This is a genomic window from Buttiauxella sp., from assembly GCF_049686335.1.
Classification (GTDB): Bacteria; Pseudomonadota; Gammaproteobacteria; order Enterobacterales; family Enterobacteriaceae; genus Buttiauxella.
The window spans coordinates 173,015-230,685 of record NZ_JBAVHX010000033.1 but is presented as its reverse complement, the minus strand read 5'-3'; the positions used below and the strand labels follow the sequence as shown (position 1 = coordinate 230,685).

Sequence of the window (57,671 nt, the reverse complement as noted above, 5' to 3'; positions counted from 1 at the left end):
ACAAGAACGCTTGAAGCGACGCAGTGCTACGTCGAATGGCTCGTTTTCACGTACTTTAATTACCGGCATTAACTCTCACCTTTGTAAATTCGGTTTGCCGCTGACTTAGGCGTCAGCTATTTCAAAATGGTGCGGAATTTTACTGCAACTACTGCTGCTTTGTAAAGCACCGGACAACCAGAAACCTGGCTTTTGAGGCCGGAATCTTCCAGGGGTGCGGATTATACACCACCTGCGAGCAATAGGTGAGCAAAGTTTTACAATGAGAGGCTGTAGGCTTAAACTTCGCCGCAAGACTTTGAGGTAGAGAAAGCCATGCGCGTACTGGGTATAGAGACTTCCTGTGATGAAACCGGCATTGCCATTTATGACGATGAGAAAGGGTTATTAGCTAATCAATTGTATAGTCAGGTGAAATTGCACGCTGACTACGGCGGCGTGGTGCCGGAGCTTGCCTCCCGTGACCATGTGCGCAAAACCGTGCCATTGATTCAGGCGGCTCTTAAAGAAGCAGGGTTAACCGCCAGCGATATTGATGGCGTCGCATATACCGCGGGCCCTGGACTGGTTGGTGCTCTGTTAGTGGGTGCAACGATTGGCCGCTCGCTCGCATTTGCGTGGGATGTCCCCGCTGTGCCTGTCCATCATATGGAAGGGCATTTGTTAGCCCCCATGCTGGAAGAAAACCCACCTGAGTTCCCATTTGTGGCGCTGCTGGTTTCTGGCGGTCATACGCAGCTGATTAGCGTGACGGGAATTGGGCAATACGAGCTTTTGGGTGAGTCCATTGACGACGCTGCCGGTGAAGCATTTGATAAGACAGCCAAACTTTTGGGACTGGATTATCCTGGTGGCCCAATGCTGTCAAAAATGGCCTCTGAGGGCACAGAAGGGCGCTTTACTTTCCCGCGTCCAATGACTGACCGTCCGGGCCTTGATTTCAGTTTCTCTGGCCTGAAAACTTTCGCGGCGAATACCATTCGTGGCAATGATGCTGATCCTCAGACGCGTGCTGATATCGCTCGCGCCTTTGAAGATGCGGTAGTGGATACCCTGGCGATTAAATGCAAGCGTGCGTTGGATCAAACCGGTTTTAAACGTCTGGTGATGGCGGGGGGCGTGAGTGCAAACCGCACACTGCGATCGCGTATGGCTGAGATGATGACTAAGCGCCGTGGCGAAGTCTTTTACGCGCGTCCTGAATTCTGTACCGATAACGGTGCGATGATTGCTTACGCGGGTATGATTCGTTTGAAAGCGGGAACGGCGGGTGAACTGAGCGTTACGGTTCGCCCTCGCTGGCCACTGGCAGAGTTGCCTGCGGCATAATCGCTAAGAGAACCGACGAAGAAGGAGTGAGCGATCACTCCTTTTTTTTGTCTTTATTTCTGCGAAGCTTCTTCCAGATCTTTGTTTCCTGGCCGCGCCACAAACGCTGGATGTTGTCATGATGGCGCATCAAAATCAGGCAGGAAAGCATCGCGACCGGGAAGGTGAACTGAGGTTTGAACCACCATACGTAGAACGGGGCAATCAGCGCACTGATAATGGCGCCCAGTGACGAGTAGCCGCTCAGTAGTACGCTTAGAAGCCAGGTTCCTGCCATTACGCCGGTTAAATCCCAGCCGATGGGGGCGATAGCACCAAAAGCCGTTGCAACGCCTTTACCACCATGGAAGTTAAAAAATACAGGCCAGATATGACCAATACAGGCGGCGATGGCGATAAGCCCCAGCCAGAAAGGTGTCACTCCGAGTGCGTAAGCCGCCCAAACCGGTAACATTCCTTTGAGAACGTCAAAAATCAGTACCGCTACGGCTGCGCCTTTACCGCCAATTCGCAAGACATTGGTCGCACCTGGATTACCGGAGCCGTTATCTCGAGGGTCGGGAAGACCGGCAACTCGGCAGACCAGAATGGCGCTAGAAATTGAGCCGCAAAGATACGCAAGCAGGATCATGCCAGGCGCGATTGCACTCATAACGCTGTTCCATTTTGAAAGTGTCGTTGTATTCTCTGCATCTGTGGATAATACGCATATTTCGCCGGAAGTGGTATCTGGCGTGACTAAAAACCGGGCAGGGCGTGATGGATATTGTATTTATAGAGCAACTTACTGTAATCACAACAATTGGTGTGTATGACTGGGAGCAAACCATTTCCCAGAAGCTGGTATTCGATATCGAAATGGCATGGGATAACCGTCAGGCGGCAAGCAGCGATGATGTAAACGATTGTTTAAGCTACGCTGATGTCAGCGAAGCGGTGATCAATCATGTTGCTGGTGGGCGTTTTGCGCTGGTGGAGCGTGTGGCTGAAGAAGTCGCGCAACTGCTGTTGACCCGCTTCAACTCTCCGTGGGTGCGTTTAAAAGTCAGCAAGCCAGGAGCCGTTGCACAGGCTCTAAACGTTGGAGTCGTGATTGAGCGTGGCAGTAATCCGAAAGCCAGCAATTAAGTTCATATTTGTTAAACCAAACATGGGTATTCTGGTCATAACTGTCATCTTTTTGCGGCGGTTGCCGCTTTTTTTGGGTTTATTTTAGGGGTTGAGGATTTATTAATGAGCGATCTGCACTCGTTAGCTATTGCTGCGATTCTTGGTGTTGTTGAAGGGCTAACGGAGTTTTTACCCGTCTCATCCACCGGGCATATGATTATCGTCGGTCACCTGCTGGGTTTTGAAGGTGATAAGGCAAAAACCTTTGAAGTCGTTATCCAGTTAGGTTCCATTCTGGCGGTGGTCGTGATGTTTTGGCGTCGCCTGTTCGGGCTTATCGGTATTCACTTTGGTCGCCAACCCCATGAAGGCACGGGAACGGGTCGTTTGTCGCTGATCCATATCCTGCTGGGTATGGTTCCTGCGGTGGTGCTGGGATTAATTTTCCATGATGCGATTAAATCGTTGTTTAACCCAATAAACGTGATGTACGCGCTGGTGGTTGGTGGCGTGTTGCTGATTGCCGCAGAACTGCTAAAACCTAAAGAGCCGCGTGCTGAAGGTGTCGATGATATTACTTATCGTCAGGCATTTATGATTGGTTGCTTCCAGTGCCTCGCACTGTGGCCGGGCTTTTCGCGCTCAGGTGCCACGATTTCAGGTGGGATGCTGATGGGGGTTAGCCGTTACGCTGCCTCTGAGTTCTCGTTCTTGCTGGCCGTGCCAATGATGATGGGCGCCACGGTGCTGGATGTATATAAAAGCATCGGCTTCCTGACTATGGCAGACCTGCCAATGTTTGCGGTTGGTTTTATTACTGCATTTATTGTTGCACTGGTTGCGATTAAAACTTTCTTACATATTATTAAGCGGATTTCGTTTATTCCGTTCGCCATTTATCGCTTTGTGGTAGCGGCTGTAGTTTATTTCGTATACTTCTAATGCCTGCCACGAATAATAAAAGCCACTCGCGATGAGTGGCTTTTTTATTTCCATTTTTTGATTGTTCGAAATAGTGTGAATTGTGCGAGCAATCACATTCATTCCTCAAGTTAATCACTATTATCCATCGTTCATTGTTGGAGGAAATATGCACGCTATAGTCCGCCGATTTATCAGTTATAGCTTCTTCTGCCTGCTGGGAAAATTCAGCAGCGTGAAGTCATTGCTGAGCGGGCTTTGCTGTTTTAACTCGGTTCAATCGCTAAGTGAAGCTGACGAGAACTCACAGGAACAGACCGAAGATGAGTTTTCTGGCGGCTGGTCCCGCTTGTGGGATTGTGCCGGTGAAAGCCTGTTTACATCCTCAAGACTCTCGCCGATCCCAAATGTTTCCGGCACCGTAAAAACTTCTATTCAGGCCCGTCTGGTTGCTCAACTTCGCCATGAATTAGCCTTTAGCTTCACCACCCGCAGTGCGCATCAATTACTGGTTTGCCACCGTTTAAGTGGCGAGTCAGACTCTGATTCAGATTCACATAACACGCTGTTTTATTGCTTAAAAAGCACGATGCGCCTCACCGCCATTGTGCTTTTTTTATTGTCTAAATCCGACCCGAGAGAGAAACCATTATGTATATCGTTTGTGTAGCTGCATGCCCAACGGGCGTCGCCCATACCTTTATGGCTGCTGAAGCGCTGGAAATCACCGGCAAAAGCCGCGGGCATGAAATTAAGGTTGAAACCCAGGGCAGCATGGGGGCAGAAAACGAAATTACTGCAGAAGATCTGGCGCGAGCTGACGGCGTGATCATCGCCGCAGATGTCGCCATCAACAACAAAGAGCGATTTGATGGCATGTTAAAACTGGAATGCAGCGTGGCAGACCCGATCAAATTTGGTGAAGCGGTCTTTGAAGCCATCGAGCAGGAGATAAGTCATGGCTAAATTTCAGGGTGGCGGGGCGAAATCCTCCACGGGTACAGAAGTGAAAAACGCCATCATGACGGGTGTTTCTTACATGCTGCCGTTCGTTATTGCGGGTGCGGTAATTATGGGGATCGCCAGAATCGGCGCCTCGATGTATGGCATTGATAATATTTGGGATGCCAGCCACGAACAGGCCGCAAGCCTGGTGGTTCAGATGCTGCATAAATTCGACGGCTTTGGCGGCCTGGCACTCTCATTAATGCTGCCGATTGTGGCGGGTTACATCAGCTTTGCGATTGCTAACAAACCGGGGATAGCACCAGGTATGGTGGGTGGCTTGTTAGCCAGCAACCTGGGAACCGGGTTCCTTGGCGCACTGGCGGCGGGTTTTGTCGCGGGATACGTGGTGCGTTTGCTGACCGCGAAAGTCAAACTGCCACGTTCTCTGGCCTCCGCAGGGCCGATATTTATTCTGCCAGTGGGCGGTACGCTACTGACCTGTATCATCATGGCGTTTGTGATTGGTACGCCGCTGGCAGCGCTTAACCGTGGGATGGAAGCGTGGCTGCTGGCGATGTCTGGAACCAACAAAATCATACTCGCAGCGGTAGTCGGTGGCATGGTGGGCTTTGACCTCGGTGGCCCGGTTAACAAGGCTGCGGTCACAACCGCTATGGCGCTGTTAGCCTCCGGTATTTACGACCCAAACACCGCGGCACAAGTGGCGATTATCATCCCGCCAATTGGCCTCGGCGTTGCCACGCTAATCTGGAAAAATCGCTTCCCTGAATCGCTACAGGAAGCAGGAAAAGCATCAACCTTGATGGGCTTGATTGGCGTCTCGGAAGGGGCAATTCCTTTTGCGCTGGCAAACCCGAAAATCATCATTATCAACGTCGTCGGCACTGCAACCGGTGCGGCAATGGCGGTAGGTTTAGGGGCGGTAAACCATGCTCCCATCTCGGGCTTTTACGGTTGGTTAGCCGTTGATGGCTGGCCGATTTATATCCTGTCGATTGCCGTGGGTTCGGCGATTGTGGCGGTGGGTTCGTTACTGGTGTTTCGCCAGTCGAATATTGCCAGCGGCAAAGAAGAAAAAACCATAGCGCACGCGCCGAAATTTAAAGTTAGCCGTTAAAGGTGAGCAAATAAATATAAATGGGGCAACTGAGCCTCAGGGATTTCTACACTTTAAATAAAGTCATGATGCGCTGGTCGATATTTTCCCGGCATCTTGACGGAGCTGATATATGAAAACTATTCATCTGGTACAACATACTCACTGGGATCGTGAGTGGTATTTCACGGAGAATGATTCAAAAGCAGTGCTTTATTATTTTATGGACGATTTATTACAGCGTCTGGAAGAAGATAAATCATTAGGGCCATTTGTTCTTGATGGGCAAACCGTAGTGATTGAAGACTTTTTAAATGTCGCGCCACATCAGGAATTGCGGTTACGTCAATTAATCGAACAGGGCCGAATTGTGATTGGCCCGTGGTATACGCAGAGCGATTTTCTGGTGGTGGGGGCGGAATCGATCACCCGCAACTTGCTGCTGGGTCACACGGACTGCCAGCGTTACGGTGGCACTATGCCGATTGGTTATGTGCCAGATTCCTTTGGACAAAGTGCGCAGTTGCCGATGTTTTTACGACAGTTTGCTATCGACTACGCCGTTATCTGGCGTGGCTGGAGCGAACACAACGTCGTCCACAGCGAATTTAGCTGGCAGTCTGCCGACGGCAGTAAAGTCATCACCGCCGTGCTGCCATGGGGTTACGGTTGTGCAAAATGGTTGCCGGACGACCCGCTGGCCGGGCAAAAAACGCTTGAAACCATTCTGGAAAAGCAGACCCGTTTTTCGCTTACCGAAAACGTGCTACTACCCAATGGAAATGACCAGTCGCCATTTGAATATCGCGTCCCGCAGATGCTTGAGCAACTCAATCAACGGCAAGATGACTACCATTTTGTCCGCAGCAGTTTCAGCCAGTTTTTCCACTCGCTGGAAAGCACTAACGTGAATCTGCCGATTTATCAGGGGGAGCTGATAAGCCCGAAATACATGCGTATTCATCGTGGGATTTTCTCAACCCGAGTGGACATCAAGCAACTGAATGCCCGTCTTGAGCACACCCTGAGCCAGTATCTGGAGCCGCTGCTCGCACTCAACTGGCGGCTTGGTCTGCCGTATCCCCAACACGCCGTGGACAACATATGGCGCGAAGCGATGAAATCTCACGCCCATGACAGCATTGGCGGATGCAATTCCGATCGCGTGAATGCGATGGTCAAGAACCGCCTGGGGTCCGGGCTGGAAATGGCCGAGCAGCTTATTGACCTGAATATGAAGATGTTGGCCGAAGGGATTTCTGCCGAGCAAGACGGCAAGAAAATCATCATTTTCAACGCTCGCCCACAAATTAGCGCGGGCCTGGTCGAGTTGACGATCTTCACCCCGGAAGACCATTTCCGTGTGGTCGACGGCGAGGGCAACGAATGCCGCTGGCAGATTATCGAAGAGAGCCGCCAGGACATGTCGATAATCGTGCAGGAGTTATCAAACAGCACTGAAACCACCTGGTATCGTAAATGCCGTTTGTTACTTGAAGTCGCAGGTATTCCAGCGTGTGGATATCAAACCTTGTATCTGCAAGAGGGTATTAACGCAGGTTTTGAGCAGCAGGTTAAATCGATAAACAAACTGGAAAACCCCTGGTTGCGGCTGGAAATAGACGAGCAAGGCATTTTGACGTTAACCGACAAGCGCAGCCAACAGACTTATCACAATATTCTGCAACTGGTTGATGGCGGTGATGCGGGCGATAACTATAACTATTCGCCGCCGCTTGATGATTGGCTCATCAACACTCATGGTTTCCTGACCTCCATCAGCGGCACACAAGGAGCGTTGCAAAGCGCGCTGACGCTAAGCTGGAAAATGGCGGTGCCCAGGGATCTGGCTGCACGCCGCGAACAGCGTGCAGATGCTGTGCTCGATATTTCAATGACTATCACGCTTGCGCATCACAACGCCTGGCTGGACGTGGCAATCGATGTCAATAACACCGTTCACGACCATCGCTTGCAGATATGGCTACCCACTGGCGTTGTGCAGCTCACGCACTTTGCCGATCAGCCATTTGGCCTGATTGAGCGCCCAAACCTCCCACCGGAAATGGCGGTCTGGCAGGAAGAAAAATGGACCGAAGCACCGGTTGCGCTCTATCCGATGCAAAGTCAGGTGATGATGCACAACGAAACTCGCGGCTTGTGCGCGGTAACCGAAGGGCTACGCGAATACCAGATCCCTGAGGATCGTCAGGACGTTATCGCGGTGACGTTGCTGCGTAGTGTCGGCTGGCTCGGACAGGCCAATATGCCTTATCGCCCAGGCCGTGCGTCAGGTATGGTTTTGCCGTCGCCTGATTCGCAAATTCAGGGAGTGCATCACTTTAAACTCAGTCTGCTGTCGATGAATAACGGCGCGGATAACGCGTTCTGGCGTGACGTTGAACGCGCTCGTGGCAACCTTCACGCATGGCTGGCAACCGGCTGGTCACGCTTTCGAACCAATCCTCATGGGCGTGTCTTCCCGCCTCATTTCAGTGTTTTAACCTGGGACACCAACCTGCATTTCAGCACAATGAAAAAAGCCCAGCACAGCGATGCGCTGGTGGTTCGAGGCTGGAACCCAACCAAGGCCACGTTAGCGCATGGGGAAGTCACGACAAACGGCGAAGTTACGGCCACAACGCTTGCTGAAGTAGCCTTGCCGGCCCATCAGGAATCGGTGCCGACCTGTGCGCCGGCGACATTTGTTATCAGTTTTAGGGGCGAGAATAAATGTTAACACTCGACTTTATTTGTACTTTGCCCAATGGCATCCATGCGCGCCCGGCTAGTGAAATTGAACAACGTACTCAAGGAGTTAGCGCATCCATTACGCTTATCAATCTGAGTAAAAAGACGCAAGCCGATGCGAAAAGCGTACTGGGCATGATTGGCGCGGATATTACTTATGGCGACCAGTGCCAGTTTTTGATTGAAGGCGAAGATCAGCAGGTGGCGTTCGAGCTTTTGCACGCGTTTATGCGCGATGATTTTGAACACTGCGACGAACCGCTGGCACTCGCGGCTGATAATCACAATCAACCACTGCCAGTGTTTATTGAGCATGCGAACCCCGATTATGTGCGGGGAAATGGCGTCAGTAAGGGGATTGGACGCGGCGTTCCGGTTCATATTGATACGGTCGATCTCCTTGAGTTGTCGCACCTCGAGCCCGCGACTGACGTGGCCTGCCAGCAACAGCAACTGCAAGATGCCTGGGCGCTAACACAACAAAACTTCGGAAATGCACAAGCAGGTGCCGCACAGGTTTTAGCGGCACAACTGAAATTGCTGAGTGATCCGGCCTTTAAACGCTGCTTGCTGTCGCATACTACGGCGCGAAATGCGTTGCAGGCGATTGCACTTACGGCGCAGGCGTTAAGTGAACCGTTGCTCAAAAGCAGCAGCCAGTATCTGCGGGAACGGGTCATCGACATACGCGATATTTGCCAGAGCATCGCCACCAGGCTGCTGGGCAGGGCGCTGGAGCCGCAACTGACACTCACCCAGGATAGCATTGTTATCAGCAGCGGAACGTTGACTCCGGGGCAGTTCCTGCGGCTGCGTAATCCGCATCTAAAAGGTATTGTGATGGGTGACGGCGGTGAAACCTCGCATACCGTTATTCTGGCACGTTCTTTTGGCATTCCGTTGTTGTGTGGCGTGACTCAAAGCGAGTCGTTTATGCGTACTGCCAGCATGTTGATTCTCGATAGCCACTACGGTGTGCTGGTGGCCAATCCTAATGCGGCGATGGAAAGCTGGTATCGACTGGAAAGCGACAAACAGCAGCGGATTTCTGCCCGTAGCGCGCCGCTGCGTGGGCAGCAGGTTTTGACTGCTGATGGCACGCCTGTCAGCGTTCAGGCAAACATTGCGCTGGCGGTTGAAGCGCAAGGCGTGTTTGCTCACGGAGCCGATGGTATTGGCCTGTTCCGTACCGAAATGCTGTTTTGTGAACGCAGTCAGGCACCCGATGAAGAAGAACAATATCAGGCGTATAGCGAAGTATTGAGATGTGCTGCGGGGAAGAAAGTCACTATTCGTACGCTGGATATTGGCGGCGATAAACCCTGTGGTTTTCTCGACTTACCGAAAGAGGAGAACCCGTTCCTCGGCTATCGCGCAGTGCGCATGTATCCGCAATTTCACGATATTTTCACCACACAAGTGCGGGCGTTGCTCAGAGCGAGTGCCGTCGGGCCGCTGAATATTATGGTACCGATGGTGGCAACCCTTGCAGAAATCCAGTGGTTGCACAGCCAGTTCCATCAGGTCGCAGAAACCTTGCAGCGAGAAGAGATTCCCGTTGGCGAATGGCACCTCGGAATTATGGTTGAAGTGCCCTCCACGCTCTATCTCCTAGAAAAAGCGGCGAACTATCTCGATTTTGTCTCTATCGGCAGCAACGATCTGGCGCAGTATTTCCTCGCCTGTGATCGCGGTAACCCTTATGTCCGCCATCTCTATGATTACCGTAACCCGACGTTTTTAGCGCTGATGCGCGATATTGCCCAGCGTGCGCAGGCAGCGGGGCTGGTAATCAGCCTGTGCGGCGAAATGGCGGCAGATAAGCAAATGTTGCCGCTGTTAATGGGCATGGGATTAACGAAACTGAGTATGGCGGCTGGAGTTATCACGTCGTGTAAGGAAGCGCTGACTTTCCTGAACATTCAACAATGCCAGCAACTGCTTGAAACGGCGATTGCCAGCGAAAGCAGCGAACAGGTTTTAGAGCATGTAGAACTCTTCATGCGAGGGCAACTGCAAAAAACGGTGCTGGATGCGGACTTGCTGTTGCTGGATAAAACCGTGAGCAGTAAAGAAGAATCCATCAAATTGTTGACCGACAATCTTGAAGTGCAGCAGCGGGTGGTATCGGGTGCGCTCGTGGAAAAGGCAATCTGGGATCGCGAGGCGGTATTCTCCACCGCACTCGGTTTTTCAGTGGCGATTCCCCACTGTAAATCACCGCATGTACAGCACAGCAGCATTTCACTGTTGCGTCTGACTTCACCCCTCGGTTGGGGCGAAGGCGTGGATGTGCAACTGGTCATTATGCTGACGATAAATGAGCAGGAACAGGGTGATCACATGAGGATTTTCTCGCGTCTGGCTCGCAAGCTCATGCACAGTGACTTCCGCGAAAAGCTCCATACGCTTTCAGACTCAGCGGCCATCACCGCTCTGTTATCCACTGAACTGGCGCTTTAGAGAAATGAGTGTAACCACGACTTTACCCGAAGGCGCGCAAAGCAGTGGCAAACTGCTGGTGGCGCTGGCCTACAGCTGAGTTTTATCCTGCCTCTTGCCGCGTATCTGGTGTTGATATGGGTTGGCCTGAAAATGCGCCAACCTTTGCCTGTCAGTTAGCGGGAGGCGTTACCAGTCCGGCTTCTTTTTTCCACGCTTCAACAGCGGCAATACGACGACGATTTAGCTCATCGCGTATCGCCGGGCCGCTAAATCCAGCATCAATCACCTCTTTGTTAGTGACACTTTGCGCCGCAATCCAGGCTGCACGCAGCAGCCTGCCCTGAGGATAATCACTGGCTTCAAAACCAGTGCGCCCGCGAGCATCTGCCTCACTGGTCAACGCTACTTGTTCAACGCGTTGAGGTTTGCGCCACGCATCGATGGCGTCGAATAATTTGATGATGGTTTTCGGCTGTAAAATTGGGAAGGTGTGAATCAGGTCGTGATATTCGGCAACCAGTTTGGCCAGATCGCGAATGTCATTTGGCACACGCATGCGCTGGCACAATTGCTCCACCAGTTTGACCCCGGCTGGACCATGCCCATGGTGGCGCGGCCAGAACTCTTTTGGCGTCAAACCTTTACCCAAATCGTGACATAGTGTGGCAAAACGGACGTCGACTTCCGGGCTGAGCTGCGCCGCAATTGCCAGCGTCATCAGTACGTGAATACCGGTGTCGATTTCCGGATGCCATTTTTCTGGAGCCGGGACACCAAACAGCGCGTCGATTTCCGGGAATAGCACCGCCAACGCGCCACACTTGCGTAGCACATCAAAATAAACCTGTGGATTACGGCTGGTGAGGGCGTTTTCTGTCTCTTTCCAGACGCGTTCTGGCGTCAGATGCGCCAGTTCACCGTTGGCCGCCATTGAGGTCATCAGTGAGAGTGTTTCAGGAGCAATCTGGAAACTGAGATGAGCATAACGCGCAGCAAAGCGCGCAACGCGTAACACACGCAGCGGGTCTTCATTGAAAGCTGGGGATACATGGCGCAGCAAGCGTTTTTCGATATCGGCTCGCCCATTATACGGGTCGATAAACTCGCCGTGTTCATCCTGAGCAATGGCATTGATGGTCAGATCGCGGCGCAGCAAGTCTTGCTCAAGCGTGACATCAGGCGCGGCATAACAGGTAAAACCTGTATATCCCTGGCCTGATTTACGCTCGGTGCGCGCTAATGCGTACTCTTCTCGCGATTTTGGATGCAGAAATACCGGAAAATCCTTCCCAACCTGCTGGAAACCTGTATCAAGCATTTCTTGCGGAGTTGCACCGACAACCACCCAATCTTTATCTTTGACCGGTAATCTCAATAACCCATCGCGTACTGCACCACCGACCAGATAAATCTTCACGCTTTAAAGCCCCTGCATCTGTTAACCAATTACGATAATACGTAAGTGTAGGATACAGGGTTGGCGATCAGTTCATCCAGCGATCTTTCTTCTTACGGCTTGGGATCATGTGTGGCAGTAGCAGGCCAAGCAGCAGACCAAAACCGGCAACGCCGCCGCCGTACATAAACCACTGCATGATGATGGCGCGTTGTTTGTCATCCAGTTGAACATTCGCGGCATCAACTTTTTTCTTCGCGACGATTAACTGGTTTTTAAGTTGCTGATTTTCTTCTTTTAAACCGGTGATGACACTGTCGCTCTGGGACACTTTCTTCTGCATATCAGCGGTGCGCTGATTCCAGGTGGTGTCGATATTCGTCAGCTTGTCAGTCAGCGTCTTCACCTGGTTTTCCAGGTCTGGCACACGGGTACGCAGGCTTGGGTTGGTGCTCAGCTGCGCCAGAGGGATCCATGAAGTACGACCGTTGCTGTCGCGCACCTGGCCATATTTGGTTTCTTCATTGCTTTGTAACAGCGTAACTTCTTCCCCGGCGTTGACTGTGCCGAGCAAGCGATAATTGTCCCCAGGACCACTACGCACCCAGGTGTTTAGTTCATCAGATACATAACGTTTTTCATCGGCATGAGCCACAACAGAAACGCTAAGAGAGAGCAAAGTAAGGCAAATTAGGCGGAATTTGTGCATGATTTCGTCGTTATTGTCATAAATAGTGGAACGATAGTAGTGGCATCAGTCTGACGGTGCAATCCGTAAACCTGAATGAGAATCATCCTGGTGTGATTTTGACCACTTACTCGTGATTTATGGCCCGTCGAAATGCGCGCCACTCATGGTAATTTGGTGAAAAATATTATCTACTGACCACCATTAAACGATTAAGTTCGCCGGGCGTTTGCTCGATGTGACGCAACTAAAAGCAAAAAAGACGATGACTCAAGAAATCGAACTCAAATTTATTGTTAATCCAGCCGATCTGGATTCTCTTCGTAACACTTTAAATTCGCTGGAAAGCCAGCACAGCGAACCTCGCCAGTTGCTCAACATCTATTATGAAACTGCCGACAACCAGTTGCGCCGTCATGATATGGGTCTGCGCATCCGTGGCGATAACGGCCAGTACGAAATGACGATGAAAATCGCTGGTCGCGTCACGGGCGGTCTGCATCAGCGTCCGGAATACAATGTTGAGCTGAGCGGGCCGGAGCTTGCTCTGTCACTGCTACCGCCAGAAGTGTGGCCGGAAGGTCTTTCTGCCGAAGCGTTGCAGACGCAACTGAACCCTTTATTTAGCACCGACTTTGCCCGTGAAAAATGGGTCGTGACGCATGGTAAAAGCCGCATTGAACTGGCGTTGGATCTCGGTGAAGTGAAAGCCGGTGAACTGAGCGAGCCATTGTGCGAGCTGGAACTTGAATTACTGGAAGGTGAAACCGCTGATGTTCTGGCTTTTGCCAAACAACTGGTGGCACAACCGGGGCTACGCCAGGGAAATCTAAGCAAAGCGGCGCGTGGTTATCATCTGGCGCAGGGTAATACGGAACGAGAAATTAAGCCGTTAACGGTTCTGCGAGTACCAGCGAAAGCAACGGTTGAACAAGGGTTGGAAGGTTCACTTGAACTGGCACTTTCCCACTGGCAATACCACGAAGAAGTGTGGTTGCGTGGCAACGGCAAAGCGAAAGCTCAGGTTCTGGAAGCCGTTGGTCTGGTGCGTCACGCGCTGGCTCTGTTCGGCGGCATCATTCCGCGTAAAGCGAGCACAGAACTGCGTGAACTGTTGGCTACCTATGAAGCGATGCTGCCACAAGAGCTGAAAGCGGCTGAACTGGCTTTCAGCGCGCAAAGCAGCCAGGCAAAACTGGCGCTAACCGAATGGTTAGTCGGCCGTCAGTGGCAGAAATTTACCGATGACAAAGCCAATGTGAAGCTGGCGGGTTCGTTTAAGCGTTTTGCAGATACTCATCTTTCCCGTCACGCGGCAGAACTGAAAGAGACTTTCCAGCGTCCATTGGGCGATAGCTACGCCGATCAATTGCCGCGTCTGGCACGAGAAACCGGTTCTATCCGCTTGCTGGCAGGTGTTTACGACGATTCCAAAACACAACCGTGGCTGGATAACTGGCAAGGCCTGCGTCATGCCATCGGGACTCGCCAACAGGTTGAAATTGAACATTATCGCAATGAAGCCATTTCTCAGGCTCCATTCTGGTTGCATAGCGGAAAATAATCCTCCCCGTCATACTTCAGGTTGCAGGGGATATCGTTACTAAGGGATACGACCATGATGTCGCAAGCGCCACTTTTACAGCAGCATTTGCAGGCGGCGCTGGCGCGTCTGCCACAAGAGATTGACCGCCAGACGTTGAGCCCTGAGGCTCAAGCCGTGCTGGCGTTTAGTGATTTTGTTTGTGACAGCATGACGGCTTATCCCGCATGGATTGCGGAACTCGAACAATTCCCGCCCCAGGCCGACGAATGGCAAAACTACGCCGCCTGGTTGCAGGAAGCGTTGCAGGGCGTGGATAGCGAACCCGCGTTAATGACCGCGTTGCGCCTGTTCCGTCGCCGTATGATGGTGAGAATTGCCTGGGCGCAAACTCTGCAAACAGTACCCACTCAAAGCTCTCTTCAGCAGCTTAGCGTGCTGGCGGAAACGTTAATTATTGCCGCCCGCGACTGGCTGTATACCGCATGCTGTCGCGAGTGGGGTACGCCTTGCAATCAAAATGGTGTCCCACAACCCTTGATGATTCTTGGCATGGGTAAACTCGGCGGCGGTGAGCTTAATTTCTCCTCCGACATCGACCTGATTTTTGCCTGGCCGGAAAACGGCTCGACCCAGGGCGGACGGCGCGAACTCGATAACGCACAATTCTTTACCCGTTTGGGCCAACGCTTGATTAAAGTCCTCAACCAGCCGACACAAGATGGGTTTGTCTATCGCGTCGATATGCGCCTGCGCCCGTTTGGCGACAGTGGCCCATTAGTGCTGAGCTATGCCGCGTTAGAAGATTATTACCAGGAGCAGGGCCGCGATTGGGAACGCTACGCCATGGTCAAAGCCCGGATAATGGGCGACAACGACGATGCGTGGAGCCAGGAGCTGCGCAACATGTTGCGGCCATTTATCTTCCGTCGCTATATCGATTTCAGTGTCATTCAGTCGCTGCGAAATATGAAGGGAATGATTGCCCGTGAAGTGCGCCGCCGTGGGCTGACCGATAACATTAAACTCGGCGCGGGCGGCATTCGTGAAACCGAGTTTATCGTCCAGGTCTTCCAGTTGATTCGCGGTGGTCGTGAACCTGCTCTGCAGTCCCGTTCTTTACTGCCAACCCTTGAAGCTATCCAGCAATTACATCTGCTGCCGGAATCAGATGCAGCAAAACTGAATGCAGCCTATCTCTATCTGCGTCGCCTCGAAAACCTGTTGCAGAGCATCAATGACGAACAGACTCAGACGCTGCCTGGCGATGAGCTTAATCGCGCGCGCCTGGCATGGGGCATGAACGCGCAATCCTGGGATTGCCTGCAAGAAACTCTGCAACATCATATGAATGCTGTGCGCCAGGTGTTTAACGAATTGATTGGCGATGATGAACCTGAACCCGGTGAAGATAAGCTCGCTGAAGCATGGCGCGAACTGTGGCAGGATGCGCTGGATGCAGACGCCACTACGCCAGTACTGGAACATTTAACGCCAGAAGCATGCAGCGAAGTGTTACGTCTGGTCAGTGACTTCCGTCAGGATACCGATAAGCGCACCATCGGTCCGCGTGGTCGCCAGGTGTTGGATCAGCTCATGCCGCGCCTGCTATGTGAAGCCTGTTCACGCAACGACGCGCCGTTGCCGTTATCACGCCTTACGCCATTGCTGCTCGGTATTGTCACACGTACCACCTATCTTGAATTGCTGACGGAATATCCGGGTGCATTGAAGCACCTGATAACGTTATGTGCGGCATCACCGATGATTGCCAGCCAACTGGCGCGTTATCCGTTGCTGCTTGATGAACTGCTCGATCCGAACACGCTTTACCAACCTACCGCTACCGATGCCTATCGTGACGAGCTTCGTCAGTATTTGCTGCGCGTGCCGGACGACGATGAAGAGCAACAACTCGAAGCCTTGCGCCAGTTTAAGCAGGCACAGCTGTTACGTGTGGCAGCTGCGGACATCACCGGGACATTGCCGGTGATGAAAGTGAGTGACCATCTCACCTGGCTTGCAGAAGCGATGATCGACGCGGTGGTCCAGCAGGCGTGGGCGCAAATGGTGGTGCGTTATGGTCAGCCGAAACACTTACAGAATCGGGAAGGGCGCGGTTTTGCTGTGGTAGGTTACGGCAAACTCGGTGGCTGGGAGCTAGGTTATAGCTCAGATTTGGATCTCGTCTTCCTGCATGATTGCCCTTCGGATGTTATGACCGATGGCGAGCGTGAAATAGATGGTCGCCAGTTTTATCTGCGCCTCGCACAACGGGTGATGCACCTGTTCAGTACCCGAACCTCATCGGGCATTTTGTACGAAGTGGATGCGCGTTTACGCCCGTCTGGTGCTGCTGGCATGTTGGTCACGACCGTCGAAGCATTTGCCGATTATCAGCAGAATGAAGCCTGGACCTGGGAGCATCAGGCTCTGGTTCGCGCGCGTATTGTGTATGGCGCTCCGCAATTGCAGCAGGAGTTTGATGCCATTCGCCGCAATATTTTGTGCAAACCGCGTGAAGGCGAAAAATTACAAACCGAAGTGCGCGAAATGCGTGAAAAAATGCGTGCGCATTTGGGCGGAAAAGCTCGCGAACGCTTTGATATTAAAGCCGATGAAGGCGGTATTACCGATATTGAATTTATCACTCAATATCTGGTGTTATGTTATGCGGCGCAGGCTCCAAAACTGACGCGTTGGTCTGACAATGTGCGCATTCTGGAATTAATGGCGCAAAACGACATTATGAGTGATGACGAAGCGAAAGCGCTGACGCATGCTTATGTGACTTTACGTGATGAACTGCATCACCTTGCATTGCAAGAACTGCCCGGAAACGTGGCTATGGATACGTTCACTCAAGAGCGCGGGCAGGTACTCAAAAGCTGGCAAACGTGGCTGATTGACCCGCAAACACGCGCATAAGATTAATTGTGATATTATTCGCGACAAAATTTTATCCCTCTCTGGAGAGTCAGGAATGAAAGTAACGCTGCCCGAATACAGCCGTGCAGGCGTCATGGTAGTTGGTGATGTGATGCTGGATCGCTACTGGTATGGCCCTACAAGCCGCATTTCCCCGGAAGCTCCGGTACCGGTCGTGAAAGTCGATACCATTGAAGAACGCCCAGGCGGCGCGGCAAACGTGGCGATGAACATTGCTTCGTTGGGTGCGAATTCGCGCCTGGTGGGTCTGACGGGTATTGATGATGCAGCACGTGCACTTAGCCAAACGTTGGCTGGCGTGAACGTGAAATGCGATTTCGTCTCGGTGCCAACACATCCGACAATCACCAAACTGCGTGTACTTTCCCGCAACCAGCAACTGATTCGCCTCGATTTCGAAGAAGGTTTCGAAGGCGTTGATCCAGAGCCGATTCATGAACGTATTAGCCAGGCGTTGCCGCATATCGGCGCGCTGGTGCTGTCTGACTATGCAAAAGGCGCACTGGCGAGCGTTCAGCACATGATTAGTCTTGCGCGTGCGGCCAACGTACCCGTGCTGATTGACCCTAAAGGCACTGACTTTAACCGTTACCGTGGCGCGACACTGCTGACACCAAATCTCTCTGAGTTTGAAGCGGTTGTCGGTAAGTGTAAGAACGACGAAGAGCTGGTGGAACGTGGTATGAAGCTGATTGCTGAATACGAACTTTCCGCGTTACTGATTACCCGTTCTGAACACGGTATGACGTTGTTGCAGCCGGGTATCAAACCGTTCCATCTGCCCACTCAGGCGCAGGAAGTTTACGATGTGACCGGGGCTGGCGATACGGTGATTGGCGTACTGGCGGCAACGCTTGCGGCGGGTAACTCGCTTGAAGAAGCCTGTTACTTCGCGAATGCGGCAGCAGGGGTTGTGGTGGGTAAACTGGGTACGTCGACCGTTTCACCTATCGAACTGGAAAACGCTGTGCGTGGCCGTGCCGATTCAGGTTTTGGTGTGATGACCGAAGCTGAACTGAAAGTGGCTGTGGCTGCAGCACGCAAACGCGGTGAGAAGGTCGTCATGACTAACGGCGTGTTCGACATTCTTCATGCTGGTCACGTCTCTTATCTGGCGAATGCACGCAAACTGGGTGACCGTCTGATTGTTGCCGTCAACAGCGACGCTTCAACCAAACGCCTGAAGGGTGAAACTCGCCCAGTGAATCCGCAGGATCAACGTATGATTGTGTTAGGTGCGCTGGAAGCCGTGGATTGGGTGGTTCTGTTTGAAGAAGACACTCCGCAACGTCTGATCGGTGAGATCCTGCCCGATCTGCTGGTGAAAGGCGGCGATTACAAACCGGATGATATTGCCGGGAGTAAAGAGGTCTGGGCCAACGGCGGTGAGGTGATGGTGCTGAATTTTGAAGATGGTTGTTCAACGACCAACATCATTAAGAAGATTCAAAGCCACGAAGCCTAAGCAGTAACGGTTCATAAAAAAACGCCCCAAATGTTGGGGCGTTTTTTTACATCTGTGGTTCTATTGGCGGCGTTACTTCTGGCACCTGAGCGTGACGATTTTCAAGCTCAGTTAAACGCTGTTCCAGTAAAGCCAGTTTTTCGCGCGTGCGTAACAGCACTTGCGTCTGTACATCAAACTCTTCACGGCTAACCAGATCCAGACGGGTTAACTGAGCCTGCAAAACCTGACGGACTTTTTTCTCGACATCATCCCCGAACTCACGAATCCCTTTCGGCATTGACTCGTGGACCTGGCGAGCGATCTGTTCAATTTTTTTCGGGTCAATCATAGTGGCTTCCATAATCTTACGGGATTGTCTTACGCGATTAACCTAATTGTAATGCCTGTTCGGCAGCTTAGAAACCCGAAATGTTCTAAGAGCCAGGCCCATGAGGCTATTTTATTTGTCATTTTGAACCGGGGCAGTGCTCACAATCCTCACGTACTACGTGTACGTTCCGGTTGTTGTGCGCTGTCCGTGTTCAACATGACTGCAACAATAACGCCAAATGAGTCAGACTCTAAGGTTTGGCGTTGCCAGAGAAAATCAACGGCGTTATAGTAAGTCTGCTTATTCTCAGGGCGGGGTGTAACTCCCCACCGGCGGTAAATCAGCGAACGCTGAAAGCCCGCGAGCGCTCCAGAGCAATCTGGAGGTCAGCAGATCCGGTGTAATTCCGGAGCCGACGGTTATAGTCCGGATGGGAGAGAGTAACGACTAAGCACAAGCTTTAATCAGCTTGCTCACGTTATTTTTTTAGCTCCTAAGACCGCCCTGATTCTGGTAACCATAATTTTAATGAGGTTTTTTTACCATGAATCAGACGCTCCTTTCTGCATTTGGCACTCCTGTACAACGCGTTGAACATGCTCTTGAAGCACTACGTGAAGGCCGCGGAGTCATGGTTCTTGACGATGAAGATCGCGAGAACGAAGGTGACATGATATTCCCAGCCGAGACCATGACCGTTGAGCAAATGGCTCTGACCATTCGCCACGGTAGCGGTATTGTATGCCTGTGCCTGACAGAAGATCGCCGTAAACAACTTGATTTGCCAATGATGGTTGAGAACAACACCAGTGCTTATGGCACCGGGTTTACTGTCACTATCGAAGCCGCAAGCGGCGTAACCACTGGCGTCTCTGCCGCAGACCGTATCACCACTGTGCGTGCTGCAATTGCGGATGGCGCAAAACCAAGCGACCTGAACCGCCCGGGCCATGTATTCCCGCTGCGTGCTCAACCGGGTGGTGTGCTTACCCGTGGTGGCCACACTGAAGCCACTATCGATTTGGTTTCACTGGCGGGCTTCAAACCTGCGGGTGTTTTGTGTGAACTGACCAATGATGACGGCACAATGGCGCGCGCGCCGGAGTGCATCACTTTTGCTCGTGAACACAAAATGGCTGTTGTGACGATTGAAGATCTGGTCGAGTATCGCCAGACTCACGAACGCAAAGCCAGCTAAGATGCTAAAAGCCCGGTTTTACACCGGGCTTCTTTTTTATCCTATCCCATTGGTTTGCAGTAACGTCAGACTAAATCCCATCACCGCCATTCCGCAAAGTACGCCATAACTCGGGTTGTTATGAGGATCAATTTCTTTAGCGAGCGGCATCAGTTCATCGACAGATAGCGCCACCATAATCCCCGCGACCGCTGCCATAATCGCAGCCATCACCACCGGTGAAACCATGGTACCGAGAATCAACCATGCCAACACACCACCGAGAATCTCTGCGAGTCCCGAAATCCCTGCCCAGAATATCGCTTTGCGTTTTGAACCTGTTGCCGCATAAACCGGTCCTGCAACCGCTAAACCTTCCGGAATGTTGTGCAGTGCGACGGCGAGGGCAATACCCATACCCAATTCCAGATTACTGCTGGCAGTGACGTAGGTTGCGACCCCTTCCGGGAAGTTATGCAGACTAATGCCTAGAGTCAGCAGTAACGCGGTGCGGCGTAAATTACGTGGCTTCGGTTTACTGTCCATCAAATCTTGTGGATGGGCATGGGGCAGGGCGCGGTCGAGAGCGAAATAGCCCAATAAGCCCAACATAAACATACCGTATCCTAATACTGGCGACATTCCTTCGGTATGAAGTGCAGCGGGCAGCATCTCCATTAATGAGATAAGCAGCATAATTCCTGCTGCAAAACCGAGAGAAAATGCCAGCACACGGTTTGATGGCTTCTGGCCGATAACGCCAAGAAAAGCACCAATAAAAGTGGCTCCCCCTGCTAACAGGGTCAGAATCAAGGGTACTGACATTCATTGCTCCTTTTGATAATGATTCTCATTTATATTAATGGGCGACGTGATAAAAATCGAGAGCCAGATGAGTAGCTTTACACATCGCTTACATTCAAATTTCCTGAAGATCTTCATCATGCTTATCTGAGTTCTTCATGCTGCAAAAACGCGTACTGTGGTGTACATAAAATGAATATCCCGATAAAGGACACCACCATGACAACTCAACGAATGCCGGCGCTGTTCCTCGGACACGGTAGCCCAATGAACGTGCTGGAAGATAATCAATATACCCAAGCCTGGCGCGATTTGGGAGAGACCTTACCGCGGCCAAAAGCCATTGTGGTGGTATCTGCGCACTGGTTCACTAAAGGCACGGGCGTTACCGCGATGGAGACCCCAAAAACTATCCATGACTTTGGTGGTTTCCCGCAGGCACTTTACGATACCCATTACCCGGCACCGGGTTCGCCTGAACTCGCTCAGCAATTGGTTGACCTCCTGGCACCTGTTCCGGTAATGCAAGATAAAGAAGCCTGGGGATTTGACCACGGCTCCTGGGGCGTGTTGATCAAGATGTACCCGCACGCCGATATCCCAATGGTGCAGCTCAGTATCGACAGCACCAAACCGGCAGCCTGGCACTTTGAAATTGGGCGCAAGCTTGCTGCACTGCGCGACCAGGGCATCATGCTGATTGCCAGTGGCAACGTGGTTCACAACCTGCGCACTGCGCGCTGGCACGGTGAGAACACACCATACCCATGGGCTGAGTCGTTTAATCAATATGTTAAAGACAATCTCACCTGGCTTGGACCGGTGGCTGAGCACCCGTTGGTGAATTATTTACAACACGAAGGTGGATCGTTATCAAACCCTTCGCCGGATCACTATCTGCCGTTGCTGTATGTTCTGGGTGCGTGGGATGGTAAAGAACCGATAACGTTACCGGTAGATGGAATCGAAATGGGGTCGCTGAGTATGCTTTCAGTGCAGATTGGTTAGTTTATATTGCTCCTTCTCCCCCAGGAGAAGGAGCAATAATTACTCGACAAACACATGTGGGTAGAAGCGCGAGAGATCCTGGGTGATTAATTCACGATCTTCACGAATACCAATACCTGCAGGTTGGTCGTTGATAAGCCAGCTTCCGATCAGCACGTAGCTGTCACCAAATTTTGGCAGCTGATAAAACTGCTGGACGATCATGCCTTCTTCGCCGTAAGGCCCATCGACACGGGCAATTTCCTGGCCGTTTTCGATGATCTTCACGTTCGCCCCTTCGCGGGAGAAGATTGGCTTCACCACATACTTATCCATCTGCGGGTAGTTATCTTCGGCGAAATAAGCAGGCAGCAAGTTTGGATGATCCGGGAACATTTCCCAGAGCATTGGCAGCAAAGCTTTGTTGGATATGATGCTTTTCCATGCCGGTTCCAGCCAGCGTACGCCAGCATCTTCGAGCTTGGTGGAGAACATCTCACGCAGCATAAATTCCCACGGATACAGTTTGAACAGGTTGCTAATCACCTGATCCTGCAGATCGGTAAACTGGCCTTTCTCACCCAGACCGATCTCTTCCATGTAGACAAACTCACTGGCCACTTCAGCTTCAGCGGCACAATCCTGCAGGTACTGAACCGTACCGCGATCTTCAACCGTGTCCTGACAGCACGCGAAATGAACCAGGTTGAAACCGTGTTGCTGCTTCAGCTCGGCAAAACGTTCGATGATCTTCTCTTGCAGGCTGTTGAACTGATCGCTTTCTGCTGGCAGATTCCCCGCCTGGATCTGATCTTCGAGCCAAATCCACTGGAAGAACGCGGCTTCATATAGAGAGGTTGGCGTATCGGCATTGTTTTCCAGCAACTTAGGTTCGCCCACTCCATCCCACGCAATATCCAGGCGTGAGTAAAGCGACGGTTGCTGAGTACGCCATGACTGACGCACAAATTCCCAGGTGTGCTTCGGAATGCGGAACTTAGCTAACAGCTCATCGCTGCTCACCACTTTCTCGACCACCTTAAGGCACATCTGATGCAATTCTGCGGTCACTTCTTCCAGGCGTTCAACCTGCGGTAGCGTTAGTTTGTAATAAGCATCTTCACACCAGTACGGCTCGCCATACATGGTGTGAAAATTGAAACCGTATTCTGTGGCTTTCTCGCGCCAGTCCGGGCGCTCTGTAATCGCAATTCTTTCCATAATTTCTTAGCCACCCATGGAGCGAGAAGAACCTGTTGCGCTGCTGCTGCGCTGCATCGTCGATTGCTTAGCCACGGAATCACCGAAACCACCACGAGTCACCGTGCTGGTGGTTGCAGGTTTAGGTGCCATCGCGGTTTTAGGAACGGTTGTCGTGCGGCCAGGAGTGGCTGCGCCGTAGCTCTTACCGCTGGCATCAGCATATTTACCGTATGCAGGGCTTGCTGGATTTTTTGAGGTAAACAGAGGTTGCTGCGCAAAGCCTGCACCGCCGCCCATCAATCGACCCATCATGTAACCGGCCATCAATGGCATCCAGAAGCTGCCGCTTTGCTGAGGTTGTGCCTGAGCTTGCTCACCCGCCATGTTGGCTTGAGCAGGAGCTTGCTGACATTGGCCTTCACCAAACTCAGCGATACATTCTTCACGTGATGCATATTTAGGTGCAGTACGTTCTGCTTCTTTCAGCGCGTTGTTGAAAGAAGTCGTACATTCGGCACTTTTGCCAGGGTTGGCTTGAGTACAGTCATCCGCGTTTTGATACATGGAAACTGTTTCGTCATTTTGTTCGCAGCCGGCAAGCATAAACACAGCGGTAACTGCCAATGCGACTGGCGTCAAATGGCGAGCGTTCCAGCTTTTGCGGAACGATGCGTGATTTATGATTTTTGTCCGTTTCATTGTTCTGTCCTGAGCCCAAAGGAATGAAGCTAATATTGTGCTTAGAATAGGGGATGAATGGTTGAAATTAAAGCGATGAGGGCGGTTTGGAGGGGGATCTTTACTTTGCCTTACGTTCACATGTGTAAGTTGTGACGGGGGCATGTTGTCATGCCCCCGAATACTATGATCAGTTAGCGAATGGGTTAGCTGATTTGTTGCTTGTTGCGGAAGCTGGAACCGCTTTAGCAGGGGTTGCAGTTTGGGTTGTTGCTTCGGTATCCGCGGTATAACCATCAGCGCGAGCATTCTGGTCAGGCGTTTCAGGCGCGACGCTTTCTGCGGTTGTTGGCACTGGTTTACCCAGCGTGCCGTTCAACGCAACGAGGTCCTGTTCGTTAAGCGTACCCAACGCAGCTTTAATGTTAAGCTGGTTGATCAGGTAGTTATAACGAGCGCTGGAAAGCTGTTGTTTCGCGTTGTACAGCGTAGTGGTCGCATCCAACACATCAACGATGGTACGCGTACCCACGGAATAACCTGCTTCCGATGCATCTAAAGAACTTTGAGCAGAAACAACCGCTTGTTTGTATGCGTTGATCGTACTGATCGATGCATTCACGTTGTTAAACGAAGAACGAACCGTTTGCACCACGCTACGGTGCGCGCTTTCCAGTTGCTCACTTGCGCCAACAAAGTTGTATTGCGCTTGTTTCACTTGAGAAGTCACAGAACCGCCGCTATACAGTGGCAACGAGAAATTCAGGCCGATTTTGTTCTGGCCCATATCGCTGTCATCGTACTGTTGGCTATTGGTTTTGGAACCGCTGTAGGCGGTATTAGAAACACCTGTTGAAGCGGTTAAACCGACAGTTGGCATGTGGCCAGTTTCGGCGTAACGAATTTGCTCGCGGGCTAAGTCTTGAGACAGACGCGCTTGCAGCAAGGCCAGGTTACGTTTTTCCGCTTCTTTCAGCAGATTATTCACGCCATCAGGCTTGTTGGTTTTGAAGCCATCAACATTCAGCGATGCCAGAGACGGATAGTAGTTACCGGTGACCTGGCGCAGCGTTTCTACTGAGTTATCCAGATTGTTGCGTGCAGTCACTTCGTCCGCTAATACGCTGTCGTATTGAGCACGGGCGTTCTGTACGTCGGTAATCGCAACCAGGCCCACGTTAAAGCGCTGGGTGGTTTGGTCTAACTGGCGATAAATAGCCTGTTTCTGTGCTTCGGTGAAGGACAGTGCATCAATGGCACTCAGCACATTAAAATAGGCTGTTGCAGTATTCAGAATCAGTGTTTGTTGGTCGGTCTGATAAGTGACATCTTGAATACCGGCCGATTTTTCTTGCAGGGTCAAAGCACGCCATTTCGACATGTCAAAAATGGTTTGCGTCAATTGCAAAGAACCACTGGCTTCCCTGGAGTCGACGCCATTCGCATCACTAAAACCATTGGTATATTCATAATCAGCACCAAGACCGAGCTGTGGCAGTAACGGGCTGCGTGCTTCGTTAATTTTTTCGAATGCGGCATCACGGTCAGCAGCGGATTTGCGCAAGTCCGGGTTGCTTAAACGTGCCTGCTGATAAACCTGCATCAGGTTTTCTGCCTGGCTCATGGCACTGAAACCCGTTAGGCTCAGACCGATAAGAATTGGGAGCAGTTTCTTCATTTGCATTCCTTGTTGTGAAGCAGAAATTATTTGTTAGCGCTGACAAGAGCCGGAAATGATCGCCGATTTTAGCAGAGTCTGCCAGCAGGGGCGCTTGGCGTAATGTGCCATTGACCCTTAATTTTCATCAATCTATCACATAGGAAATGAAACGGCAGTCAAACTGGCTTGAAATTACCCATTTCATAACCATTAAAATCAGGAAGTCATCATGACTAAGCAAAACGAACAACTCGTCACATTAGCCAAAAACGATGTTGAAATTATTGCACGGGAAACACTTTATAGCGGTTTTTTTTCACTGGATCTTTATCGGTTCCGCCATCGCTTGTTTAATGGCGAAATGAGTGGTGAAGTTTGCCGTGAAATTTTAGAACGCGGTCACGCTGCAGTACTGCTACCCTATGACCCTGTGCGAGACGAAGTTGTCTTGATAGAACAGATTCGAATCGCCGCGTATGACACCAGCGACAGCCCATGGTTGCTCGAACTGGTCGCGGGGATGATTGAAGAAGGTGAAAGCGTCGAGGATGTTGCTCGCCGTGAAGCGGTTGAAGAAGCCGGAGTGATTGTCGGTCGCACCAAACCGGTCATCAACTACCTGGCAAGCCCGGGCGGAACCAGCGAGCGTTTATCAATCCTTGTTGGGGAAGTCGACGCCACCACTGCGAAGGGCATACATGGTCTGGCAGATGAAAACGAAGACATTCGTGTTCATGTCGTGAGCCGGGAACAGGCTTATCAGTTAGTAGAAGAAGGGAAAATCGACAACGCAGCTTCAGTCATCGCACTGCTTTGGCTGCAATTGCATCACGAGAAATTAAGAGAAGAGTGGAATCGATAACCATGAAGCGCTATACACCTGACTTCCCTGAAATGATGCGCCTGTGCGAAACCAATTTCGCACAACTCAGACGCCTGCTTCCTCGTAATGACGAAGTGGGTGAAAAAGTCACTTATCAGGTCAGTAGCGCTCAATATCGACTCTCAATCCTTGAGTCGACACGTTACACGACACTTGTACAAATCGAACAAACCCTCCCGGCTGTAAGCTACTGGAGCCTACCATCGATGTCGGTCAGGCTTTATCATGACGCCATGGTCGCGGAAGTGTGTTCAAGTCAGCAGATATTTCGTTTCAAAGCACGGTATGATTATCCTAATAAAAAGTTGCATCAACGCGACGAAAAGCATCAAATTAATCAGTTTCTAGCCGATTGGCTGCGTTATTGTTTGGCGCATGGAGCGATGGCGGTTCCGGTTTGTTAGTGAGGGTGAAACCTAAGGACACCATTTGGAAAGCCTGTTAAATCTTCCTGTGGCCGGTGGGGGCCAGATCAGGATTTTGCAAATTACAGATACCCACCTGTTCTCTGGAAAGAACGAAACGCTGCTGGGTATCAATACCTGGATGAGCTATCAGGCTGTCATTGATGCCATCCTTGCTGAGCAGCGTGAGTACGATCTTATCGTGGCAACTGGGGATCTTGCCCAGGATCACAGTGCGCAGGCTTACCAACATTTTGTTGAGGGCATTGCGGAGATTCCTGCGCCCTGCGTTTGGCTGCCAGGCAATCACGATTTCCAACCCGCGATGTTTAGCTCGCTGCTCGAAGCGGGAATTTCCCCGGCCAAACAAGTTTTCCTCGGAGACAGCTGGCAAATATTACTGCTCGACAGCCAGGTCTTTGGCGTCCCCCATGGTGAATTGAGCGACTACCAGCTCGACTGGCTGGAGCGTAAGCTTGCCGGTGCGCCTGAGCGTCATACGCTCTTGCTGCTGCATCATCATCCTGTTCCCGCTGGTTGTAGCTGGCTGGATCAACATAGCCTGCGCAATGCCGCGGAGCTGGATAACGTTCTGCAAAAATTCCCGAAAGTGAAAACACTGGTGTGCGGTCATATTCACCAGGAATTAGATCTGGACTGGAACGGCAGACGAATGCTGGCCACGCCGTCTACTTGCGTGCAATTTAAGCCGCATTGCTCCAACTTCACTCTCGACACCATTGAACCAGGCTGGCGTTGGCTGGAACTCCATCCGAATGGCGAAGTCACCACTGAGGTTTGCCGCCTGAAAGGTGCGGTATTCAACCCAGATACCGCTTCAGAAGGGTATTGATGTCAACGCTACTTTACTTACACGGTTTCAATAGTTCGCCGCGTTCAGCTAAGGCGACAAGCTTTCAGACATGGCTTGCGCAGCATCATCCGCACATTACGATGATTATCCCGCAACTCCCGCCGTATCCTGCCGATGCAGCAGAGCTGCTGGAATCGCTGGTACTTAAGCATGGCGGTGAACCGTTGGGCATTGTCGGCTCCTCTTTAGGGGGCTATTACGCCACCTGGTTGTCCCAATGCTTTACGCTACCGGCGGTGGTTGTAAACCCGGCGGTACGGCCTTTTGAATTGCTCGTCGATTATCTTGGCACGAACGAGAACCCCTACACCGGGCAGCAATATGTGCTAGAGTCACGCCATATTTACGATCTTAAAGTCATGCAAGTTGACCCGTTAGAATCGCCAGATCTCATCTGGTTGCTACAACAAACGGGTGACGAAGTGCTTGATTACCGCCAGGCCGTGGCGTACTACACTCCCTGCCGTCAGACGGTAGAGTCCGGTGGCAATCACGCCTTTGTAGGCTTCGAAGATTATTTCACACAGATCGTCGACTTCCTTGGCCTGCATTAAGGCCTGATGTCGAATCCCTGTTTCGCAATCTGAACGAATAAACCATGACGCAATCCAGTTATAACGCCGATGCCATTGAGGTACTCACCGGGCTTGAGCCTGTTCGCCGCCGTCCCGGGATGTACACCGACACCACCCGTCCAAACCATTTGGGCCAGGAAGTCATTGATAACAGCGTGGATGAAGCGCTGGCAGGCCATGCGAAGCGTGTTGATGTTATTCTCCATGCCGATCAGTCATTAGAAGTTATTGATGACGGGCGCGGCATGCCGGTTGATATCCATCCGGAAGAGGGCGTTCCGGCTGTAGAGCTGATTCTTTGTCGTCTGCACGCAGGCGGTAAATTCTCCAACAAAAACTACCAGTTCTCTGGTGGTTTGCACGGCGTGGGCATTTCGGTCGTCAACGCCTTGTCAAAACGTGTCGAAGTAACGGTTCGCCGTGACGCACAGGTTTACAGCATCGCGTTTGAAAACGGCGATAAAGTCCAGGAACTGGCGGTCATCGGGACCTGCGGCAAGCGTAACACCGGCACCAGCGTTCACTTCTGGCCTGATGCTTCCTTCTTCGACAGCCCACGTTTCTCCGTTTCTCGTTTAAGCCATTTGCTCAAAGCCAAAGCGGTTTTGTGCCCTGGTGTTGAAATCACTTTTACAGACAAAGTGAACAATACCGAGCAACGCTGGTGTTATCAGGATGGCCTGAAAGATTATTTAAGCGAAGCGGTAAACGGCCTGCCAACGCTCCCTGACTCGCCATTTGTCGGAAACTATGCGGGCGATGTTGAGCAAGTTGACTGGGCGCTGTTATGGCTGCCAGAAGGCGGCGAGCTGCTGACAGAAAGCTACGTTAACCTGATCCCAACCATGCAGGGCGGGACTCATGTCAACGGTCTGCGTCAAGGGTTGCTTGATGCTATGCGTGAGTTTTGCGAGTACCGCAACATTCTACCGCGCGGCGTGAAGCTCTCTGCGGAAGATATCTGGGAACGTTGCGCCTATGTGCTGTCGGTGAAAATGCAGGATCCGCAGTTTGCCGGGCAAACGAAAGAACGCCTGTCATCACGTCAGTGCGCCGCTTTTGTTTCCGGCGTTGTTAAAGATGCCTTCAGCCTGTGGCTGAACCAGAATATTCAAATTGCGGAACAACTCGCAGAGCTGGCGATTTCCAGCGCTCAACGTCGTATGCGCGCGGCCAAAAAAGTAGTGCGTAAAAAGCTGACCAGCGGCCCGGCATTACCTGGGAAACTGGCAGACTGCTCCGCACAAGATTTGAGTCGTACTGAACTGTTCCTCGTCGAAGGGGATTCCGCAGGCGGTTCGGCTAAGCAGGCGCGTGACCGCGAATATCAGGCGATCATGCCGCTCAAAGGTAAGATCCTCAATACCTGGGAAGTCTCCTCCGATGAAGTGCTCGCTTCGCAAGAAGTGCACGATATTTCGGTAGCGATCGGTATCGATCCGGACAGCGAGGATCTGAGCCAGTTGCGCTACGGGAAAGTCTGTATCCTTGCGGATGCGGACTCCGATGGTCTGCACATCGCCACGTTGTTGTGTGCCTTGTTCGTGCGCCATTTCCGTTCGCTGGTTCGCGGGGGGCACGTTTACGTTGCGATGCCACCGTTGTACCGAATCGATCTGGGCAAAGAAGTTTACTATGCGCTGGATGAAGAAGAGAAAGCGGGTGTGCTTGAGCAACTGAAACGCAAGAAAGGGAAACCGAACGTACAGCGCTTTAAAGGGCTGGGCGAAATGAACCCACTGCAATTACGTGAAACCACGCTCGATCCCAACACCCGCCGCCTGGTGCAGCTCACCATTGACGATGAAGATAACGACAAAACCATGGCAATTATGGATATGTTGCTGGCGAAGAAACGTTCTGAAGATCGTCGCAATTGGCTGCAAGATAAAGGCGACATGGCGGATATTGAAGTTTAATTAGTGTCCCCAGATAAATGTGATCAACGGCTGCATTGCGTTGATCACATCTTCCAGTTTTGATCCCCGTACTGCCTCGCGTTTTGACTCCCTTCACATTTTTCCTGTTTATCACTTGAAATAGTAATACTCCATCCGCTACTCTTTTTTGGAGTTAAACTTCATCATGGTTTGCAAGGCGGAGCAAAATGTCACTATTAGCCAGGTTAGAACAAAGTGTGCGTGAATGCGGTGGGCTTATCGTCTCTTGCCAGCCGGTTCCTGGAAGCCCAATGGACAAGCCTGAAATTGTGGCTGCCATGGCTCAGGCTGCGGTTTCTGCAGGCGCGGTGGCCATCCGCATTGAAGGGACAGAAAACCTGAATGCGGTGCGACCGCTTATTTCGGTACCCATTATCGGTATCATCAAACGTGACCTCGAAGACTCTCCGGTGCGCATCACGCCGTTTTTGCATGATGTCGATGCGCTGGCAAAATCCGGGGCTGACATCATTGCTTTTGATGCCACTTTCCGTCCGCGTCCGGTTGCCATTGATGAACTGATTGCACGCATTCACCATCACGGTTTACTGGCTATGGCCGACAGTTCCACAGTGGAAGAAGGTCTTAACAGCCATCACAAAGGCGTCGAAATTATTGGCACAACGTTGTCCGGATACACCACTGAGGTGACGCCCGACACGCCGGATCTGATGATGGTGTCTGAGTTAAGCGGGGCTGGTTGCCGCGTTATTGCCGAAGGGCGCTACAACTCCCCAGAACTCGCCGCACAAGCCATGGAACACGGCGCATGGGCGGTCACCGTCGGTTCGGCTATCACGCGAATTGAGCATATTTGCCAGTGGTTTAGCCATGCCGTTAAGCGCTAAGCCGGAGAAACTAATGAACACATTAGCCATTGATATCGGCGGCACCAAACTGGCCGCAGCGCTTATCAACGCTGAGCATCAAATATTTCAACGCACCGAAGTTTCCACTCCTGCAGATGCCGCACCGCTTGCCCTTGAACATGCCTTATCCCAGTTGTTAGAAGCATATCAGGGTCAAGCGCAACGGGTGGCGATTGCCTCGACAGGCATTATTGATAACGGGATTTTGACCGCGCTGAACCCCGATAACCTCGGCGGGCTGAACCGTTTTCCGTTGCAGGCGACCGTTGAAAAGCTCACGGGGCTGCCGTGCATTGTGCTCAACGACGCGCAAGCCGCCGCGTGGGCAGAGTATTGCCATTTGTCCGCTCAGTTTAAGCATCTCACCTTTATTACGGTTTCCACCGGAGTCGGTGGCGGGATTGTCGTAGATGGCGAGTTGTTAAGTGGCCCTTTGGCGGGGCATATCGGTCATACACTTGCCGATCCGCAGGGACCTGCGTGCGGTTGCGGACGTGTGGGTTGTGTGGAGGCTATCGCCTCAGGGCGAGCCATTGCAACCGCCGCCAGCCATGAGCTCGAGGGGAAAAATGCCCGTGAAATTTTTGCCCACGCTCAAGCAGGTCATCCGCAGGCTCAGCAGTTAGTGGCGCGTTCAGCGCAGGCGATTTGCCAGCTTATCGCTAATCTCAAAGCTTTGCTGGATACCGATTGTGTAGTGTTAGGCGGCAGTGTCGGGCTGGCTCAGGGCTATCGCCAACAGGTTGAGCAGCAGCTCGCCCGATTACCTGCTGCTTTCCAGGTGCCCATTTATGCGGCGCATTATCAGCATGATGCCGGGTTAATGGGCGCGGCACTGTGGTCTGAAAATCAGTCAGCCTGAATCTTGAAAACTCGTGAATAAAAGGTGGCACCATGATTTTAGGAAGAATTTCAGAACTCACTCCCCAGACCGCTATTGCCCCTCAGCTACTGGCTATTATCAAGCAGGCGCTGGCGCTTCATCCTGAAACATTAGCTGCCGGGCGGCATGAGATAGACGGTGATGTCATCTTTATGAATGTTATGACCTTTGAGACCGCAGAACCGCAAAGTAAGCGCTATGAGCAGCACCGGGAATATCTGGATATTCAACTGTTACTCAGTGGTCAGGAACGCATTGATTTTGGCCCAAAAGGTGCCGCCATCGAACCGGATACTTATCATGAAGATGATGATTATTTGCTGTGCGATACCGTAACGCCTTGCCAGACACTGCATATGCTTCCCGGGATGTTTGCGATATTTCTTCCCGGCGAGCCGCACAAACCGGGCTGTATTAGCGACTCTTCCCAGACCATCAGTAAGGTGGTGATAAAAGTGCATTACCGCAGTCTGTAAACGTTCTTTCGACGTCATAATAATAAATGAGCACTTCTTTGACGACGCGAGGCTGGCATACCCCCTATGCTGGTTTCGCGCTTTTTTTCACGCCGCAGACTTGTTACGCTCTCAACCATTCACTTTTGCAGGCTAATCGCTAAGCATTCAAAGCAGGAAATTTATGGAGCCTCAAGCCCTACGCCTTAAACCCGGCAAAATCCTTGATACGCTGGGTGCCATGCAAAATAGTCTGACGCGCGTTTCTCAGCGTATCGCGCAGGTTATTTTGACCTCGCCACAGCAGGTGACTCAGTTGTCTATTGCCGAATTGTCACGCGAAACGCAGGCAGGCGAAGCGACCGTGATTCGTTTCTGCCGCACGCTTGGCTATAAGGGTTTCCAGGACTTTAAGATGGATTTAGCCATTGAGCTCGCGACGGCGGAAGTCGATAACAGCAGCCCGTTGTTAGATGGGGAAATTAGCGAGTCAGATGATGCGCACACCATCGGTTTGAAGCTGCAAAGCACCATTAATAACGTGCTATCCGAAACCCTCAACTTACTTGATATGAACCAGGTGACTGAGGTGGTTAAGGCGTTGCGTGCCAGCAACTCGGTGTATATTTTTGGCGTGGGCTCTTCCGGGATCACGGCAGAAGATATGCAGCACAAGCTGATGCGCATTGGATTACGAGTCGACGCGGTGACCAATAATCACTTTATGTACATGCAGGCCACGTTATTAAAAGCCGGTGATGTCGCCATTGCTATCAGCCATACCGGGACCTCCTCAGAAACGGTCCATGCGCTTGAGCTTGCTAAACAGGCGGGCGCAACCACGGTGGCATTGACCCATAATCTGGGTTCCCCACTGTGTGAAGTGGCTGATTACAGTCTGATCAACGGTAACCGTCAGGGCATGCTACAAGGGGATTCGATCGGCACTAAAACCGCACAGCTTTTCGTGCTTGATCTGCTCTACACCTTGCTGGTCCAAACCGCACCAGAGCAGGCTCGCGAAAGCAAACTGCGCACCATGGATGCGCTCAATACCGCAAAATGAGTGATTGGGTTTCGGCGGGTCACGGTCACCCGCCATTTAGCGTATTGCTCAGAACTTAATTTTTAAACCGACAATCCCGCCGTAATTTATACTGTCACCTTCAAACGACTTCTCAACGCTCAGTGAACCCGCGATCGAAACTGATTTATTGATCTGATGATCAACACCCGCATTGAGTTGCCCCCATGTTCCGGCGCTGTTGGTGACGAACGGAATGTCCCCTTGCTGAGAAGAAAATGAGGTTTTTGTCTCACCTCTGAACTCATGCAAGATCCCCGGGCGTAACCAGGCGGTGGTTCTGGTGCGATCCTCTTTCACTTTATGTTCGTCATCATGATGCCAGGTCTGATGGAAACGCAGGCTGAGGCGGCCAGTCAGGGAATCGGTGTTGCTGAATTTAATCGTAGAGGCCTGGTCATGGGTGTTATCCAGTTTTACTGTTGAGTAGATCAACTGCGCCTGAGGTTCAATAAAGCGCTGAACGTCAGTATCCGGCTGCCATGGATAACCCGCCTCCAGCGAAGCGCTTAAACCGTAACCTTTGGTTTTCATTGGGCTAAGATCGGTTGGCCTGGATTCGACATACAATCGGTTGTACTGAGCGACGGCATCCAGATAACTCCCTTCGGGTGTGAAGTGCGTCCAGTAACCGCCTAATCCCCATGATTTCAGCGTATTGCGACCGGCATATTCGCTGTCGGTATGCGTGACTTTACTGTTGATTTTGCCGATGTTGCCTAGTACCCCAGCAAAATCAGAACTCCCGTCGTTTTTGCTTTCACGATATAAATCAATGCCTAACTGGATGGCGTTAAGTGTAAAGCGCGATTGAGGCCCATCGAAATCAGATTTCCCATTTTTAAATATCAACCGTCCCCAGCTCATATGTGGCGATTCCGTTGCCGCTGTGATTTTTTCCACACTCGCAAACTGTTCCCCGGTGCGTTCATGCAGGCTATCGACCAGCATCCGGCTATACAGCAAAGCCAACTGCGGGATGTCCTGATAAAGCGATGTTTCTGCCCGATAATCGGGTACCGCTACAGGCGGTTGAGGAATCGACGGGACGCTGGCGCCATTTTCAGGTGTTTCATCCGGTGTTTCAGGCACTGTTGCACCCGGCATTTCAGGCGGTGTGATATCGGGTGTTTCCCCCGGTGTTGGCGCCGGTGGGGCGGGTGGAAGAGGTGGCTCAGGTTGTTCAATTTCGCGTGGCACATCTGAATGGGAACGCAGATACCAGGCTTCCTGGTTGTTGCCATCTACGCTTGAGCGGTACAGCGAGTATTCATAGGGCCCAGCTTTAACCTTGTTCAGCAGACTAAAGGCTTCTATCGCCGTTGTCGCACCGCTAATGGCATCCACCACTTTGATGCCATTGCCATGAGTGAGTGCGCCACTGCCGTCGGTGTTGGTGATTTTCAGGTTAGTGGAGCCATCCGCATGGCCACCATCGACAACCAATTGATCTGATGGCGAATTATCGCTATGCAAATGGGTGTTTAACGCAATCGTCCCGTTGTCGCCGTGATAGTTATTCACCGTCAACGTCTTGTACTGGTTACTGTCTGGTGTGCTGAAGTTGATCAGGCTTTGATTATTCGTCAACTGACTGAGCACCGAATTTCCGGTCAAAAACCACAACGTGGTGTTGTTTAATGCGACGTCAGAATAAGCATTTGCTTCGGTGAGTGCTGCACCGGTGAGCAGGCTGCCGGATGCGCTGATGTGGGCATTGCCTGGCAACATCGCACTATTTCTCACCTGCAACCACTGGCTATCGCTACTGACCCGGGTGTTTTGCAATGTAATATCAGCGTGGCCGGTTGTTTCAATGCCATGGCCACGTTCGCTTGCCAGCAGGCTGTTATTGATTGCGGCTAACCCCGGATTGGCAGAGGTACCCTGAGCCCCCAGTGCCGCTGCATTTTCGCCATGGGTTGTGACTGAAATATTATCCCCTCGAACATGCCCGCCATTGCTGGCGAATATGCCTGCGGCACGAACGCCGTCGGTTTGAATCACGGTATTTTTAGCCTGAAGTTCAGCTCCCGCTTCCGCCCAGATCCCACGCGAGTTATCGCCATGCGTATTTAACGAGACATTATCCAGCGCCATTTCAGCAGTTTCGGCTTTGTATTTCCTGCCGACAAAAGCACCCGCCGCGTTATCTCCCAGCGTTTCGATGGTGACATTACTTGCGCTCAGGCTAACGTTTCCCGGTTTCGCCGCACCAATCCCCGCGTACAAACCGATGGAGTTATCGCCCTCAGTTTTGACCGTCGTATTCTTCAGAACGATATTCCCGCCATCATCAGCCGTTGCGCCGTAGGCCTGAGTGCCTTTTGTCAGCAGCGTAGTGCCATCCACCGTCAGGAAAGAACCCGCGTTGCGCGAAGCCACCGCGTGCGGGAACGTGAGATTTGACGACACCGGAGAGCCGTTGCCGGTCGTTGTCACGCTCCCTCCCGTCACCTTCACCACTGCACCTGCATCCGCGACAATTCCCATCGCATTGTCATTGCCTGAAGTATTGATATGAGTGTCGGTTATGGACGCGGTGCTATTGGCGACACCAATTCCGCTGCCGTAATTGCCGGAGGTGGAGATTCTTGAGGTATTGACCTCAAGCTGGCTGCCGTTGAGGGCGCTAATACCGCTACTCGGGTTTTGCGTGGTGATGACTTCACTGTCGGTTAAAATCAGCGATGAGCCTGCCCCTTGCAGCATGATCCCATGTGACCACGGCCCATTCACGTTAGGTCCCGCAGTGGTCGTCATTTTGCTGCTACTTATCCTGGCGCTCGCACCATCAACAATATTTACGGCTGAACTGCGTGCGCCGCGTGTTTCTATCGTTGTGCCACTGACCTGCGCATCAGAGCCGGCCCCCTCGACTGATATGCCGTGGCTTTGCATCCCGGAAGTCGTCATTTGAGAATTAATGACAGAAACAGATGCGCCAGAGATTGCCCGCGCGGCAGACGATGAGTGCAGCGCATTTCCCTGGCCACTGACGGTCAGCGTGCTGTTTGTCAAAGCAATGCTGCTGTTTTCCCCTTCAGCACGACTCCCACCCTGATTGGTACCAGAGACGTTAACCGTAAGCCCTGAGCCGGTGATTGCTGCGCCAGACAGAGCATGGAGTGCAGCGGTTGTAGTGGTACTTGTGGCCGCCCCGGAACTGTCTATGGTGCTATCGCGTAGAATAATCCCCGCCTTGTTTTCGGCTCGGGCCACACTGGCACTGGCGGCCGTGGTGGTGAGTTGTAGATCTTTGCCACTAATGGATGTCGCACCATCACTGGCCAGTAATACATGACTTAAACTCAGGGACATTTCGTTGTCCAGCGGCGCCGCTACCGAGACTGCAGCACCCGAAGTATTGATTGCCGCGCCATCATGCAGCGTGACTGTCGCGCCATTTCTCGCCCAGATGCCAGTTGCACCTTTACCTGTGGTTTGAATCGAACCGCCGCCGATGTCGCCTTGAGTTGTGTCCCCATCCAGCAGTACGCCATGTCCGTAAACTCCGGCAGTCTCAATGGCGGTTTCTATGAGAGCAATCTGGCCGCCATCTTGTGCTTTTACCGCGTAGGCGGAAGCACCGAGCGTGGTAATTTTGGAGTTCTTAGCGTTTAGTTCACTATCTTTGCCGCTGACATAAACCCCGTGACTGCCTCCTGTTGTGGTGTTTCTGGCACCATTGGTCAGGATTTCACTGGCACTGGACAGCGTGGCCTTGCCACCTTGTGTCACAGCGATACCCACCGACCCCCATGAGGAGGTTTGTACTTTGGAGTTATCCAGCGAGGCCTGTGAATCCGCACCTGTTACCACAATGCCACGGTTATTATTACCTTTTGCCCCACCGCCTACGGTGACCGTCGAGTCTTTAAGGCTTAATTGCCCTGCCGATTCCACCAGGGCTGCGGTCATATCACTGGCGATGATGGTTGCCCCGGCAGCTGTTTTGGGGTCGAGCGTCACCTCGGTTTCCAATAAACCGACGCTGCTTGCAGAAAAAACATATATGCCAATCTGATCTTTGGCATTCGCAGCCGACAACGCGTTGTTTTTAATCGTTCCTCGGGCCAGTGAAATAGGTCCGCCGTCACCAATTTTGATGCCTGCCGTATTGGCAACGTTCATTTTTATCGTTTCATCATTATATAAACCCCGGGTGCAAATTCCGGCGTTACCAATGGTATTGACCAGTCTTTCTGCGCTGGCGTCCACACAACCAAAACTTAATACGCCAACGATTAATCCAGCAGAGGAATTAAGGGCGATTCTGTGGTGCTTGCGAGGAATATGAGTGGGTGATAGCTTTATTATTTTCATGCGAATGCCTTAGTGATATTCTGGCCAGGTTATGCCGAATAGCGCTGAGGGAATACAATCATTCTTCACGATGAATTCGGCAATAATTTATTGCATGACAGTTATGGAGTCTTTATTGAAGGTAATATCGAACATGGAAATAGCTAATATATAACTGCCTTGTGTGCTGGCATTATACGGCCAGGGGGGAGGGAGGGTATTACTCAGGCTTAATTGCGGATTTAGTTTTATAGTTGTGCGGTGGTGTAATTTATAAAGAGTATGATTTTCAACAGCTAACCGTCTTGTAGCATCTCAAGAAATTGCATAAAACTGGCTTTCTTCTCTTGCTCTTTGCGATAAACAACATAGGCGTTAATTTGTTGTATTGGGAATGAAGGCGTTACTTGACGTAATTTGAAAATATCATGATAGCGGGTAAAAGCCTCCTGCGTAATGAAACCAAAACAATCCGTTTCTGACAATATAGTGAGTAGCGTCATTATCGAATTGGTTTCAAAGGCGATATGTGCATTTTTTAATAATGCTATTAACGATTGTTTGCGCTGAAGAATGATATCATCTCCCGTGAGATGGCTGACTATATCCATATTTTTTAGCTCGTCTGCACTAATCGACGATTTTTTAAAAGGATTATCCTCGCGGCATACCATCACAGGGGTTATTTCACGAAATAATACGCAGCTTAATGTAGTGCTGGTAACGGGTACTGCCGAGAAAACTATATCGGCTTTACGTAAATTAAGTAAATCCACTGCATCGGGTATGCCGAGGATTGTTTCGATATACTTTATTTTATAATTTAAGTTTCCCTCTTTTATTTTAATGAGTGTGGATGATAAGTCATGCACGGCAACTGAAAAAGGGGAGTAGATAACCAGCGTTTCTCGTTTGTTGGTTTTCTTACTTCTGCCAATGGAATCGCTCATTATTTCTAATGATTGCTTTAGCTGAGTATAAAGGTCGTCGGAAAATACCGTTGGGGTGATGGTATTTCCATGGCGAATAAATAAAGGGTCTTCAAAATGAAGTCGTAATTTACGCAGGGAATGACTAATGGAGGGGGGAGTGACTTCAAGAATTTCAGAGACTTCGGTAATGCTTCGTGTTGAGTAAATCAAACAGAAAGTGGTTAACAGATTAAGGTTGAAACTGGCAAGTTTTAGAACCTTATCGGAAACCGTATTCGTTTTCATCTTTTTCCCCCGCGACAAATTATCAGTAAAGGGTAGTTTAGCAGCGTTTAAACCAGATGAATTTTAGCCATAAAAAAGGGAGCCAGACTAAACAAGGCTCCCGGTATTTTTCAGTTAACGGATTATTTAATCGCGTCTTCCAGAATATGGATATGAACATCCAGCACATCGTCTTTTACCGCGGCACTGTGATCTTGCATATGCTGGGTTTGCAGATGCGCTTCGAGATGCGCAACGCTTTCCCATTTTTCCAGCATAAACACGGAATCCGGCGCTGTAGTCTGGAACGCGACTTGTGCGTTATGGTCGACCAATGGTACGTAACCGAAGCAACCTTCTTCTTCCAGCACGGTAGGAATAATTTTTGCGAAGGCATCTAAAACCGCCTGGCGGTGATGGGCGCCTGGACGGGTACGAATTTCAGCTATCACTGTTAGCATGACTTACTCCTGTAATAAGTTTACTTAACAGTTAAGCAAAAATTTGCCCGAGATGCTCGCGGTATTCTGCGATAAAGCGCGGAACATCAGGTACTTTCATGACATCGTTAGCGATAAATGTCGGCAGACCTTCCATTCCCAGGAACTGATTCGCTTTGTGGAATGGCAGATAAACGCCATCAACACCCACGCCATGGAAGAACTGTTCTTTGTCTTCAAAGGCTTGCAGCGGGGCGTTCCAGGTCAGAGAGAGCATATAGGTTTTGCCCTGAATCAGACCGCCGGAACCATACTTTTTCTCAGCGTCAGAACGGGTACGGCCATCGCTGGCATACAACGAACCATGGCCTTCAGTGAACACATCATCGATGTATTTTTTCATTGTCCACGGCGCACCCATCCACCAACCCGGCATCTGGTAAATCACGGTATCGGCCCACAGGTACTTTTCGACTTCTTCTTTTACGTCGTAGTCGCTGTCGGTGCGAGTGACCAAAACATCATGCCCGAGGTCGCGCAAAAAGCTTTCCGCGACGTCGGTCAGGGTGTCATTGAGTTGGCCGTTAGAGTGGGCGAATTTTTTCGCGCCATTGATAATCAGAATATTGCTCATCGTGAGTTCTCGAATAATTGCGTTTGAGGCGCAGTTTAATGTGAAATCTGTCACGATTAAATGCTCCTGACGGCAAAGACTTTTGCTTTAAACGCAACAATCAGAGAGTGAACCGGTTTTTACCAACGGATCCTGACCTGGAAACCACCCTTGTCGCTATTCAAAAATAGCGCCTGCATTGCGTGTAAAGCAGCAATGCGCCGCACAATGGACAACCCCAGTCCGCTGCCGGTTTTTTCCTGTCCTGGCGGGCGGAAGAATCGCTCGCCCAGCGAGGTTAAAAACTCCGGGCTGACGCCTGGTCCATTGTCGGTAATGGTTATTTCGCGACTTTGCAAAACCACGTTTACCACGCTGCCACGCGGGCTATAACGTACGGCGTTATCCAGCACGTTTCTCACCATCAAACTAAGTAACAGCGGTTGCCCCTGGCGTTTGACGCTTGCGTCCTGGATATCCAGGCGGATATCGATACCTTCGCGTACCGCCTGGTGCCACGCGTCCATTACGGCATTTTGTAGCAATGACTGAAGTTCGACTTCCTGCACGTCGTCCAGACCGGCTAACGAATCAAGGCGGGATAATGTCAGTAACTGATCGACCAGACGTGTGGCGCGCTCAATTCCCTCACTGAGATTATTCAGGGCATGATCGCGAACTGGCTCGTCGTTTTGTGCAAGTTGTGCGACTTCAGCCTGCACTTTTAATGCCGCAAGCGGGCTGCGTAGTTCGTGTGCCGCATCGGAGGTAAAGCGTCGCTCACGCTGCATTAATTCCCCGGTGCGGGAAAATAGCTGATTAAGCGCAATCACCAGCGGGCGCACTTCTTGTGGCAACGATTGACTCGGGATTTCGCTGTCATCGTCAGCTTTGCGGGTGCGTAACTGATTCGCCAGTTTGTGAAGTGGGGCGAGGGCGCGACTCACCAGCCATACCAGAAGAAGTAAAATCAGCGGGAGTGCGATAAGCCAGGGCGTGAGCTGTGAGAATACAATATCCAGCGCCAGATCTTCGCGGTATTCCCATTCCTGGCCCACCACAATACGGTGTTTTCCGTCAGGCGTGGTGACCCACACCATGCGCCATTTATCGTCGTCACCCGCCAGTTTACCGTCGACAAAACCGTCGCGTTGGTAGCGATAATTGAGGTTACGTCCATTGTCGCCATCATTGAGTAACAGCCTTCCATCAGCGGTGTAAATGGCGAAGGCCAGCGTATCGTCGTCCTGTTTGCCGCGATGATGAGAAATCATGCTTTTGGTGCGCGGGAGCTGTGTTTCACCCTGCACATTATCAAGGTTTAACGCACTGAGACGTTTGGCAAACAGTACCTGCTGGGTATCAAACAGTTTGTTAAGCGTTTTACTGGTCTGGTGCCAGGCGGCGATGCTCGCACCTGCCCACGCGAGTAGCGTCAGCAAAATATATCCGGCGATTAATCTGGCGCGTAAACTTTGAGTCAGCGTTTTGATCATTCTTCGCCCAACGTATAACCAATGCCGTGCACGGTGCGGATAAACCCGCTGCCGAGTTTGCGGCGTAAATGGTGGATATGCACTTCCAGTGCATTTCGGGAAACCTCGTTCTCCCAGTTATAAAGTTTTTCTTCGATTAGCGTGCGCGGTAATACACGCCCGGCGTTACGCATAAATAACTCCAGCAAGGCAAATTCTTTGGGCTTTAATTGCAAGGCCTCACCTTCGCGAGTGACGGTTAATTTAATCGGATCCAGTTCCACACCCGCATGATTAAGTGTCGATTGAACTTGCCCATGATTACGGCGAATTAAAACCTGAAGCCGGGTGGCAACTTCTATTAACGCAAAGGGTTTACACAAGTAATCATCGGCACCGAGTTGCAACCCCTCGACACGTTGTTCTAATGCGTCACGCGCGGTTAAAATTAGCACTGGTTCGCTGCGGCCGTTACGACGCCAGGTTTTTAGGATATCCAGGCCATCAATTCCCGGTAGACTTAAATCGAGAATAACCGCGTCGTAGGGAGCGAGCGCCAGCGCCGCCTGGCCCTGCAGGCCATCGGTAAACCAGTCGACGGTAAAGCCCATTTTCGTTAGCCCGGCATTGAGTCCATCACCAATGAGCTTATCGTCTTCTATAAGTAAGATGCGCATGGTTGTTCCTTGTTAACCATTTTCCGCCAGTAAATAACGTATGACCGGGCGTTGTACAGTGGAAAAGCGTGATGACGGAAACTGGGCAACAGTTTAGAAAAAAATGCGTAATTGCCGTGAAGAATTAAGATCCCGTTAAGATCTACAGCGTTAAATAGGCTCTAAGAAATCATTCATATAGGGAAAATAAACAATGAAAAAAATAGCCGCTATTTTGACTATTCTCGCAATCACCGCTGCACCTGCCATTGCGGCACAACAAGGTGGATTCGCGGATCCAAACGCTCAAGCGACCCAAACCACCACTCAGAACCAGACGGCGGGTGGTTTTGTTGGCCCAAGTGGCAGCAACACTACCGCAGCCCAGGCGAAATCATTGTCTGATGATACGTGGGTTACGATGCGCGGTAAGATTGAATCACGCATTGGCGGTGATCATTACATTTTCCGCGATACATCCGGCACCATTAACGTGGATATCGACAACAAACGCTGGAATGGCCAGACCATCACCCCGCAGGATACGGTTGAAATTCAAGGGGAAGTGGACAAGGACTGGAACTCTGTTGAGATCGACGTAAAACAAATTACTAAAGTTAAATAATTTCCCCCAATGAGCCGCATTTCGCGGCTCATTTCATATCACCCCACTTCACTCAAAGATACTCACTCAACTGTGACTACGACTGCCAGATAGGGTACTATCGGCACCAATTACGCCGTTTATACCCGTCATATTTCAAGCTGCATGTGCATTGGCTGCACTCACTCACCCCAGTCACTTACTCAAGTAAGCTCCTGAGGATCCCTGAGTTTGCCGCCTGCCTGCATCTCGAATTATTTAAGGTATGTGGCCACACTCGGCTCGTCAGTTTGAGGATGAATAATTAATGAGTGATTTAACTCATGATGGTGCAGAACGCCTTGCGCTGCACGAATTCACGGAAAATGCGTATCTCAACTATTCCATGTACGTCATTATGGACCGCGCCCTGCCTTTCATTGGTGATGGGTTAAAGCCGGTACAGCGTCGTATCGTCTATGCGATGTCAGAGTTGGGATTAAGCGCCAGCGCTAAATTCAAAAAATCAGCCCGTACCGTCGGTGACGTTCTGGGTAAATACCATCCGCACGGCGACAGTGCCTGTTATGAAGCGATGGTATTGATGGCGCAGCCGTTCTCTTATCGCTATCCGTTAGTTGACGGGCAGGGGAACTGGGGTGCGCCGGATGATCCGAAATCCTTCGCCGCGATGCGTTATACCGAATCGCGTCTGTCAAAATATGCAGAAGTCTTGCTGGGTGAGTTAGGGCAGGGGACGGTCGATTACGTGCCGAACTTTGACGGCACCATGCAGGAGCCGAAAATGTTGCCTGCGCGTCTGCCGAATATCCTGCTCAACGGTACCACCGGCATCGCGGTCGGGATGGCAACAGACATTCCTCCGCATAACTTGCGTGAAGTGGCGAAAGCCGCCATCACCCTGATTGATCAGCCAAAAACCACGCTCGATGAGCTGCTGGATATTGTGCAGGGGCCGGATTACCCAACAGAAGCTGAAATTATTACTCCACGTAATGAGATCCGTAAAATCTACCAGAATGGCCGTGGCTCTGTGCGCATGCGTGCTGTATGGAAAAAAGAAGATGGCGATGTGGTTATTACAGCGTTGCCTCATCAGGTTTCTGGTGCTCGTGTACTTGAGCAAATCGCCAGCCAAATGCGCGCTAAAAAGCTGCCAATGGTTGAAGACTTGCGCGATGAGTCGAACCACGAAAACCCGACGCGTCTGGTGATTGTTCCCCGTTCCAACCGTATCGACGTCGAGCAGGTGATGAACCACCTGTTTGCCACCACCGATCTTGAGAAAAGCTATCGCATCAACCTCAATATGATTGGTCTGGATAACCGTCCGTCGGTGAAAAACCTGCTGGAAATCCTGACTGAATGGCTGGTATATCGCCGTGAAACAGTGCGCCGTCGCCTGAGCTATCGTCTGGAGAAAGTGCTCAAACGCCTGCATATCCTTGAAGGTTTGCTGGTGGCGTTCCTCAACATTGACGAAGTGATTCATATCATTCGTACCGAGGATGAGCCGAAGCCGGTATTAATGTCGCGCTTCGAGTTAAGCGAAACGCAGGCTGAATCTATCCTCGAGCTGAAATTGCGCCATTTGGCAAAACTCGAAGAGATGAAGATTCGCGGCGAACAGAGCGAACTGGAAAAAGAACGTGACCAGTTGCAGGGCATTCTGGCGTCTGAACGCAAAATGAATACCTTGCTTAAGAAAGAATTGCAGGCTGATTCAGATGCTTATGGCGACGATCGCCGTTCACCATTGCGTGAGCGTGGCGAAGCGAAAGCCATGAGCGAACATGATATGACCCCGTCTGAACCGGTCACCATTGTGCTTTCACAAATGGGCTGGGTGCGTAGCGCCAAAGGCCATGATATTGACGCGCAAGGGCTTAACTACAAAGCGGGCGATAGCTTCCTGGGCTCCGCCAAAGGTAAGAGTAACCAGCCGGTGGCGTTTATCGACTCCACCGGGCGCAGCTATGCGCTGGACCCAATTACGTTGCCATCGGCACGTGGGCAGGGCGAGCCGCTGACCGGCAAACTCACGCCGCCACCGGGTGCCGTTGTCGAGCATGTGTTAATGGCGCCAGAAGACCAAAAATTGCTGATGGCTTCTGATGCAGGTTATGGTTTCGTTTGTACCTTCAATGACTTAATTGCGCGTAACCGTGCGGGTAAAACGCTGATTACATTGCCGGAAAACGCGAAAGTGATGCCGCCGATGGAAATCTCAAGCGCAGATGATGTGCTGCTGGCGATTACCGCCGCCGGGCGTATGTTGATGTTCCCGGTCGCTGATTTACCGCAACTGTCCAAAGGGAAAGGGAATAAAATTATCTCGATTCCTGCTGCGGAAGCGGCAAAAGGCGAAGACAAACTGGCGCATTTGTTTGTCCTGCCGCCACAAAGCACCGTTACGCTGCATGTGGGTAAACGCAAAATTAAACTTCGCCCGGAAGAGCTGCAGAAAATCACTGGTGAGCGCGGTCGTCGCGGTACGCTGATGCGAGGCTTACAACGCATCGACCGCGTAGAAGTGGATTCCCCGCTGCGTGCCAGTGCGGGTGACAGCGAAGAGTAATCGAATGCTGGCGGGTGCAAGACCGCCAGCTCGATATGTTTGATGCTAAACCAGGTCATATATCCGAACTACTTTGGGGCTCAGGTGGGTTGACTGCCGCTCCAGATATTTAGGGTATACTTGTCAGCGGTTTTGGCTTTTGAGGTTGTTATGCTATCCATAGTACGTTTTATAATCGTTATAATTTATTGCCTGCTGGTGTGCATTTTTGGCTGCATTTATTGCTTGTTCAGCCCACGTAACCCGCGCCATGTTGCTACGTTTGGTCATCTCTTTGGGCGTCTTGCGCCAGTTTTTGGTTTGAAGGTTGAAACTCGTTTACCCGCGGGTGCCGAAAATCATCCAACGGCGATTTATATCTGTAACCACCAGAATAACTTCGACATGGTGACTGCGGCGAATATTGTCCAGCCGCCAACGGTGACCGTCGGGAAAAGAAGCCTGCTGTGGATCCCGTTCTTTGGCCAAATTTACTGGCTGACCGGGAATATGCTTATCGACCGTGATAATCGCGCTAAAGCGCTGAGCACCATTTCCCAGGTGGTGGCGCAGATTCAGAAACGTAAAATTTCGGTCTGGATGTTCCCGGAAGGCACGCGTAGTCGTGGTCGTGGCCTGCTGCCATTCAAAACCGGCGCATTCCATGCTGCAATTGCTGCGGGCGTGCCAATTATTCCGGTGTGTGTTTCCAATACCAGTAATAAAATTAAGTTAAATCGTTTGAACAACGGTTTGGTGATTGTGGAAATGCTGGATCCAATTGATATCAGTGGTTATGGCAAAGATCAGGCACGTAAACTCGCTACTCACTGCCGCGATATCATGCGAGAAAAAATCGCCGAATTAGATAAAGAAGTCGCGGAGCGTGAAGCTTCCGGCCGAATTGAAAACAATCAGGCGAATTAATCGCTTTTTAATTTGGCGGTATACCCAAAATAATTCGAGTTGTGGGTAGGCGGCAAGGGAGCTTATTCCCAGGAGCTTACTTTAGTAAGTGACTGGGGTAAGTGAATGCAGCCAACACCCCCACAACTTGAAGTATGACGGGTATTTGTACCGCCCTACGATAGTCAGTTTCACATGGAGTAATTATGTCACTCAGTCGGCGTCAGTTTATACAGGCATCAGGAGTCGCACTTTGTGCAGGCTCGGTGCCACTGAGGGCAAATGCGGCAGGAATGCAGCAACCTTTACCCGTTCCTCCTTTATTGGAATCTCGCCGTGGTCAGCCTTTATTCCTGACGTTACAACGGGCGCACTGGTCATTTACTGGCGGCGCTAAGGCACCGGTTTGGGGTTTGAATGGGCGTTATCTGGGGCCGACTATCCGCGTCTGGAGCGGCGATGATGTGAAGATGATTTACAGCAATCGTCTGCAAGAAAACATCGCCATGACGATTGCCGGTTTGCAGGTGCCAGGCCCGTTAATGGGGGGTGCGGCGCGCATGATGTCTCCGAATGTCGACTGGGCTCCCGTTTTGCCAATTCGCCAACAGGCCGCGACGCTTTGGTATCACGCTAATACGCCAAACCGTACCGCGAAACAGGTCTACAACGGCCTGGCTGGCATGTGGCTTATCGAAGACGAAGTCAGCAAATCGTTACCGATCCCCAACCACTATGGTGTCGATGACTTCCCGGTCATCATTCAGGATAAACGCCTCGATAACTTCGGTGCGCCTGAATATGAAGAACCCGGTAACGGCGGCTTTGTCGGCGATACCTTGTTGGTGAATGGTGTGCAAGGGCCGTATGTCGAGGTTTCTCGCGGTTGGGTGCGTTTGCGTTTGCTTAACGCTTCTAACTCGCGCCGCTATTTGCTGCAAATGAGCGATGGCCGTGCGATGCACGTGATTTCAAGCGACCAGGGTTTTCTCCCGGCACCTGTTTCTGTGAAGCAGCTGTCACTGGCGCCGGGTGAGCGTCGCGAGATCCTGATTGATATGACTGACGGCAAAGAAGTGTCGATAACCTGCGGTGAAGCCGCCGGTATCATGGACCGCATTCGTGGCTTCTTTGAACCTTCGAGCATACTTATCTCAACACTGGTGCTTACGCTGCGTGCCACCGGCCTGCTGCCGTTGGTGACAGATACTCTGCCAATGCGCTTGCTACCGGAAGAGATTATCAATGGCAATCCGTCGCGCAGCCGCGACATAGCTCTGGGCGATGACCCGGGTATTAACGGCCAGCTTTGGGATATGAAGCGTATTGATATTCAGACTCAGCAAGGTACCTGGGAGCGCTGGACGGTGCGTGCCGATGTGCCGCAATCTTTCCATATCGAAGGTGTGAGTTTCCTGATTAAAAACGTCAATGGCGCGGCACCGTTTGGTGAAGACCGTGGCTGGAAAGATACGGTCTGGGTTGATGGGCAAGTCGAGCTACTCGTCTACTTTGGTCAACCTTCCTGGGAACATTTCCCGTTCCTCTATTCCAGTCAGACGCTTGAAATGGCGGACCGTGGTTCTATTGGACAACTGTTAGTACAGCCTGCGCCGTAAACCACCCTCACCCTAACCCTCTCCCTGAGGGAGAGGGAATAATCGGCGTTCCCCGTCTCCCTGAGGGAGAGGGAATAATCGGTGTTCCCCGTCTCCCTGAGGGAGAGGGAATAATCGGTGTTCCCCGTCTCCCTGAGGGAGAGGCAATAATCGGTGTTCCCCGTCTCCCTGAGGGAGAGGCAATAATCGGTGTACCCCTTCTCCCTGAGGGAGAGGGAATAATCGGTGTTCCCCGTCTCCCTGAGGGAGAGGGAATAATCGGTGTTCCCCGTCTCCCTGAGGGAGAAGGAATAATCGGTGTACCCCGTCTCCCTGAGGGAGAGGGAATAATCGGCGTTCCCCGTCTCCTTGAAGGAGAGGGAATAATCGGCGTTCCCCCTCTCCCTCAGGGAGAGGGCCGGGGTGAGGGCCTTGAATTTTAACATAGCAATAACACTTCATTTTTGACCCCATACCAGCGTATAATCGCCGGCTTTGGTTATTTTTAAATCATTTTTTATTCATTTTTCGGAAGCATTATGAGCTCTATAAGCTTGATCCAGCCCGATCGCGAACTCTTTTCGTGGCCACAATACTGGGCAGCCTGTTTTGGCCCGGCACCGTTTTTACCCATGTCACGTAAGGAAATGGACGAGTTAGGCTGGGACAGCTGTGACATCATTCTGGTTACCGGAGATGCCTACGTTGACCATCCAAGTTTTGGTATGGCGATTTGTGGCCGTATGTTGGAAGCTCAAGGCTTCCGCGTGGGGATAATCGCCCAGCCAGACTGGAACAGCAAAGATGACTTCATGCGCCTGGGTAAACCGAACCTGTTCTTCGGTGTGACTGCGGGCAACATGGATTCCATGATCAACCGTTATACCGCGGACCGTAAACTGCGTCATGACGATGCGTACACGCCTGATAACGTCGCGGGTAAACGCCCGGATCGTGCCTCGCTTGCCTATACCCAACGCTGTAAAGAAGCCTGGCGTGATGTGCCGGTTATCATCGGCGGGATTGAAGCGAGCCTGCGTCGTACTGCGCACTACGATTACTGGTCTGATACCGTTCGTCGCTCCATTCTGGTGGATTCCAAAGCCGACATGCTGATTTTCGGCAACGGTGAACGTCCGCTGGTGGAAGTGGCTCATCGCCTGGCAATGGGCGAGAAAATCGACGAAATTAGCGATGTGCGTAACACCGCGATGATGCGTAAAGAAGCGATGCCAGGTTGGTCTGGTGTGGATTCTACGCGTCTGGATATGCCTGGCCGTATCGATCCGATCCCCCATCCATATGGTGAAGATTTGCCATGTGCAGAAACCGGTAAACCAGAAAAGCCAATCAACGAAGCGCAAGCAATCGTTGTGAAACCTGCGCCAATGAAGCCGTGGGAAAAAACCTATGTGTTGCTGCCGTCGTATGAAAAAGTAAAAAACGACAAAGTTCTCTACGCGCACGCATCACGTATTCTGCACCACGAAACCAATCCAGGTTGTGCTCGTGCATTAATGCAAAAACACGGCGATCGTTATATCTGGATCAACCCGCCAGCGATCCCGCTTTCCACCGAAGAGATGGATAGCGTGTTTGCTCTGCCTTATAAGCGCGTTCCGCATCCTGCCTATGGCAAGGCGCGTATTCCTGCTTATGAGATGATCCGCTTCTCGGTGAATATCATGCGTGGCTGCTTTGGTGGCTGTTCATTCTGTTCTATTACCGAACACGAAGGGCGCATTATTCAGAGCCGTTCAGAAGACTCGATCATCAACGAAATTGAAGCGATGCGCGACACCGTTCCAGGCTTTACCGGCGTGGTTTCGGATCTGGGTGGCCCAACCGCCAACATGTATATGCTGCGCTGCAAATCGCCGCGTGCAGAACAAACCTGTCGCCGCCTGTCTTGCGTTTATCCGGACATTTGCCCGCACATGGATACCAACCATGAGCCGACGATCAACTTGTATCGTCGCGCCCGTGAGATTAAAGGTGTGAAGAAGATCCTTATTGCATCCGGTGTTCGTTACGACATCGCAGTAGAAGATCCTCGTTATATCAAAGAGCTGGCGACCCACCACGTGGGTGGTTATCTGAAGATTGCCCCTGAGCATACCGAAGAAGGGCCGCTTTCTAAGATGATGAAGCCGGGGATGGGCAGCTATCAGCGCTTCAAAGAGCTGTTTGATACCTACTCTAAACAGGCTGGCAAAGAGCAGTACCTGATTCCTTATTTTATCTCCGCGCACCCAGGTACGCGTGACGAAGACATGGTGAATCTGGCACTTTGGCTGAAGAAAAACCGCTTCCGTTTGGATCAGGTGCAGAACTTCTACCCATCGCCGCTCGCGAACTCCACCACCATGTATTACACCGGTAAAAACCCGCTCGGTAAGATTAGCTATAAGAGTGAAGATGTGGTGGTGCCGAAAGGTGATCGCCAGCGTCGTCTGCACAAAGCGCTGCTGCGTTACCACGATCCGGCTAACTGGCCGATGATTCGTGAAGCGCTGGAAGAGATGGGTAAAAAGCACCTGATTGGTGGCCGTCGTGAATGTCTGGTGCCTTCGCCAACGCTTGAAGAGATGCGCGAAGCGCGTCGCTATAACCGTGGCGCTCGCCCTGCATTGACGAAACACACGCCAATGACGCATCAGCGTCGTGCTCCTGCTGCCGGTGCGAAACCAACAGCGGGCGCTAAACCTGCTGTCGGTGCTAAGCCTGGCGTCGGGACAAAACCTGCGGCTAAAACTGCGTCGAAACCTGCAAACAGGAAGCGTCCGGCTTAGTTCTTGCCCTCACCCTAACCCTCTCCCACAGGAGAGGGGATGGTTCTGTTTCCCCTTATCCAACAGGTGAGGGTTGTTCTGTTTCCACTTCTCCCACAGGTGAGGGGTTTTCAGTTTCCCCCTCTCCCTCAGGGAGAGGGCCGGGGTGAGGGTTGTTCCAAATCTTAACTCCCAAATACATCCGGGTCTGGTCCCAGACGCTTATTGCTATCCAGCTTTGCAATCTCGCTTAATTCGTCTTTATCAAGACGGAAATCAAACACGTCAAAGTTCTCAGCAATACGCGATGGTGTCACCGATTTCGGAATCACCACCAGGCCGCTATCCAGATGCCAGCGGATCACAATTTGTGCCGGCGTTTTGCCGTACTTGTCAGCCAGATCGCGGATAATTTTCTTGTCGAACACACCTTCACCGCCCTGAGCCAACGGGCTCCACGACTCGGTCTGGATCTTGTGTGTGGCATTCCAGGAATGTAGCTGGCGCTGTTGTAGCAGCGGATGGAGTTCTATCTGATTGATAACTGGTGAGATACCTGTTTCATCAATCAAACGCTGAAGATGGTTGAGCTGGAAATTACAGACGCCGATACTTTTGACCAGACCCTGTTTTTGTAGCTCGATGATCCCTTTCCAGGCTTCAACATAATGATCTTTGCTCGGCACAGGCCAGTGCATCAGATAGAGATCGACGTAATCGAGTTGGAGCTTTTCGAGGCTCTCTTCCAGTGCCTGACGTGGACGTTGCTGATCGTCGTTCCACAGTTTGGTGGTGATAAACAGTTCTTCGCGAGGGATACCCGCATTTTTTAGCGCACTGCCTACGCCGTCTTCATTTTTATACGCGGCGGCGGTATCAATGGATCGATAGCCGACTTCCAGCGCTTTATCGATTGCAATCTGAACCTGATCGTTGCTGGCTTGCCAGACACCGAGGCCCAATTGCGGCATCACATTCCCATCCTGGAGCTTGATTACAGTTGGAGTAGCCATGTATTCCTCCTTAATGATTAAACCCGCATATTTCAAGTTGCAGGGGCGTTGGCTTGCCTGCAACTTGAATAATTTAGGGTTTAAGTCTGGACCAAATACTCAAAAACGAGAACCAAATGACTAAATTACTTAGCGTGCAGCTTCGTAAATACGACGGCTGACATCCAAAGTAATGTCTTTGTGTTCACCTAATTGGGTCATACCTTTCTCTTCGAGTTTCACCAGTAATGCCGGGATAGAACTGCCATCCAGACCATAGGCGGACAGGCGAGTTGGCGCGCCCATTTGCTCGAAGAAATTACGCGTTGCAGCGATGGCAGCATCGATACGTTCTTCTTCGCCACCGGTGGTGATGTTCCACACACGCTCCGCGTATTGCAGCAGTTTGCCGCGTTTCTCGTTACGTTTTTCGTTCAGCAAAGAAGGCAGAACCACCGCCAGAGTTTGGGCGTGATCCAGACCGTGCATGGCGGTCAGTTCATGGCCCAGCATGTGCGTTGCCCAGTCTTGCGGTACGCCAGCACCAATCAGGCCGTTTAACGCCATGGTTGCTGCCCACATTACGTTGGCACGGACGTCATAGTTTTCTGGCTCTTTCAGCGCAATCGGGCCGTCTTCAACCAGCGTTAACAGAATGCCTTCGGCAAAACGGTCCTGAACTTTGGCGTTCACCGGATAAGTCAGGTACTGCTCAACGGTATGGACAAACGCATCCACCACACCGTTTGCCACCTGACGTGGTGGCAGGGTGTAGGTGTAAACCGGGTCAAGAACAGCAAACACCGGCTGAACGTGCTCAGACATAAACGCTTGTTTGTCGCCGGTTGAGCGGCGAGAAACCACAGCACCTTTGTTGGATTCAGAACCGGTTGCTGGCAGAGTCAGAACCGAGCCCATTGGAATGGCGCTTTTCACGTCGTTACCGTGAGTTAACAGGATATTCCATGGGTCGATATCTGCTGGGTAGTTGGCTGCTGCCGCGATGAACTTAGTCCCATCCAGCACGGAACCGCCACCTACGGCTAACAGGAAGGTGACTTTCTGCTGGCGAACCACTTCAACCGCTTTCATCAGCGTTTCGTAAGTTGGGTTCGGTTCGATACCGCTAAACTCCAGAACATCCAGCCCTTCAAGTGCGGAATAGACCTGGTCCAGCACGCCGTTTTTCTTCACGCTGCCGCCGCCGTAAGTGATCAGGACGCGAGCATCGGCTGGGATTTGAGCACGCAGGTCGGAGATGGCACCTTTACCAAACAGGATGCGAGTCGGGGTATGTAGGTTAAAGTTGTTCATTATGAGGTTCCCGTATGGATTGGTTGAAGATAAAGCTTATCGAATTTGATGGTAGCCATTGTCGGCTTCAGGTCGCTATCTCTCAATGCTTATTCCTGCCTTTATCTTGCCTATTCCTCCAGAGCGCTGGAGAAATGAAACGATTAGTTGCACACTGACATCGTCAGAAAAGCCATGCGGAGTGTGGGAAAATGAAGCGTAAAGCGATTTGTCAGCAGTTAACCAATAAGATTAATTATCTGATACAAAAAGAAAATAATGGGCTTGGCTCACTACCGAACGTCAGTTTGCTGTATGGCACGAAACCCTATGCACGTACGCCGGTGATGTATGAGCCGGGGATCATTATTCTCTTTTCCGGCCATAAAACGGGTTATCTGAACGATCGCGTGTTTCGCTACGATGCCAACGAATATCTGCTGCTGACGGTACCGCTTCCGTTTGAATGTGAAACCTTCGCCACCCCGGAAGTGCCGCTGGCCGGGCTGCGCATTAACATCGATATTTCGCAGCTTCAGGACTTGCTGATGGATATCGGTGAAGATGATTTATCGCACCCGCAAACCTGCTCAACCGGGATTAACTCCGCTGAACTCTCCGAAGAGATTCTCTGCGCTGCCGAGCGTTTACTGGACGTGCTGGAGAACCCGCTCGACGCCCGTATTCTGGGTAAACAAATTATCCGCGAAATCCTGTATCACATTCTGGTGGGCTCGTGCGGTGCCGCGCTGTTAGCGCTGGTCAGCCGGCAGACACATTTCAGCCTGATAAGCCGCGTGCTGAGGCGTATCGAAACCCAGTACACAGAAAATCTCTCAGTCGACCAACTCGCCGCAGAAGCGAACATGAGTGTCTCGGCGTTTCACCATAACTTTAAGTCGGTGACCAGCACCTCGCCGCTGCAATATCTGAAGAGCTACCGTTTGCACAAAGCGCGTATGTTGATTTTGCACGATGGCATCAAAGCCAGTACCGCGGCGATTCGTGTGGGATATGAAAGTGCATCGCAGTTTAGCCGTGAGTTTAAGCGCTACTTTGGCGTCACTCCGGGTGAAGATGCCGCGCGGATGCGGGTGATTTAACAAGAAGAGAACAGAGACAGCAGGGCGGACAATTTGATGTTATCCACCCTGCAAATATTTATGCGGGATTAAACTTCTTACGGATGACGACAAACAGCGTTCCGATTAAGCCTGCCACCAGAAGCACCATCGGCAGCACCATCAGGCAAGTCATGACCTGATCTTCGTGGCGTTTCACAAATGGGATCATGCTCAAGGCATAGCCCAGGCTGCTCACACTCCCGACCCACAACAGCCCGCTTAACCAGTTGAATACCTGGAAACGACGATTGCTGAGGCCTGAAATCCCCGCCATGGTTGGCAACAGCGTGCGGACAAACGCTAAAAAACGCCCAGCCAGCAGCGCGAATAACCCGTGTCGATCAAACATCACCGTTGCGCGCTGGTGATATTGCGGCGGCAGTTGCTTTAGCCAGCCTTTAACCGTTTTGGTATTACCGAGCCAGCGCCCCTGGGCGTAGCTCAACCAGCAGCCGAGACTCGCCGCCGCGGTGAGAATAAGTAGCGTTGGGACAAAACCCATGACCCCTTTCGCGATGAGCGCTCCTGCGAGTAATAGCAGACTGTCGCCAGGCAAAAACGAGGCGGGCAGTAATCCATTTTCGAGAAACAGCGTCGCAAACATGACGCAATAAACCACTCCAACAACATGAGGGTCCGCGAGTGCAGCAAAGTCATGTTGCCAAAGCGCCTGAACGATATTATGTATAACAGCCATGGCAAATCCTGTGGAACCGCTTTATTGGGCGCGTCTGAATCTATAGTAGTTAGATTAGGTACACCTTAAAATTTTCGGCGTACCTTTTTTGAGAACATAGTGTTTTGAGAACATAGTGTAACGCTAAATGGCCTGCGACACCTTGATCATAGGCTCAACAAATCATCATCAATTTAGAAAAACTGTCCTCTCAGGCATCCACATCTGGAAAATTCAGGCAATACGCTGGAAACCTGCATCGAGATCAGCAATCAAATCGTCAACATTCTCCAGGCCAATATGCACACGAACTAACGTACCGGAGAAGTCGATGCCCCCTGCAGGGCGAATCTCTGCCAGTTCTTCCGGCTGGTTGGCCAGAATCAATGACTCAAAACCACCCCACGAATAGGCCATACTAAAATAACGGAAATGGTCCAGGTAATGCTGATATTCATCATGACTTAAGCGCTTTTTAAGCACGAATGAGAACAAGCCGCTGCTACCTGTAAAGTCTCGTTTCCAAAACTCGTGGCCTTTACTGCCAGGTAACGCAGGGTGATTAACGCGTTCAACCTGCGGGTGTTGCGCCAGCCATTCGGCAACTTTCAGACTGCTTTCATGATGTTGACGCAGGCGCACACCTAAAGTGCGTAAACCCCGGCTGGTCATATAGGCGGTATCCGCATCCAGCATCTGCCCCATCAGATAAGAGTTCTCACGCAGTTGATCCCAGCAACGGGCGTTAGACACCGCCGTCCCGACCATCGCATCCGAATGTCCAATCAGGTATTTGGTGCCCGCCTGAATCGAAATATCAATGCCGAAATCGAGCGCTTTAAATAAAATACCCGCCGCCCAGGTGTTGTCGATCATGATGATGGCATCGGGGGCTACGCTGCGTACTGCCTGAACAATTGCTGGAACGTCATGTACTTCCATTGTGATGGAGCCAGGCGATTCCAGAAATACAACTTTAGTATTGGGTTGCACCAGTTCAGCAATACCTGCGCCAATCATCGGGTCAAACCACGTGGTGGTGACGCCGAGTTTGGCGAGGATTTTGGTACAGAAATCCTGGCTCGGTTCATAGGCGGTGCCGGTCATCAGCACATTATCGCCATGCTCAACGAATGCCAGAATCGCATTGGCAACGGCTGCAGCGCCACAAGGATAAAGCGCGCAACCCGCACCGCCTTCCAGTTCGCACATCGCTTCTTGTAACGAGAAATGGGTGAGGGTGCCACGGCGACCATAAAACAGCTCGCCTTGCGCGCGGTTTGCTGTGGCTTGCTTTTTGGCTTCGACCGATTCAAAAACCAATGATGACGCGCGTTGAATGACGCTGTTAACCGAACCCTGGGTGAATTTCTTATCGCGCCCGGCATTAACCAGCGCCGTTTCAATGTGCTTTTTACTCATCTTCACTTTACCCCGTTTACCCATCTGGATGTCCAAATCTAACTTATCATGCTTTTGCTGCGTAAGCGCAAGGAATCCATGGACAATTTCAGGCACTCTTTAAATACTAATGAGAACTACTATCAATTCGATGTCGTTTTGATATTATTGCGCACAGTTTGAGTAATATTTCGTGGTGGAGAGTAAGAGTGACGAATAATTTGATGCAGACAGACCTCTCTGTCTGGGGCATGTATCAGCATGCTGACATCGTGGTAAAGATTGTGATGATCGGCCTGATTCTGGCCTCTGTCGTCACCTGGGCAATCTTCTTTAGCAAAAGTGTTGAGCTGACCTCGCAAAAGCGCCGTCTGAAGCGTGAGCAGCAACAACTGGCTAATGCCCGCTCTCTGGATGAAGCCAGCGAAATGGCTGACGCTTTTGATTCGAAAAGCCTGAGCACGATGCTTATCAATGAAGCGCAAAATGAGCTTGAGCTTTCCACTGGCAGTGAAGATAACGAAGGCATTAAAGAGCGTACCGGTTTCCGCCTTGAGCGTCGCGTTGCGGCGGCAGGTCGTCACATGGGACGCGGTAATGGCTTCCTTGCGACCATCGGTGCGATTTCACCCTTTGTCGGTCTGTTTGGTACCGTCTGGGGCATCATGAACAGCTTTATTGGTATTGCGCAGTCGCAAACCACTAACCTTGCCGTTGTGGCACCGGGTATCGCAGAAGCATTGCTGGCAACGGCTATCGGCCTGGTTGCAGCAATCCCAGCGGTTGTTATCTATAACGTGTTTGCCCGTGTGATTGGCGGTTATAAAGCCTCTTTAGGTGATGTCGCCGCTCAGGTTCTGCTGTTGCAAAGCCGTGACCTGGATTTGGCTGCAAGCTCTCAGTCTCGCCCGGTACGTACAGCTCAGAAACTGCGTGTAGGTTGATCCCATGGCAATGAGTTTTAACGAAAACCACGACGATAACGGCGAAATGCATGAAATCAACGTGACACCGTTTATCGATGTCATGTTGGTGTTGCTGATTATCTTCATGGTAGCAGCGCCGCTTGCGACGGTTGATGTGAAGGTTAACCTTCCAGCGTCCTCAAGCCAGCCGCAGCCGCGCCCTGAAAAACCGGTCTATCTCTCCGTCAAAGCGGACAAAACCATGTTTATTGGCAATGACGAAGTGACCAAAGAGAGCATGATCAATGCTCTGATGGCTGCCACGGAAGGTAAGAAAGACACCACGATTTTCTTCCGCGCAGACAAATCGGTTGATTACGAAACGATGATGAATGTGATGGATACGCTGCATCAGGCAGGATATTTGAAGATTGGCCTGGTGGGGCAAGAAGTTACGAAACCCCAGTAAACGTGAGTTTCCCCATCTAAAAGAGCATCAACATTTTGAGCGGTCTGCTGGTTAAACAGCAGGCCGCTTTTTCATACCTATAGCCGCTCCGTCAGCGTAGTGGCACAGCAGGCATTGCCGGGAGACATAGTCATGAAAGCCGAACGCCATCAGGAACTGGTTCAACTTGTCGAACAGTACAATAACCTGACGACACAGCAACTGGCGCAATTGTTAGATGTGAGCCAGGAAACGGTGCG

51 protein-coding genes and 1 riboswitch (2 of these 52 running past the window's edge) are annotated in these 57,671 nt (G+C 51.4%); of the genes, 31 read left to right on the top strand and 20 right to left on the bottom strand.

Going from position 1 to position 57,671, the window contains the following annotated elements; genetic code table 11:
• A protein-coding gene (gene rpsU / locus WBL83_RS19860) for a 30S ribosomal protein S21 (RefSeq protein ID WP_001144069.1) crosses the window boundary here: on the bottom strand, positions 1-69 show its beginning. It extends 147 nt beyond the left edge of the window; 69 of the gene's 216 nt are visible here — the first part of the coding sequence; its start codon is at positions 67-69; the stop codon falls past the left edge of the window.
• A 246-nt stretch (positions 70-315) separates the two neighbouring features.
• Between rpsU and tsaD the strand changes: the two genes are divergently transcribed.
• On the top strand, positions 316-1,329 hold the full coding sequence (tsaD, locus tag WBL83_RS19855) for a tRNA (adenosine(37)-N6)-threonylcarbamoyltransferase complex transferase subunit TsaD (RefSeq protein WP_424590736.1): 1,014 nt from the start codon (positions 316-318) through the stop codon (positions 1,327-1,329).
• 34 nt (positions 1,330-1,363) lie between these two features.
• On the opposite strand, the gene plsY is transcribed toward tsaD, so the two are convergent.
• Positions 1,364-1,981 (bottom strand): glycerol-3-phosphate 1-O-acyltransferase PlsY, encoded by a 618-nt coding sequence (gene plsY, locus WBL83_RS19850; RefSeq protein ID WP_424590735.1) that lies wholly within the window; start codon positions 1,979-1,981, stop codon positions 1,364-1,366.
• Between the two features lie 107 nt (positions 1,982-2,088).
• Between plsY and folB the strand changes: the two genes are divergently transcribed.
• The 7 genes from folB to ptsP all read left to right on the top strand — a co-directional run bounded on the left by folB (position 2,089) and on the right by ptsP (position 10,639).
• Positions 2,089-2,457 (top strand): bifunctional dihydroneopterin aldolase/7,8-dihydroneopterin epimerase, encoded by a 369-nt coding sequence (folB, locus tag WBL83_RS19845; RefSeq protein ID WP_424590734.1) that lies wholly within the window; start codon positions 2,089-2,091, stop codon positions 2,455-2,457.
• A gap of 105 nt (positions 2,458-2,562) precedes the next feature.
• Entirely contained in the window at positions 2,563-3,381 is an 819-nt protein-coding gene (bacA, locus tag WBL83_RS19840; RefSeq protein ID WP_424590733.1) for an undecaprenyl-diphosphate phosphatase, read from the top strand.
• A 148-nt stretch (positions 3,382-3,529) separates the two neighbouring features.
• On the top strand, positions 3,530-4,030 hold the full coding sequence (locus WBL83_RS19835) for a hypothetical protein (protein ID WP_424590732.1): 501 nt from the start codon (positions 3,530-3,532) through the stop codon (positions 4,028-4,030).
• Positions 4,012-4,326, top strand: coding sequence for a PTS fructose transporter subunit IIB (locus WBL83_RS19830; RefSeq protein ID WP_424590731.1), 315 nt, complete (start codon positions 4,012-4,014; stop codon positions 4,324-4,326). Before WBL83_RS19835 ends, WBL83_RS19830 begins: the two co-directional genes overlap by 19 nt.
• Positions 4,319-5,446, top strand: coding sequence for a PTS fructose transporter subunit IIC (locus WBL83_RS19825; protein WP_424590730.1), 1,128 nt, complete (start codon positions 4,319-4,321; stop codon positions 5,444-5,446). Before WBL83_RS19830 ends, WBL83_RS19825 begins: the two co-directional genes overlap by 8 nt.
• A gap of 112 nt (positions 5,447-5,558) precedes the next feature.
• Entirely contained in the window at positions 5,559-8,165 is a 2,607-nt protein-coding gene (locus WBL83_RS19820; protein ID WP_424590729.1) for a glycoside hydrolase family 38 C-terminal domain-containing protein, read from the top strand.
• The gene (gene ptsP / locus WBL83_RS19815; protein ID WP_424590728.1) at positions 8,159-10,639 is read left to right on the top strand and encodes a phosphoenolpyruvate--protein phosphotransferase; all 2,481 of its coding nucleotides are present in this window, start codon (positions 8,159-8,161) and stop codon (positions 10,637-10,639) included. Before WBL83_RS19820 ends, ptsP begins: the two co-directional genes overlap by 7 nt.
• A gap of 151 nt (positions 10,640-10,790) precedes the next feature.
• Here the strand turns inward: ptsP and WBL83_RS19810 are convergent, their stop codons facing one another.
• Positions 10,791-12,038: a multifunctional CCA addition/repair protein gene (locus WBL83_RS19810; RefSeq protein WP_424590727.1), complete on the bottom strand. Its 1,248-nt coding sequence runs from the start codon at positions 12,036-12,038 to the stop codon at positions 10,791-10,793.
• 67 nt (positions 12,039-12,105) lie between these two features.
• Entirely contained in the window at positions 12,106-12,726 is a 621-nt protein-coding gene (locus tag WBL83_RS19805; protein ID WP_424590726.1) for a TIGR04211 family SH3 domain-containing protein, read from the bottom strand.
• A gap of 244 nt (positions 12,727-12,970) precedes the next feature.
• Between WBL83_RS19805 and WBL83_RS19800 the strand changes: the two genes are divergently transcribed.
• From WBL83_RS19800 to hldE, 3 genes are read left to right on the top strand one after another with little or no spacing between them, the layout of a single operon-like run.
• Positions 12,971-14,269, top strand: coding sequence for an inorganic triphosphatase (locus tag WBL83_RS19800; protein WP_424590725.1), 1,299 nt, complete (start codon positions 12,971-12,973; stop codon positions 14,267-14,269).
• A 57-nt stretch (positions 14,270-14,326) separates the two neighbouring features.
• On the top strand, positions 14,327-17,176 hold the full coding sequence (glnE, locus tag WBL83_RS19795; RefSeq protein ID WP_424590755.1) for a bifunctional [glutamate--ammonia ligase]-adenylyl-L-tyrosine phosphorylase/[glutamate--ammonia-ligase] adenylyltransferase: 2,850 nt from the start codon (positions 14,327-14,329) through the stop codon (positions 17,174-17,176).
• A gap of 55 nt (positions 17,177-17,231) precedes the next feature.
• A complete protein-coding gene (hldE, locus tag WBL83_RS19790) occupies positions 17,232-18,662 on the top strand; it encodes a bifunctional D-glycero-beta-D-manno-heptose-7-phosphate kinase/D-glycero-beta-D-manno-heptose 1-phosphate adenylyltransferase HldE (RefSeq protein ID WP_424590724.1) in 1,431 nt (476 codons plus the stop codon).
• Positions 18,663-18,708: 46 nt separating this feature from the next.
• Here the strand turns inward: hldE and ubiK are convergent, their stop codons facing one another.
• Positions 18,709-18,993: a ubiquinone biosynthesis accessory factor UbiK gene (gene ubiK, locus WBL83_RS19785; protein ID WP_424590723.1), complete on the bottom strand. Its 285-nt coding sequence runs from the start codon at positions 18,991-18,993 to the stop codon at positions 18,709-18,711.
• Between the two features lie 280 nt (positions 18,994-19,273).
• Positions 19,274-19,421, top strand: a riboswitch (FMN riboswitch).
• Positions 19,422-19,519: 98 nt separating this feature from the next.
• Here ubiK and ribB point away from each other — a divergent pair.
• Entirely contained in the window at positions 19,520-20,173 is a 654-nt protein-coding gene (ribB, locus tag WBL83_RS19780; RefSeq protein ID WP_424590722.1) for a 3,4-dihydroxy-2-butanone-4-phosphate synthase, read from the top strand.
• 36 nt (positions 20,174-20,209) lie between these two features.
• Here the strand turns inward: ribB and zupT are convergent, their stop codons facing one another.
• Positions 20,210-20,977, bottom strand: a complete 768-nt coding sequence (gene zupT / locus WBL83_RS19775; protein ID WP_424590721.1) for a zinc transporter ZupT — start codon at positions 20,975-20,977, stop codon at positions 20,210-20,212.
• A gap of 198 nt (positions 20,978-21,175) precedes the next feature.
• Here zupT and ygiD point away from each other — a divergent pair, with 198 nt between their 5' ends.
• The gene (gene ygiD / locus WBL83_RS19770) at positions 21,176-21,964 is read left to right on the top strand and encodes a 4,5-DOPA dioxygenase extradiol (RefSeq protein ID WP_424590720.1); all 789 of its coding nucleotides are present in this window, start codon (positions 21,176-21,178) and stop codon (positions 21,962-21,964) included.
• Between the two features lie 39 nt (positions 21,965-22,003).
• On the opposite strand, the gene WBL83_RS19765 is transcribed toward ygiD, so the two are convergent.
• From WBL83_RS19765 to tolC, 3 genes are all read right to left on the bottom strand, one after another.
• Positions 22,004-23,164 carry a glutathionylspermidine synthase family protein gene (locus WBL83_RS19765; protein ID WP_424590719.1) on the bottom strand — a complete coding sequence of 387 codons (1,161 nt, stop codon included), beginning with the start codon at positions 23,162-23,164 and terminating at the stop codon, positions 22,004-22,006.
• A 6-nt stretch (positions 23,165-23,170) separates the two neighbouring features.
• Complete coding sequence (locus tag WBL83_RS19760) at positions 23,171-23,845, bottom strand: DUF1190 family protein (protein ID WP_424590718.1); 675 nt, start codon at positions 23,843-23,845, stop codon at positions 23,171-23,173.
• A gap of 169 nt (positions 23,846-24,014) precedes the next feature.
• The gene (gene tolC, locus WBL83_RS19755) at positions 24,015-25,508 is read right to left on the bottom strand and encodes an outer membrane channel protein TolC (protein ID WP_424590717.1); all 1,494 of its coding nucleotides are present in this window, start codon (positions 25,506-25,508) and stop codon (positions 24,015-24,017) included.
• A 205-nt stretch (positions 25,509-25,713) separates the two neighbouring features.
• On the opposite strand from tolC, the gene nudF reads away from it, so the two are divergent.
• The 9 genes from nudF to WBL83_RS19710 all read left to right on the top strand — a co-directional run bounded on the left by nudF (position 25,714) and on the right by WBL83_RS19710 (position 33,433).
• The gene (gene nudF, locus WBL83_RS19750) at positions 25,714-26,346 is read left to right on the top strand and encodes an ADP-ribose diphosphatase (protein WP_424590716.1); all 633 of its coding nucleotides are present in this window, start codon (positions 25,714-25,716) and stop codon (positions 26,344-26,346) included.
• A gap of 2 nt (positions 26,347-26,348) precedes the next feature.
• The gene (locus WBL83_RS19745; protein WP_424590715.1) at positions 26,349-26,771 is read left to right on the top strand and encodes a DUF1249 family protein; all 423 of its coding nucleotides are present in this window, start codon (positions 26,349-26,351) and stop codon (positions 26,769-26,771) included.
• Positions 26,772-26,796: 25 nt separating this feature from the next.
• Positions 26,797-27,624 carry a 3',5'-cyclic-AMP phosphodiesterase gene (cpdA, locus tag WBL83_RS19740; protein ID WP_424590714.1) on the top strand — a complete coding sequence of 276 codons (828 nt, stop codon included), beginning with the start codon at positions 26,797-26,799 and terminating at the stop codon, positions 27,622-27,624.
• On the top strand, positions 27,624-28,199 hold the full coding sequence (gene yqiA, locus WBL83_RS19735; protein ID WP_424590713.1) for an esterase YqiA: 576 nt from the start codon (positions 27,624-27,626) through the stop codon (positions 28,197-28,199). Before cpdA ends, yqiA begins: the two co-directional genes overlap by 1 nt.
• 44 nt (positions 28,200-28,243) lie before the next feature.
• Positions 28,244-30,139 carry a DNA topoisomerase IV subunit B gene (gene parE / locus WBL83_RS19730; protein ID WP_424590712.1) on the top strand — a complete coding sequence of 632 codons (1,896 nt, stop codon included), beginning with the start codon at positions 28,244-28,246 and terminating at the stop codon, positions 30,137-30,139.
• Positions 30,140-30,327: 188 nt separating this feature from the next.
• The gene (locus WBL83_RS19725; protein WP_424590711.1) at positions 30,328-31,008 is read left to right on the top strand and encodes an N-acetylmannosamine-6-phosphate 2-epimerase; all 681 of its coding nucleotides are present in this window, start codon (positions 30,328-30,330) and stop codon (positions 31,006-31,008) included.
• 13 nt (positions 31,009-31,021) lie between these two features.
• Positions 31,022-31,891 carry an N-acetylmannosamine kinase gene (nanK, locus tag WBL83_RS19720; protein WP_424590710.1) on the top strand — a complete coding sequence of 290 codons (870 nt, stop codon included), beginning with the start codon at positions 31,022-31,024 and terminating at the stop codon, positions 31,889-31,891.
• 32 nt (positions 31,892-31,923) lie between these two features.
• On the top strand, positions 31,924-32,388 hold the full coding sequence (gene nanQ / locus WBL83_RS19715) for an N-acetylneuraminate anomerase (RefSeq protein WP_424590709.1): 465 nt from the start codon (positions 31,924-31,926) through the stop codon (positions 32,386-32,388).
• A gap of 163 nt (positions 32,389-32,551) precedes the next feature.
• Positions 32,552-33,433 carry a MurR/RpiR family transcriptional regulator gene (locus WBL83_RS19710; RefSeq protein ID WP_424590708.1) on the top strand — a complete coding sequence of 294 codons (882 nt, stop codon included), beginning with the start codon at positions 32,552-32,554 and terminating at the stop codon, positions 33,431-33,433.
• A gap of 48 nt (positions 33,434-33,481) precedes the next feature.
• Here WBL83_RS19710 and WBL83_RS19705 read toward each other — a convergent pair whose 3' ends face one another.
• The 6 genes from WBL83_RS19705 to qseB form a co-directional block, all read right to left on the bottom strand.
• The gene (locus tag WBL83_RS19705) at positions 33,482-37,777 is read right to left on the bottom strand and encodes an autotransporter outer membrane beta-barrel domain-containing protein (protein WP_424590707.1); all 4,296 of its coding nucleotides are present in this window, start codon (positions 37,775-37,777) and stop codon (positions 33,482-33,484) included.
• 275 nt (positions 37,778-38,052) lie between these two features.
• A complete protein-coding gene (locus WBL83_RS19700; RefSeq protein WP_424590706.1) occupies positions 38,053-38,973 on the bottom strand; it encodes a LysR family transcriptional regulator in 921 nt (306 codons plus the stop codon).
• Between the two features lie 122 nt (positions 38,974-39,095).
• On the bottom strand, positions 39,096-39,413 hold the full coding sequence (locus WBL83_RS19695) for a putative quinol monooxygenase (RefSeq protein WP_424590705.1): 318 nt from the start codon (positions 39,411-39,413) through the stop codon (positions 39,096-39,098).
• 31 nt (positions 39,414-39,444) lie between these two features.
• Positions 39,445-40,026 (bottom strand): NAD(P)H-dependent oxidoreductase, encoded by a 582-nt coding sequence (locus WBL83_RS19690; RefSeq protein ID WP_424590704.1) that lies wholly within the window; start codon positions 40,024-40,026, stop codon positions 39,445-39,447.
• Between the two features lie 119 nt (positions 40,027-40,145).
• Positions 40,146-41,501: a quorum sensing histidine kinase QseC gene (qseC, locus tag WBL83_RS19685; RefSeq protein ID WP_424590703.1), complete on the bottom strand. Its 1,356-nt coding sequence runs from the start codon at positions 41,499-41,501 to the stop codon at positions 40,146-40,148.
• The gene (gene qseB, locus WBL83_RS19680; RefSeq protein WP_424590702.1) at positions 41,498-42,157 is read right to left on the bottom strand and encodes a quorum sensing response regulator transcription factor QseB; all 660 of its coding nucleotides are present in this window, start codon (positions 42,155-42,157) and stop codon (positions 41,498-41,500) included. The genes qseC and qseB overlap by 4 nt, the downstream gene beginning before the upstream one ends.
• 193 nt (positions 42,158-42,350) lie before the next feature.
• Here qseB and WBL83_RS19675 point away from each other — a divergent pair, with 193 nt between their 5' ends.
• From WBL83_RS19675 to ftsP, 4 genes are all read left to right on the top strand, one after another.
• Positions 42,351-42,761, top strand: a complete 411-nt coding sequence (locus WBL83_RS19675; protein ID WP_424590701.1) for a YgiW/YdeI family stress tolerance OB fold protein — start codon at positions 42,351-42,353, stop codon at positions 42,759-42,761.
• Positions 42,762-43,047: 286 nt separating this feature from the next.
• Positions 43,048-45,318 (top strand): DNA topoisomerase IV subunit A, encoded by a 2,271-nt coding sequence (parC, locus tag WBL83_RS19670; protein WP_424590700.1) that lies wholly within the window; start codon positions 43,048-43,050, stop codon positions 45,316-45,318.
• 150 nt (positions 45,319-45,468) lie between these two features.
• Complete coding sequence (locus WBL83_RS19665) at positions 45,469-46,224, top strand: 1-acylglycerol-3-phosphate O-acyltransferase (RefSeq protein ID WP_424590699.1); 756 nt, start codon at positions 45,469-45,471, stop codon at positions 46,222-46,224.
• 185 nt (positions 46,225-46,409) lie between these two features.
• The gene (gene ftsP, locus WBL83_RS19660) at positions 46,410-47,822 is read left to right on the top strand and encodes a cell division protein FtsP (RefSeq protein ID WP_424590698.1); all 1,413 of its coding nucleotides are present in this window, start codon (positions 46,410-46,412) and stop codon (positions 47,820-47,822) included.
• Here ftsP and WBL83_RS19655 read toward each other — a convergent pair.
• Positions 47,759-48,247: a hypothetical protein gene (locus WBL83_RS19655; protein ID WP_424590697.1), complete on the bottom strand. Its 489-nt coding sequence runs from the start codon at positions 48,245-48,247 to the stop codon at positions 47,759-47,761. The genes ftsP and WBL83_RS19655 overlap by 64 nt on opposite strands.
• A gap of 93 nt (positions 48,248-48,340) precedes the next feature.
• On the opposite strand from WBL83_RS19655, the gene WBL83_RS19650 reads away from it, so the two are divergent.
• A complete protein-coding gene (locus WBL83_RS19650) occupies positions 48,341-50,593 on the top strand; it encodes a YgiQ family radical SAM protein (protein ID WP_424590696.1) in 2,253 nt (750 codons plus the stop codon).
• Positions 50,594-50,757: 164 nt separating this feature from the next.
• On the opposite strand, the gene dkgA is transcribed toward WBL83_RS19650, so the two are convergent.
• Together dkgA and yqhD are read right to left on the bottom strand one after the other, a co-directional pair.
• The gene (gene dkgA, locus WBL83_RS19645) at positions 50,758-51,585 is read right to left on the bottom strand and encodes a 2,5-didehydrogluconate reductase DkgA (protein ID WP_424590695.1); all 828 of its coding nucleotides are present in this window, start codon (positions 51,583-51,585) and stop codon (positions 50,758-50,760) included.
• A gap of 129 nt (positions 51,586-51,714) precedes the next feature.
• Positions 51,715-52,878: an alcohol dehydrogenase gene (gene yqhD, locus WBL83_RS19640; RefSeq protein WP_424590694.1), complete on the bottom strand. Its 1,164-nt coding sequence runs from the start codon at positions 52,876-52,878 to the stop codon at positions 51,715-51,717.
• A 191-nt stretch (positions 52,879-53,069) separates the two neighbouring features.
• On the opposite strand from yqhD, the gene WBL83_RS19635 reads away from it, so the two are divergent.
• Positions 53,070-53,960 (top strand): AraC family transcriptional regulator, encoded by an 891-nt coding sequence (locus tag WBL83_RS19635; RefSeq protein WP_424590693.1) that lies wholly within the window; start codon positions 53,070-53,072, stop codon positions 53,958-53,960.
• A gap of 58 nt (positions 53,961-54,018) precedes the next feature.
• Here the strand turns inward: WBL83_RS19635 and WBL83_RS19630 are convergent, their stop codons facing one another.
• On the bottom strand, positions 54,019-54,678 hold the full coding sequence (locus tag WBL83_RS19630) for a DedA family protein (RefSeq protein WP_424590692.1): 660 nt from the start codon (positions 54,676-54,678) through the stop codon (positions 54,019-54,021).
• Between the two features lie 213 nt (positions 54,679-54,891).
• Positions 54,892-56,079 carry a cystathionine beta-lyase gene (gene metC / locus WBL83_RS19625; RefSeq protein WP_424590691.1) on the bottom strand — a complete coding sequence of 396 codons (1,188 nt, stop codon included), beginning with the start codon at positions 56,077-56,079 and terminating at the stop codon, positions 54,892-54,894.
• A gap of 188 nt (positions 56,080-56,267) precedes the next feature.
• On the opposite strand from metC, the gene exbB reads away from it, so the two are divergent.
• The 3 genes from exbB to fucR form a co-directional block, all read left to right on the top strand.
• On the top strand, positions 56,268-57,002 hold the full coding sequence (gene exbB, locus WBL83_RS19620; RefSeq protein WP_424590690.1) for a tol-pal system-associated acyl-CoA thioesterase: 735 nt from the start codon (positions 56,268-56,270) through the stop codon (positions 57,000-57,002).
• 4 nt (positions 57,003-57,006) lie between these two features.
• A complete protein-coding gene (gene exbD, locus WBL83_RS19615) occupies positions 57,007-57,432 on the top strand; it encodes a TonB system transport protein ExbD (RefSeq protein ID WP_424590689.1) in 426 nt (141 codons plus the stop codon).
• Positions 57,433-57,564: 132 nt separating this feature from the next.
• On the top strand, positions 57,565-57,671 hold the start of the coding sequence (gene fucR / locus WBL83_RS19610) for an L-fucose operon activator (protein WP_424590688.1). The gene runs 625 nt beyond the window's last position; only the first 107 of its 732 coding nucleotides appear in the window; it begins with the start codon at positions 57,565-57,567; the stop codon falls past the right edge of the window.

Excerpts from the sequence above, each read along its gene's own strand:
- tsaD (WP_424590736.1), top strand. The coding sequence starts at position 316 with ATGCGCGTACTGGGTATAGAGACTTCCTGTGATGAAACCGGCATTGCC.
- plsY (WP_424590735.1), bottom strand. The coding sequence starts at position 1,981 with ATGAGTGCAATCGCGCCTGGCATGATCCTGCTTGCGTATCTTTGCGGC.
- folB (WP_424590734.1), top strand. The coding sequence starts at position 2,089 with ATGGATATTGTATTTATAGAGCAACTTACTGTAATCACAACAATTGGT.
- bacA (WP_424590733.1), top strand. The coding sequence starts at position 2,563 with ATGAGCGATCTGCACTCGTTAGCTATTGCTGCGATTCTTGGTGTTGTT.
- WBL83_RS19835 (WP_424590732.1), top strand. The coding sequence starts at position 3,530 with ATGCACGCTATAGTCCGCCGATTTATCAGTTATAGCTTCTTCTGCCTG.
- WBL83_RS19830 (WP_424590731.1), top strand. The coding sequence starts at position 4,012 with ATGTATATCGTTTGTGTAGCTGCATGCCCAACGGGCGTCGCCCATACC.
- WBL83_RS19825 (WP_424590730.1), top strand. The coding sequence starts at position 4,319 with ATGGCTAAATTTCAGGGTGGCGGGGCGAAATCCTCCACGGGTACAGAA.
- WBL83_RS19820 (WP_424590729.1), top strand. The coding sequence starts at position 5,559 with ATGAAAACTATTCATCTGGTACAACATACTCACTGGGATCGTGAGTGG.
- ptsP (WP_424590728.1), top strand. The coding sequence starts at position 8,159 with ATGTTAACACTCGACTTTATTTGTACTTTGCCCAATGGCATCCATGCG.
- WBL83_RS19805 (WP_424590726.1), bottom strand. The coding sequence starts at position 12,726 with ATGCACAAATTCCGCCTAATTTGCCTTACTTTGCTCTCTCTTAGCGTT.
- WBL83_RS19800 (WP_424590725.1), top strand. The coding sequence starts at position 12,971 with ATGACTCAAGAAATCGAACTCAAATTTATTGTTAATCCAGCCGATCTG.
- glnE (WP_424590755.1), top strand. The coding sequence starts at position 14,327 with ATGTCGCAAGCGCCACTTTTACAGCAGCATTTGCAGGCGGCGCTGGCG.
- hldE (WP_424590724.1), top strand. The coding sequence starts at position 17,232 with ATGAAAGTAACGCTGCCCGAATACAGCCGTGCAGGCGTCATGGTAGTT.
- ubiK (WP_424590723.1), bottom strand. The coding sequence starts at position 18,993 with ATGATTGACCCGAAAAAAATTGAACAGATCGCTCGCCAGGTCCACGAG.
- ribB (WP_424590722.1), top strand. The coding sequence starts at position 19,520 with ATGAATCAGACGCTCCTTTCTGCATTTGGCACTCCTGTACAACGCGTT.
- zupT (WP_424590721.1), bottom strand. The coding sequence starts at position 20,977 with ATGTCAGTACCCTTGATTCTGACCCTGTTAGCAGGGGGAGCCACTTTT.
- ygiD (WP_424590720.1), top strand. The coding sequence starts at position 21,176 with ATGACAACTCAACGAATGCCGGCGCTGTTCCTCGGACACGGTAGCCCA.
- WBL83_RS19765 (WP_424590719.1), bottom strand. The coding sequence starts at position 23,164 with ATGGAAAGAATTGCGATTACAGAGCGCCCGGACTGGCGCGAGAAAGCC.
- WBL83_RS19760 (WP_424590718.1), bottom strand. The coding sequence starts at position 23,845 with ATGAAACGGACAAAAATCATAAATCACGCATCGTTCCGCAAAAGCTGG.
- tolC (WP_424590717.1), bottom strand. The coding sequence starts at position 25,508 with ATGCAAATGAAGAAACTGCTCCCAATTCTTATCGGTCTGAGCCTAACG.
- nudF (WP_424590716.1), top strand. The coding sequence starts at position 25,714 with ATGACTAAGCAAAACGAACAACTCGTCACATTAGCCAAAAACGATGTT.
- WBL83_RS19745 (WP_424590715.1), top strand. The coding sequence starts at position 26,349 with ATGAAGCGCTATACACCTGACTTCCCTGAAATGATGCGCCTGTGCGAA.
- yqiA (WP_424590713.1), top strand. The coding sequence starts at position 27,624 with ATGTCAACGCTACTTTACTTACACGGTTTCAATAGTTCGCCGCGTTCA.
- parE (WP_424590712.1), top strand. The coding sequence starts at position 28,244 with ATGACGCAATCCAGTTATAACGCCGATGCCATTGAGGTACTCACCGGG.
- WBL83_RS19725 (WP_424590711.1), top strand. The coding sequence starts at position 30,328 with ATGTCACTATTAGCCAGGTTAGAACAAAGTGTGCGTGAATGCGGTGGG.
- nanK (WP_424590710.1), top strand. The coding sequence starts at position 31,022 with ATGAACACATTAGCCATTGATATCGGCGGCACCAAACTGGCCGCAGCG.
- nanQ (WP_424590709.1), top strand. The coding sequence starts at position 31,924 with ATGATTTTAGGAAGAATTTCAGAACTCACTCCCCAGACCGCTATTGCC.
- WBL83_RS19710 (WP_424590708.1), top strand. The coding sequence starts at position 32,552 with ATGGAGCCTCAAGCCCTACGCCTTAAACCCGGCAAAATCCTTGATACG.
- WBL83_RS19705 (WP_424590707.1), bottom strand. The coding sequence starts at position 37,777 with ATGAAAATAATAAAGCTATCACCCACTCATATTCCTCGCAAGCACCAC.
- WBL83_RS19700 (WP_424590706.1), bottom strand. The coding sequence starts at position 38,973 with ATGAAAACGAATACGGTTTCCGATAAGGTTCTAAAACTTGCCAGTTTC.
- WBL83_RS19695 (WP_424590705.1), bottom strand. The coding sequence starts at position 39,413 with ATGCTAACAGTGATAGCTGAAATTCGTACCCGTCCAGGCGCCCATCAC.
- WBL83_RS19690 (WP_424590704.1), bottom strand. The coding sequence starts at position 40,026 with ATGAGCAATATTCTGATTATCAATGGCGCGAAAAAATTCGCCCACTCT.
- qseC (WP_424590703.1), bottom strand. The coding sequence starts at position 41,501 with ATGATCAAAACGCTGACTCAAAGTTTACGCGCCAGATTAATCGCCGGA.
- qseB (WP_424590702.1), bottom strand. The coding sequence starts at position 42,157 with ATGCGCATCTTACTTATAGAAGACGATAAGCTCATTGGTGATGGACTC.
- WBL83_RS19675 (WP_424590701.1), top strand. The coding sequence starts at position 42,351 with ATGAAAAAAATAGCCGCTATTTTGACTATTCTCGCAATCACCGCTGCA.
- parC (WP_424590700.1), top strand. The coding sequence starts at position 43,048 with ATGAGTGATTTAACTCATGATGGTGCAGAACGCCTTGCGCTGCACGAA.
- WBL83_RS19665 (WP_424590699.1), top strand. The coding sequence starts at position 45,469 with ATGCTATCCATAGTACGTTTTATAATCGTTATAATTTATTGCCTGCTG.
- ftsP (WP_424590698.1), top strand. The coding sequence starts at position 46,410 with ATGTCACTCAGTCGGCGTCAGTTTATACAGGCATCAGGAGTCGCACTT.
- WBL83_RS19655 (WP_424590697.1), bottom strand. The coding sequence starts at position 48,247 with ATGTTAAAATTCAAGGCCCTCACCCCGGCCCTCTCCCTGAGGGAGAGG.
- WBL83_RS19650 (WP_424590696.1), top strand. The coding sequence starts at position 48,341 with ATGAGCTCTATAAGCTTGATCCAGCCCGATCGCGAACTCTTTTCGTGG.
- dkgA (WP_424590695.1), bottom strand. The coding sequence starts at position 51,585 with ATGGCTACTCCAACTGTAATCAAGCTCCAGGATGGGAATGTGATGCCG.
- yqhD (WP_424590694.1), bottom strand. The coding sequence starts at position 52,878 with ATGAACAACTTTAACCTACATACCCCGACTCGCATCCTGTTTGGTAAA.
- WBL83_RS19635 (WP_424590693.1), top strand. The coding sequence starts at position 53,070 with ATGAAGCGTAAAGCGATTTGTCAGCAGTTAACCAATAAGATTAATTAT.
- WBL83_RS19630 (WP_424590692.1), bottom strand. The coding sequence starts at position 54,678 with ATGGCTGTTATACATAATATCGTTCAGGCGCTTTGGCAACATGACTTT.
- metC (WP_424590691.1), bottom strand. The coding sequence starts at position 56,079 with ATGAGTAAAAAGCACATTGAAACGGCGCTGGTTAATGCCGGGCGCGAT.
- exbD (WP_424590689.1), top strand. The coding sequence starts at position 57,007 with ATGGCAATGAGTTTTAACGAAAACCACGACGATAACGGCGAAATGCAT.